Here is a 57671-nt window from a genome sequence, read left to right as displayed (position 1 = left end):
TCTCGATCTTCTGCCAGTCCGGCGAGCCGTCCTGCGCTTTGAAAGCCGCCAGCGCACGGGCGCTGCCGGTTAGCTCCTGGCCAATGGCCGCGCCGATGCTTTTGGTGCCGAAGTCGAAGGCGATAATCGTGCGGTTGGTCATCAGGCGTGTCCTGCGTGGTTGGCAATGCTGCGGATATCAATGCCAAGGCGATTGGCGGCCTCGCGCCAGCGGCTGGCGATCGGCGTATGGAACAGAATGTCGGTGTCGGCTTCGATGGTCAGCCAGGCGTTTTCCAACACTTCCTGTTCGAGTTGGCCTTTTTCCCAGCCGGCATAGCCGAGCGCGACCAGTACGTCCTCCGGCTGTTCCGGCGTGCCCAAGGTTTCCAGTACGTCTTTCGAGGTGGTGATCATGGTATCCGGCGAGATCTGGATACTGGAGCCGAAGCCTTTGCACGGCGTATGCAGGATAAAACCGCGATCGTCAGCCAGCGGGCCGCCGGCAAACACCGGTTTATCCAGACTGATGGCCGGATCGCGCGCCTGTGGCATGATCTTCAGTTTGCTCAGCACTGTTTCCACCGTGAACTGTTCCACCGGTTTATTGATCACCAGGCCCATGGCGCCGTCTTCATTGTGCTCGCAGACATAAATCACCGAGCGTTTGAAGCGAGGATCCTGAAGTGATGGCATAGCGATAAGAAAATGGTGTTGTAAATTCATGGTGTTATTTAAGGTATTTGATTGGTGAGAAGTTAAACAGCCGCCAGTATGCGGCTATCCCCATCGCCTTTCAAGCCGCGACTCGGTTGACGCGGGCTGACAGCGTCATTCAGGGAGGTCGGGAAGGCGGGCGACGCAAGTCACCCGCATTTCGATTACTTCGCTGCCAGACGCTTCTCGATTGCATCCATCAGCATACCGGTGATGGAAACCGGGAAGGCCGCTTCTATTTCACGCGCACAGGTCGGGCTGGTGACGTTGATTTCAGTCAGGCGATCGCCAATCACGTCCAGGCCCACAAAGATCAGCCCTTTTTCTTTCAGCGTCGGGGCTACCGCACGCGCAATTTTCCAGTCGCTTTCGCTCAGTGGACGCGCTTCACCACGGCCGCCGGCCGCCAGGTTGCCACGGGTCTCGCCCTGCGCCGGGATGCGCGCCAGGCAGTAAGGTACTGGCTCACCGTCAACCACCAGAATGCGCTTATCGCCCTCTTTGATTGCCGGCAAGAAGTTCTGCGCCATGCAGAAACGGCTACCGTGCTCGGTCAGGGTTTCGATAACCACCGACAGGTTAGGGTCGTCCTGCTTCACGCGGAAGATAGACGCGCCGCCCATGCCGTCCAGCGGTTTGAGAATAATGTCGCCGTGCTGCTGGTGGAATTTGCGGATGTGCGCCGCGCTGCGGCTGACCAGGGTGTCCGGCGTCAGTTCCGGGAACCAGGCGGTGAACAGCTTCTCGTTGCAGTCACGCAGGCTCTGCGGCTTGTTAACTACCAGCGTGCCTTTGACCTCTGCGCGTTCCAGAATATAGGTCGCGTAGATGTATTCGGTATCGAAAGGGGGATCTTTACGCATCAGGATCACGTCCAGATCATGCAGCGCCAGATCCTGCTCGCTGCCAAAGCTGAACCAGCTCTCTTTATCTTCCTTCACGCTCAGCAGCCGAGTGCGGGCGCGGCCGTCACCGGCGTGCAGATAGAGATCGTCCATCTCCATGTAGTGCAGTTCCCAGCCACGGCGCTGCGCTTCGAGCAGCATGGCGAAGCTGGTGTCTTTCTTGATGTTGATGGAGGCGATAGGGTCCATCACGATGCCGAGCTTAATCATCTTTTCTCCTTTAACCCAGATCGCCGAAACGTACCTGCAAAGCGGTAATTGCGGTGAGCGCTGTGGTTTCTGTACGCAGAACGCGTGGCCCAAGCAGGATATCAGTAAATCCGTGGCCTGTGGTCATCGCAATTTCGTCGGCGGATAAACCGCCTTCCGGCCCAATCAGCAGGCGGACATGTTCCACCGGCAGCGGCAGGGTATTGATACTGTGGTTGGCGCGTGGGTGCAGGTTGAGTTTCAGGCTGCCATCTTGCTCGGCGCACCAGTCTTCCAGTTTCATCGCCTCGCGAATTTCCGGAATACGGTTGCGGCCACATTGTTCGCAGGCGGCGATGGCGATCTTCTGCCATTGCTGGATTTTTTTCGCCAGACGCTCGCCGTCCAACTTCACACCGCAGCGCTCGGAAAACAGCGGAGTAATGACATTGACCCCGAGCTCGATGGATTTCTGAATGGTGAATTCCATCTTCTCACCGCGAGAAATCACCTGGCCCAGATGCAGATTGAGTGGCGATTCACGGTCTTCCGGTTGGCCGGCGGCTAGCCGCACCAGCACGTTTTTTTTGTCGACCTGGGTGATCTCGGCGTCAAATACCTGGTTGCTGCCGTCGAAGAGCTGCAGTGCCTGGCCGGCGCTCATTCGCAGTACACGCCCGATGTGGTTGGCGGCGTCTTCGCTCAGTGCGATTTCTGCATGGTCGATTAACGGCTGCGGGTGATAAATACGGGGTATACGCATTGAATATTCGATCCTGACTAATATGCAGTCATCAGTGCTGCAGCTTGAAAAAAAAGAGTATATACCCAAAGTAATTGAAGCTGCAGCAAGGCGGCAAGTGAGTGCATCCCGATGAGCTTACTTAAGTAAGTGATTCGGGGGCGCTCACGCAGTCAACACCGCTGCAGTTTTAAGTACGAAGGGGATTTAGCCCTTTCGTTGCTGGCAAGCCTGTTGAATATAGAGGTTATGGTTGCCCTGTACCTTAGCGATGCGTGCCTCCCGCAGGCATTCCCACTGGTTGACCGGATACTGACGGTTCCACACCTCGAAAAGCTGGGTCTGTTGGCGGGAAAGCCGCAGTTGATAGCGATCGCGCATATAAAAATAGGTGCGGGCGATCGCGCCGCGAGCGCGTGCGGGCGGTTCGGCCTGCTTATTTTTAAAGTCCACTTTCATTGGGCACTGGCCATACTGACCTTCGCCGCCTTTCCATTGGCTGTACATGAAATTATTGCGATCGCCGTTCACTTCGCCAATCGCCGGCTGCAGGTTGTGCAGGTCAGTTTCGATTTGGCGATAGCTCGCGTCTTTGTTGCAGTTTTTGCGGCCACCCTGTTGCCAGCACTGCAATTGGTGGCCGAACTGCCAGGCCGGTACCACATGTTCCCATTCGATACGCTGTGCGCGTTGGGCGTTCTTGCGTGGTTGATAGCCGCAACTGTTTAAATCTGGGATGCCTTTCTTGCCCTGCCAGGTGATCTGGCAGCCGCAGTAGAAAGAACCGGGCGCGTCTTGGTTGATTTTGGCCGCTGCCGCCTTGGCCTGAGAAAAATTATTGATGCCGTGCGCCTGTGCGGCGCCGGTGGTGAAAATAACCGTAAACAAAATTTTGCGAAGCATATTCCAAAACTGCTCAAAATTGGAAAGGCAGGCAGGGTAGCGGAAGTCAACGGCAGTGGCAAACGACGGGCGTTAACCCCGTGACTTTTCAAGCCAGCGTCGGAGTCTGGCTGTAACTTGGGACGTAGGGAGCAGAGGTTGGATTTTTCGCTTAAACAGGCTCACCGGCGATAAATTTCAATTTTTCGCCGCACTGACGGCAGCGGTATTCGCTTTCTCCGCGAAGCACCCGATTATGCCGACGTACGGTGAGCTGATGCTGTTGGCAACGACAGAGGTAGGGGAAGGTTTTGCTTTGCACCGAGGCAATTTCAAACTGGTGGGTGCGGCTGGCCGGTACCTGCAACACGCTTTCCATCATCCAGCGCCATTCGCGTCCATGTGGGGCCACGCGGCCAAACTGGCGGAAGACTAACAGGTGCGCCAGTTCGTGCGGCACCACTTCGTCGATAAACGGCTGTTGATTTTCCATCAGCAAAACCGGATTCAGCCGAATTTCCCAGGCTTGCAGCCAGGCGGTGCCCGCACTGGTTCCGCGTTGCTGGTAAACGACTTTGGGTTCCGGAAACTCGACGGAAAAATGCTGACGCGCCAGCAGCAGTTTTTCGCGCAGGCAGCGCATCACCGCCTGTTGCAGCGCTATGGGGATTCTTACTTTGTTCATTGCGGCTAGCTTAAGCAATGGCGCGACGGCTGGCAATAAGACGAAAAACTAATTCTCATCCCGCCTGCCGGGCCGGTTTTTCATCGCATTGATAACCCGATCGACGCTGATGGATTGTAATCAATGTGTTAACTGCGGGATAATAAACCGTACATGCTGAGTCTGTACCCGCAGCGCTCACAGAAAAGATTGAAAAGCATCCCGAGAAAATACCTTTCTAACGCAGGGGTTATTATGCGATTTAGCGCAATAACCGACTGATTAAAAATACGTAAGGTGTGGGGAAGTTTTTTGACGCGGCCTGCCCCGAGCTGGCTGAGTAAGTGTGAATTTAACGCAGCTGATGTTGCAAGTGAGAGATCAATGTCGAATAAACCGTTCCATTATCAAGATCCGTTCCCGCTGAAGAAAGACGATACCGAATACTATCTGTTAAGCCGCGATCACGTTTCCGTGAGCGAATTTGAAGGCCAGGAAGTTCTGAAAGTAGCCCCTGAAGCGTTAACCCTCCTTGCCCAGCACGCGTTTCATGACGCCTCATTTATGCTGCGCCCGGCGCACCAGCAGCAGGTTGCCGATATCCTCAAGGATCCGGACGCCAGCGAAAACGACAAATACGTTGCGCTGCAATTTTTGCGTAACTCAGAAATCGCCGCCAAAGGTATTTTGCCGACCTGTCAGGACACCGGTACCGCCATTATCGTCGGTAAAAAGGGCCAGCGCGTCTGGACCGGTGGCGGCGACGAAGAAGCGTTGTCACGCGGGGTGTACAACACCTTTATCGAAGACAACCTGCGCTATTCGCAAAACGCCGCGCTGGATATGTATAAAGAGGTCAACACCGGCAGCAACCTGCCGGCGCAGATCGACCTCTACAGCGTCGACGGTGAAGAATACAAATTCCTGTGTATTGCTAAAGGCGGCGGTTCTGCCAATAAAACCTACCTTTATCAGGAAACCAAAGCGCTGCTGTCTCCGGGCAAGCTGAAGGATTATCTGGTCGAGAAAATGCGTACGCTGGGCACCGCGGCTTGCCCGCCGTACCACGTGGCGTTCGTTATCGGCGGTACCTCGGCGGAAGCAACCCTGAAAACCGTAAAACTGGCCTCGACCAAGTACTATGACGGCCTGCCGACCGAAGGCAATGAGCACGGTCAGGCATTCCGCGACGTGGCGCTGGAAGAAGAGTTGCTGAAAGAAGCGCAGAACCTGGGATTGGGCGCGCAGTTTGGCGGTAAATACTTTGCGCATGACGTTCGTGTGGTGCGTCTGCCGCGCCATGGCGCATCCTGCCCGGTCGGAATGGGGGTTTCCTGCTCCGCTGACCGTAACATTAAAGGCAAGATCAACCGTGACGGCATCTGGCTGGAGAAGCTGGAGAATAATCCTGGCAAATTTATCCCGCAGGAGCTGCGTCAGGCCGGTGAGGGCGAGGCAATCAAGATTGACCTTAACCGCCCGATGGCCGAGATCCTCAAGCAGCTGTCGCAATACCCGGTATCCACCCGCCTGTCCTTGAGCGGTACCATCATTGTGGGCCGCGACATTGCACATGCCAAGCTGAAAGAGCGCCTGGACAGAGGGGAAGGTCTGCCGCAATACGTTAAGGATCATCCGATTTATTACGCAGGCCCGGCCAAAACGCCGGACGGCTACGCTTCCGGTTCACTGGGGCCAACCACTGCCGGGCGCATGGATTCTTACGTCGACCTGCTGCAGTCTCATGGCGGCAGCATGATCATGCTGGCGAAAGGTAACCGCAGCCAGCAGGTGACCGACGCCTGCCACAAACACGGTGGTTTCTACCTCGGCAGCATCGGTGGCCCGGCGGCGGTACTGGCGCAACAGAGCATCAAGAGCCTGACCTGCGTCGAATACCCGGAGCTGGGTATGGAAGCGATCTGGAAAATCGAAGTGGAAGATTTCCCGGCGTTTATTCTGGTGGATGATAAAGGCAATGACTTCTTCCAGAAGATCCAGTCTGGCCAGTGTTCTCGCTGCGTGAAGTAACCGCCGAAAGGATTTGCCGCCCGCAGTGGGGCGGCAAATTTCAGGTTTTATCAACCCCTGTGTAAATTACTGTAGCCCGCTGGACGCGATGTTTTAACCTGTATACCCTACGCGCAAAGCACTAATACGCGCATAAAGGCATATTTGGAACAGAAGGTTCGGCAAACTCATGGAAACGCAGGAAAGTCATATCAGGGAATTGCTGGTCTGGATTGAAGACAACCTAACCAATCCCTTGTCATTGGATATCGTTTCTGCCAAATCAGGCTACTCGAAATGGTATCTGCAGCGAATGTTCAAAAAGCAGACCAGTTTGTCGCTGGCTTCCTATATTCGCGCGCGCCGCTTGTACCTCGCCGCTTTCGCCTTGCGTTATACGCAAAAAAGCATTCTTGATATTTCTATTGAATATCAATTCGATAACCAACAAACCTTTTCTCGCTGCTTCAAAAAGCACTTTGCCGAATCTCCCAGTGTTTATCGCCATGCGCGTAAACAGGACTTCAGCCATCTGGTTCGCTCGCTGTCGGTGAATCAGCCGGGGGATATTAAGGTCGATCGCATCAAGGTCGCCAAGGGGCAGTATGCTATCCGAGGGAAGAGTTACCCTTACCATCTGGACATTACCGATCTGGATAAGTCGCACCTTCCCATCCGCAGCAAAATCAAAGAGACGTTCTATGCTCTGCTGGGTGAGCGCCCGGCATTGACCTATTCGCTGGCCCAGTTTGTGCCGGATGGGGAACGAGTGCGGGTGGATTATACCCTGGGCGTTGCGGCAGACTGCCCGGTCAGTGACGGTGCCGGGCTTGAAGCGCTGCCGGATATCTCCGGTGATTTTTGTCGTTTTTGCTATGCCGGCAAGCCAGTGGCCCTGAACGATCATATTGTGCAGATGTACACTCAGGTCTTGCCGCAACTTGGCCTGGCTCGCCGGGAAGGGCCTGACCTGACGATGTTCAACTATTCGCTAAATGAGCGGGAGGAGCTGCATCTTGAGCTCCAACACCTGGTGCCGGTGACTCCCCTTGACTGAGCGGGGTGGCAGAGCGGTTCTTTCGCTGCACGATATCTGCCATCACCGCCAGCGCGATTTCAGCCGGGGTCTTGCTGCCGAGCGGTAAGCCAATCGGGGCATGAATTCGCTCCAGCTCTTGTGGGCTGAATTCGGCAATCTGCTGCAGGCGTTGGCGACGACGCGCGCTGTTGCGCAACGATCCCATGGCGCCGATATAAAACGCCGGGGTATGGATAGCCTCCATTAGCGTCAGATCGTCCATGCGGGGATCGTGCGTCAGCGCGACAATCGCGGTATTGGCGTGACAGCCGCCGTCTTCAATAAACTTGGCCGGAAACTGACGCAGTAGCGTCACGTTGGATCTCAGCTGCGGGGCGAAATTTTCCAGCGCCTCCGGACGGTTCTCGCACACCAACACTTCAAACCCCAGCGAACTGGCGAAATCGGCGCAGTACAATGCCACGCTGGAAAGACCGGCGATCAGCAAACGCGGGGCTGCGGCAATATGAAGGGTAATTTGCGGGCCGCGGCGTTCCACCTGGGTCGCACTGGCGAAATCGGTCAACGTCAGGCTGCCGCAGGCATCCGGCAGAGTGAGGCGTTTGACCAGCGCATGGTGTCCGTTTAACGCGCCGGCGAGGGTTGTCAGATAATCGATGCTCTCGTCGCCCGCCGGTAAATACTCAATCAGCACCTCCAGCACGCCGCCGCAGGGCAGCGCTACGTTGGGCTCCAGACCGCCCTCACCGTAACGAATGACCTGGCTGGCAGCCTGATACTCCCCGGCCGCCAGGCGCCGCAGAAAGTCTTCTTCCACGCATCCTCCGGACAGCGAGCCGCAATAATGCCCATCCTGCGTGGCGGCCAACAGCGCCCCCGGCGATCGCGGTGAGGAGCCGTAAGTGCTCAGCACGGTGCACAGCCATACCGGTTGTTGTTTCAGCCAGTTTATCGCCTGGCTGACCACGGTGATATCGAGATGTTGCATAGATGAGTTACTCGCTGACCGGTAGCTGCGACGGAAGATCTATATCCTGCACGACAGTGGGTTGATCAAGATTAAGCCAGTGTACCGCCTGCTCTTTAAGCAGATCGCGTGCACCATTATCGCCACGTAATTGGCTCAGTTGTTTGCGCAATAGAGCGGAAAACCCAACCGGGTGACCCGGCTGTTGTTCAAAACGGGGACGGACAATGGCGTGGTGCTGCAACGCGCTGGCTACCTGCTGGAAAACCGCCGGGGTAACGAACGGCATATCCGCCAAATGAACCAACCAGCCTTGCCAGTGCGGCGTGGCGTTAACGCCGGCGGCAATGGAATCGCCAAGGCCGACGCTGGCCAGCAGCGTGACCGGAACCTGATAGGCGGCGCAAATCTGTTTAACCTGGCGGTTGTCTGGCCGGGTGACCACCCATATGGGCAGGCCGGAAGCCAACGCTTGACGCAGCGTCTGTTCAAACAGCGAACGTTGGCGGCCTGTGGCATCCGCAAACTCGGCATTTAATTTATTGCCTGCGCCACCGGCCTGAGAGAAGCGTTCTCCACGTCCGGCAGCGGCGATCACTATGCCTGTTGTCATCTTATCCGCCCGAATTTGCGCAACTTCTAATTACCTTACTAAAAATATGTGTTGTTGAGATGTGTTTTTATTGAAAATCGCATGTTAATCATCACATAATTTTGGTTATAAGCATATGCTTATGACGTCTACGGCAAGGTCGTCAGCGTTTGCGCAACACCACCGCTGAACACAAAACTACAATAAAGATGCAAAGGACTTTTTATGAGCAATTTCAACCCGTCGCGGCGTCGCTTTATCAAAAGCGCCGTGATAGCGGGGGTCTCCGTGTACCTCGCGCCCCTGTACAGCCGTGCCTATGCCGCGCTGTTTGAGCAGAAGATCCTCCAGTCCCCGAACTGGGATGCCCACGAGAAACGTATACGCTTTCGTATCGATGGCCGTGCCAAGGTCATGGGGCAGAAGGTCTTTGCCCGTGATATTCGCGCGGTGGATATGCCGCACTGGCCACAGCAGCAGGCGCACGCCTTTATTTTGCGCGTCACTCAAGCAGACAAGCTGTTCGAAGGTATCGATCTCTCATTGCTGGGCGACGACCTGCAGCCCGATCGGCTGGTAACCGCCGAGGATTTGGCGCGCGACGGTTTGGCCTTCCCGGCATTTTACGGCGACGACATGCTGCTGCCGATTGGCAAAACCCCGGCTTACCTGGGCCAGGCGGTGGCAATCCTGATTTATCACGATTTTGCCCGTTTCCGCTTTGCCAAAGACAAGCTGAAATTCCGCGAAGGCACGATTAAATACGGGGCGCAAACCGGTCCGCTGCAGCGCGACCCTTGGGGCACTTTCCGCTATGTGCGGGTGGGAGGAGACAAGCCGTTCGATGACGACCGTTTTTCCAGCCTGAAAGATACCCCGATTTTCCCGGTTTCGATGAAGAAACACCTGCCGGTCTGGCCGGAAGGACGCGAAGGCGGCAAGCTGGATCAGGAAGGCATGTATTACGCCGGCATGATTGCCGATGAGTTGAAAACGCCGCCGGATGAGTGGCTGGTGATGTCACGCCGCTATACCACGCAGTCCGTCGACACCTCCGCGCTGGAGCCGGACAACGCCAACGGCTGGTTCGATGCCGAGACGCAAACGTTGCATCTGGTGGTGCCGACTCAGTCGCCGCAGGAAGTGGCCGATGAAATGCCGCGCATGCTGGCAAAACGCAATCCGCCAGTTAAACAGCTGATTCTGCACCCATGCTACACCGTCGGTTACGGCTCGAAAGATCACTTTAACTTCCCGTATTACGGCGCGGTGGCGGCGATGTACGGCGACGGGCACCCGGTTCGGCTGGCCAACGACCGTTTCGAACAGTTCCAGACTGCGCTGAAACGCCATGCCTTCGACATGAATTACCGCATTGCGGTAAACCGCCAAACCGGCGTGCTGCAGTCATTCCATGGTGAGATGACGGCAGACGGCGGTGGCCGCAGCAACTTTACGCCTTCGGTGGTGATGGTGGCGGCGACCGCGGCGCAGTCGATTTATTACTTCCCGAAAAGCGATTTGTCTGCGGTGGGGCTGGCTTCGCGCGCCATCGACGCAGGGTCGGCACGGGGTTACGGCACGCTGCAAAGCATGGCCGCCACCGAGATGATGGTCGATGAGCTGGCTGCCGAACTGAAGATTGACCCGATTGAATTCCGTTTGCGCAACGTATTGAAATCCGGCATGAAAAATACGCAGGGTGCCATTCCTGCCGGGGCTATTCGCGCCGATGAAGTGCTGGAGAAGGCGGCGAAGCATGAGATGTGGCTGCAACGCGCCAAGCGCAAGGCGGAGTTTGAAAGCCAGCATCCGGGCAAACGCTATGGCGTAGGCTTTGGCTGCGTGCAAAAAGACTTCGGTACCGGTGCCGAGACTTCATTCGCCCGCGTCGAACTGGGAGAAGACGGGCGCATTATGCTGTATCACAGCGGTGCCGAGATGGGCACCGGCATGTCGACCTCACAATCGGTGTTGTGCGCACAGTGGCTGGGCAAACCGGCAGACGAGGCTCACTTCTCGGTGACCGACTGGTCAGTGCTGCCGATGGTCACCAGTGGCGATCCTTACGTTATGTCGCAGGCCGATCAGGATCGGTTGCAAACCAATCCGGCCTGGACGCCAAGCTACTGCTCACCTTCCAGCGCCAGCAACTCGGCGTATTACTTCTCGCACAGTACGCGCGAAGCGGCGCGGCTGATATTCGATCATGGCCTGTGGCCGGCAGCGATGGCCATTTGGCAATCCGGCCCCGGTGGCGGCCAGGCGGCACCTTTAGTGGTACGCCGAGAGGATGCGCGTTGGGTGGAGGGGGGATTGACCGCTGCCGGTATGGAGGTGTTGAGCCTGGAGCGGCTGGCAAAACAACTTTACCAGATGGGCGGGATCGCAGGCGCAGCGGTGCACGTTTTCAACCGCTGGCAGTGGGCGGAAGCGGACTTTACCCTGAGCGGCAATAGCGAACGCCTGCCGATTGATGGCCTGGCTGTGCGCAACGCCGGTGGCGAGTTCAAAACGCTGCCACGTAATCAGGTCTATTATCCCCCGACTCAACGCAATAACGCGGCGGTGACCTATTACAGTGCCGTCGGAACCCTTGCGGAAGTGGCGGTGGATATCGCCACCGGCCAGGTAGAACTGCTGAATCACCATTCAATCATGGAGTGCGGCAACCTGATTGTGCCGGAACTGGTTTCCGGCCAGTTGCAGGGCGGGTTGGCGATGGGAATTGGTCATGCACTGCACGAATATTTACCGCTGTACGAAGACGGGCCCGGTAACGGTACCTGGAACTTTAACCGTTACCACCTGCCACGCGCCAGCGATGTGGCGGTCTGGAAACAGACCGATGACATCCTGCCCGCGTTGTCGGAAACCGATCCGCCCAAAGGCATGGCCGAAGTGGTGATGATCCCGGTGGTCGCTGCCCTGGTCAACGCCATCGCCGACGCCACTGGCCACCGTTTCCGTGATTTGCCCGTTCGTGCAGAAAATATTCGTGAGGTATTACAATGAGCATCAAAACCCAGCCGATTTCCCTGACCATCAACGATAAGCAATACGGCCCGATCGACGTACCTGAAGGGCTGATGATGATCGATTTCCTGCACGAGTATCTCGACCTGACCGGCTCGCGTCTTGGCTGCGGGCAGGGTATCTGCCACGCCTGCGTAGCAATTGTCGATCACCCAAGCGGTACCAGCGAAGAGGTGCGTACCTGTATCACCGGCGCGCACTTCTTTAGCGGCAAAAAAGTCCGCACCGTAGAGGGGCATGCCAAGGTGGATGCGCAGGGCGAAGTGGTGGAGTTGTCACCTATCCAGCAGGCGTTTCTGGAGCATTACAGCTTCCAGTGCGGCTACTGCACGCCGGGCTTTGTCAACGCCGCCACCATTTTTGTGGAAAAACTCAAGCGTGAACCCATTGCCCGTGAGCAACTGGAAAGCGCCATTGAACAGGCGCTGGACAGCCATATCTGCCGCTGTACCGGCTATGTTCGTTACTATGAAGCGGTTCGTGACGTGGTGCTCAAAACCCCGGGCCTGCTGAAGGAGACGGCGCAATGAAAAAACGTCTCGCACTGTTGATCCTGCTGGTGGTCATCATCGTCATCGCCGTGCTGTGGTGGCGTGAAAACCGCCGTTACGATGGCCCGGTGCAGCAGGTAACCGCCAGCACGGAACAGGTTGCCCGCGGTCGCTATCTGGCGCAGGCCGCCGACTGTGCCGCCTGCCATACCGCCAGCGGCGGCGCGCCCTTGGCCGGGGGCTATCCGCTGGAGACGCCGTTCGGCACTATCTATGGCAGTAACCTGACGCCTTCGGCCGATCATGGCATTGGCCGCTGGACCAAAGACGATTTCTTCCTGGCGCTGACTCAGGGTGTGGCACCGGGCGGGCGTCATCTGTACCCGGCGATGCCTTATACTTCGTATAAAGGTATTTCACGCCAGGATGCCGATGACATCTACGCCTATCTGATGACCCGACCGGCGGTGGACGTCGCTATTCCTGAAAACGACATGCCGTTCCCGTTTAATCAACGCATGGCGCTGATCGGTTGGAACCTGCTGTTCCGCAGCCAGGCGCCGTTGCCAGCCAGTTCACAAGGCAATTCGGCGCAGTGGCAACGCGGCCGTTACCTGGCGGATACGCTGGGTCACTGCGGGGAATGCCATACGCCACGCGGCATGCTGGGGCAGATGAATCTTGGCAAGCCGATGCAGGGGGGCGATTTGGGGCGCTTTATGGCGCCGGACATCACGCCGCACGGATTGGCCCAGCGCGGCTGGACGCCGGATGACCTCAACCGTTTCCTGGCAACCGGGATGGCACCTCAGGGATCTGCGTTCAGTGAGATGCACATGGTGGTGGATCTCAGCACCCGTCATCTGACGACGGAAGACCATCAAGCACTGGCGACCTATCTGATGGGTGAACAGCCGCCGGCCGCAGTGCCGGTTAAAATCGGCCAGGGCAGCGATGCCGGGCGTATCAGCTATCTGGATCAGTGCTCCGGCTGCCATGCACGGGAAGGTGAGGGCAAACCGCACGTAGCGGTGGCGATGCGCGATAACGCCACGCTGCGCCAACCGGATGCCAAGAATCTGATTGTCTCGGTGCTGGACGGTTTACCGGCGCAGCAATTCCCCAACGGCGAAAGTATGCAGAGCATGCCGGCCTTTGGCGAACGTCTGGACGATGCGCAAGTGGCGGAGCTGGTGAACTATCTGCGCGTAACCTGGGGGGGCTTGCCGGCGGATATCACCGCCGAGCAGGTGAAGGCCCTGCGCAAGAAGTAGCCTAAGTCAGGCTAAAAAAATGGCCCGCAGTTTTACACTGCGGGCCATTTTGTTTTTGGCGTGAACTAGCTGCGGCTGGTTGCGCTCATTGCACGCTGGCTACGTTGCTTGACGATATAGCCAATGGCCAAAATTGCCACCCAAACCGGGATCAGCAACACCGAGATTTGAATGCCCGGCGTCAGGTACATGATCACCAGGATGCCGGCCATAAACACCAGGCACAGGTAGTTGCTGAACGGATACCAGAAGGCCTTGAACTTCGGCTCTACGCCTTCGCGGTTCTTGGCTGCGCGGAACTTCAGGTGCGCCAGGCTGATCATCGCCCAGTTGATCACCAGCGCCGAGACCACCAGCGCCATCAGCAATTCGAATGCGCGACCGGGGATCAGGTAGTTAATCAGCACGCAGAACGCGGTGGCCGTGGCGGAGACGGCGATAGCGATAACCGGTACGCCGCGGCCGTCCACCTTCAGCAGGCTCTTCGGACCGTTGCCTTGCTTCGCCAGGCCGTACAGCATGCGGCTGTTGCAGTAAACGCAGCTGTTGTACACCGACAGGGCGGCGGTCAACACCACGATGTTCAGCACGGTTGCTACCAGGTTGCTGTTCAGCGCGTGGAAGATCAGCACGAACGGGCTGCCGCCTTCCACCACTTTGCCCCAAGGGTACAGCGACAGCAAAATGGTCAGTGAGCCGATATAGAACAGCAGGATGCGGTAGATCACTTGGTTGGTGGCCTTGGGAATGCTTTTCTGCGGGTTGTCGGCCTCCGCGGCGGTAATACCCACCAGCTCGAGCCCACCAAACGAGAACATGATCACCGCCATTGCCATCACCAGCCCCATGATGCCGTTCGGGAAGAACCCGCCCTGTGCCCACAGGTTGGTTACGGTGGCTTCCGGGCCGCCCAAGCCGCTGAACAGCAGGTAGGCACCGAACACGATCATGCCGATAATCGCCACGACTTTGATGATGGCAAACCAGAATTCCATCTCGCCGTAGACCTTAACATTCGCCAGGTTGATGGCGTTGATGGCCAGGAAGAACACCGCCGCCGATACCCAGGTTGGGATCTCCGGCCACCAGTACTGCACATAGATACCGACCGCGGTCAGTTCCGCCATCGCCACCAATACATACAGTACCCAGTAGTTCCAGCCGGAAGCAAAGCCGGCAAAATTGCCCCAGTATTTATAGGCGAAGTGGCTAAACGAACCGGCGACCGGCTCTTCCACTACCATTTCACCCAGCTGGCGCATGATCAGAAATGCGATAAAGCCGCCAATGGCATAGCCGAGAATGACCGAAGGACCGGCCATTTTTATTGTTTGCGCGATCCCGAGAAATAGCCCGGTACCAATAGCGCCCCCTAGAGCAATAAGCTGAATATGGCGGTTTTTCAGGCCGCGCTTCAGCTGGTCGCCATGCTGTTGACCATCCATCAATGAAACCCTCTGTCGTTGCAGAATTACTCACATGCTGTAAAGCAGTGGTTACGATGTGTGTTTTATTTTATTTACGGCGTTATATCTATTAATTCCACGGAGCCGCTACCGTTTGGCAAAGAATAATGTTATGCGCGTCAGTTTGCACCTGCTTTATAGGGTGAGTGATTAAGATTTCAGCAGTTTAGGAAACAAAATGCGGGTTGTGTGACGGCAGGGGGGATTCAGTGCATGAAATAAGCAGCAAATCACATAATGCGCAAAAATAATTTAGCGCTGGTCGCTTTGGTTCGGCGAAATATTGACCGGTTGAGCGCACCTTATGCGCTGCAAATAGCTATTCGTTAAAGCTTAATAAACATGCAATAAAATCCTGCCTTTGATGCTTCAGTCTGCCTGACGGCAGGTTTCGCAAAAGTTAAATCAAAAACCTACCTCGTAAATGGTATTACCAAGCGTGCGTTAGCGGTTTGCAGCAGCTCTGGTATTGAGGTGTTAAAATGTGCGGGTAACCTGATTTCGATCAAGGCCCATATGGACAGGAGGTGAATACTTTGTTACTTTACCGTCACGTTTTTGAAATTGGTATTACCAATTGACTCCGCGCCATTCGCAGAGAAGAATTCACCCATGGCCTACAGCAAAATCCGCCAACCCAAGTTGTCAGATGTTATCGAGCAGCAGCTCGAACACCTGATCCTCGAGGGAACACTGCGTCCAGGCGAAAAACTGCCACCGGAGCGCGAGCTGGCGAAACAATTTGATGTTTCCCGTCCTTCTCTGAGAGAGGCCATCCAGCGCCTGGAAGCCAAAGGGCTGCTCCTGCGCCGTCAGGGCGGTGGTACCTTTGTGCAAACTAATCTGTGGCAGAGCTTCAGCGATCCTCTGGCTGAACTGTTGGCCGACCACCCTGAATCACAATTCGATCTGTTGGAAACCCGTCATGCCCTCGAAGGCATTGCTGCCTATTACGCGGCGTTGCGTGGCACCGACGAAGATCTGGCGCGCATCCGCGATTGCCACATTGTGATCCAGCAGGCCCAGGAAAGCGGCGATCTCGACGCCGAAGCCGACGCGGTCATGCAGTACCAAATCGCCGTGACCGAAGCTGCCCACAACGTTGTGTTACTTCACCTGCTACGCTGCATGGGGCCGATGCTGGAACAGAACGTACGTCAGAACTTTGAATTGCTCTACTCGCGCCGTGAGATGTTGGCAAAGGTGAGCAGCCACCGCGCCGGAATTTTTGAGGCGATTGTGGCACGCGAGCCGGAAAAGGCCCGTGAAGCCTCGCACCGCCATTTGGCGTTTATCGAGGAAATCTTGCTGGATCTCAGCCGGGAGCATACTCGGCGCGAGAGATCGCTACGGCGTCTCCAGCAACGCAAGGATTAAGAGCGTTCTCTTCAGGGCACACCAGCCTGCGGAGCTTTCGTTCGAAGTGCTTAGTTAAGCATTTAAGCGGCAACTAAACTGATGGGCCTGTCTTCGTGTGTTTTGCCTCAGAACACAGGAAGACAGGCTCCAAAACAAACCATTAGACAGATAAGGAATACCACCATGTCAGAACGTTTAAACAATGACGTGGATCCGATCGAAACCCGCGACTGGCTGCAGGCGATCGAATCGGTCATCCGTGAAGAGGGTGTTGAGCGAGCTCAGTTTCTGATTGATCAGGTATTGGGTGAAGCCCGTAAAGGCGGTGTTAGCGTTGCAGCCGGTGCTGCGGCTCACAACTACGTCAACACCATCGCGGTGGAAGACGAACCTGCTTACCCTGGTAACCTGGATCTTGAGCGTCGTATCCGCAGCGCTATCCGCTGGAACGCGGTAATGACCGTGCTGCGCGCTTCCAAGAAAGATCTGGACCTGGGCGGCCACATGGCTTCCTTCCAATCTTCCGCGACCTTCTATGAAGTCTGCTTCAACCACTTCTTCCGTGCACGCAACGAGCAAGACGGCGGCGATCTGGTTTACTTCCAGGGCCACATCTCTCCGGGCGTTTACGCACGTGCCTTCCTTGAAGGCCGCTTGACCGAAGACCAAATGAACAACTTCCGTCAGGAAGTTCACGGTAAAGGCCTGTCTTCTTACCCGCATCCTAAACTGATGCCTGAATTCTGGCAGTTCCCGACCGTTTCCATGGGCCTGGGCCCAATCAGCGCCATCTACCAGGCGAAGTTCCTGAAATATCTGGAACACCGTGGCCTGAAGAACACCTCTGCTCAAACCGTTTACGCCTTCCTGGGCGACGGTGAGATGGATGAGCCGGAATCCAAAGGTGCGATCACTATCGCCACCCGTGAGAAACTGGACAACCTGGTGTTCGTCATCAACTGTAACCTGCAACGTCTGGACGGCCCAGTCACCGGTAACGGCAAGATCATCAATGAACTGGAAGGTATCTTCTCCGGCGCAGGCTGGCAGGTACTGAAAGTGATTTGGGGCGGTCGTTGGGACGAACTGCTGCGTAAAGACACCAGCGGCAAGCTGATCCAGCTGATGAACGAAACCCTGGACGGCGACTACCAGACCTTCAAATCCAAAGACGGCGCTTACGTACGTGAGCATTTCTTCGGTCGCTTCCCGGAAACCGCCGCCCTGGTCAAAGACATGACCGACGACGAAATCTGGGCGCTGAACCGCGGTGGTCACGATCCGAAGAAAGTCTTCGCTGCACTGAAAAAAGCGCAGGACACCCAAGGCAAACCAACCGTTATCCTGGCCCATACCATTAAAGGTTACGGCATGGGTGAAACCGCGGAAGGTAAAAACATCGCTCACCAGGTGAAGAAAATGAACATGGAAGGGGTTCACCACTTCCGCGATCGTTTCAATGTGCCAGTTGCCGATGCCGACATCGAAAAACTGCCGTACATCACCTTCGAGAAAGACTCTGAAGAGTACAAATACCTGCACGAACGCCGTCAGGCGCTGAAAGGTTATGTACCGACCCGTCTGCCAGCCTTCACCCAGAAGCTGGAAATGCCGGCTCTGGAAGACTTCAGCTCACTGCTGGAAGAGCAGAACAAAGAAATCTCCACCACCATCGCCTTCGTGCGTGCCCTGAACGTGATGCTGAAGAACAAGTCGATCAAAGATCGTCTGGTTCCAATCATCGCTGACGAAGCGCGTACCTTCGGTATGGAAGGTCTGTTCCGTCAGATCGGTATCTACAGCCCGAACGGTCAGCAATATACCCCGCAGGACCGTGAGCAGGTTGCTTACTACAAAGAAGACGAAAAAGGTCAGATCCTGCAGGAAGGCATCAACGAACTGGGCGCAGCATCTTCATGGCTGGCCGCAGCGACTTCCTACAGCACCAACGATCTGCCGATGATTCCGTTCTACATCTACTACTCGATGTTCGGTTTCCAGCGTATCGGTGACCTGTGCTGGGCAGCAGGCGACCAACAGGCGCGCGGCTTCCTGATCGGCGGTACTTCAGGCCGTACCACCCTGAACGGTGAAGGTCTGCAGCACGAAGACGGCCACAGCCACATTCAGTCTCTGACTATCCCTAACTGTATCTCTTACGATCCAGCTTATGCATACGAAGTGGCAGTGATCATGCATGACGGTCTGGTCCGCATGTACGGCGACGCGCAAGAAAACGTCTACTACTACATCACCACGCTGAACGAAAACTACCACATGCCGGCCATGCCGCAGGGCGCAGAAGAAGGTATCCGCAAAGGTATCTACAAGCTGGACACTCTGGCAGGCAGCAAAGGCAAGGTTCAGTTGCTGGGTTCAGGTTCTATCCTGCGTCACGTACGTGAAGCGGCGAAGATCCTGGCAGACGATTACGGCGTGGGTTCTGACATCTACAGCGTGACTTCCTTCACCGAACTGGCGCGTGATGGCCAGGACTGCGAGCGTTGGAACATGCTGCACCCAACCGAAACTCCACGTGTACCGTACATTGCTCAGGTGATGAACGATGCGCCGGCGGTTGCGTCTACCGACTACATGAAGCTGTTTGCAGAACAGGTTCGTACTTACGTTCCAGCCAGCGACTATCGCGTACTGGGTACTGACGGCTTCGGTCGTTCAGACAGCCGCGAAAACCTGCGCCACCACTTTGAAGTTGACGCTTCTTACGTTGTGGTTGCTGCACTGGGTGAACTGGCTAAACGCGGTGAAATCGAAGCTTCTGTGGTAGCTGATGCGATTAAGAAATTCGACATCAACCCAGAAAAAGTTAACCCGCGTCTGGCATAAGAGGTACAGAAGAAATGTCTATCGAAATCAAAGTACCGGACATCGGTGCAGACGAAGTGGAAATCACCGAGATTCTGGTGAAAGTGGGCGATAAAGTTGAAGCTGAACAATCGCTGATCACCGTTGAAGGTGACAAAGCTTCCATGGAAGTCCCTTCCCCGCAGGCGGGTGTGGTTAAAGAGATCAAAGTTGCCGTCGGTGATAAAACCGAAACCGGCAAACTGCTGATGATCTTTGAAGCGGAAGGGGCGGCTCAGGCCGCACCTGCTGCCAAGGCTGAAGAAAAACCGGCTGCAGCACCAGCTGCTCCGGCTGCCGCGGCTGCCAAAGACGTTGCCGTACCGGACATCGGTGCCGACGAAGTAGAAGTGACCGAGATCCTGGTGAAAGTGGGCGACAAGGTGGAAGCCGAGCAGTCCCTGATCACCGTTGAAGGTGACAAGGCTTCCATGGAAGTCCCTGCACCGTTCGCAGGCACCGTGAAAGAGATCAAAATCGGCACTGGCGACAAAGTCACCACCGGTTCTCTGATCATGGTATTCGAAGTGGCTGGCGCAGCTTCTGCTGCCGCTCCGGCTGCGGCAGAAACGCCTGCTGCTCCAGCGGCACCGGCTGCCTCTGCGGCTAAAGACGTTGCCGTACCGGATATCGGTGGCGATGAAGTAGAAGTGACAGAAGTGATGGTGAAAGTGGGCGACAAAGTTGCCGCTGAGCAGTCACTGATCACCGTTGAAGGTGACAAGGCTTCTATGGAAGTGCCGGCACCGTTCGCAGGTACCGTGAAAGAAATCAAAATCAGCGCCGGCGACAAAGTGAAAACCGGCTCCCTGATCATGGTGTTCGAAGTTGAAGGCGCTGCACCAGCGGCTGCTCCTGCTCAAAAAGCAGAAGCAGCGCCGGCACCGGCTGCCAGCGCGGCACCAGCCAAACAGGCTGCTCCAGCTGCCAAAGGTGAGTTCGCCGAGAACGACGCTTATGTGCATGCCACCCCGGTCATCCGCCGCCTGGCGCGTGAGTTCGGTGTAAACCTGGCGAAAGTGAAAGGCACCGGTCGTAAAGGCCGCATCCTGCGCGAAGACGTTCAGACTTACGTGAAAGACGCGGTCAAACGTGCAGAAGCGGCGCCAGCTGCTGCTGTCGGTGGCGGTCTGCCAGGCATGCTGCCATGGCCGAAAGTGGACTTCAGCAAGTTCGGTGAGATCGAAGAAGTTGAACTGGGCCGCATCCAGAAAATCTCGGGTGCCAACCTGAGCCGTAACTGGGTGATGATCCCGCACGTGACTCACTTCGACAAAACCGACATCACCGATCTGGAAGCTTTCCGCAAGCAACAGAACGAAGAAGCGGCCAAGCGTAAGCTGGATGTGAAGTTCACCCCGGTGGTGTTCATCATGAAAGCCGTTGCTGCCGCTCTGGAGCAGATGCCGCGTTTCAATAGCTCTCTGTCCGAAGATGGTCAGAAGCTGACGCTGAAAAAGTACATCAACGTCGGTGTTGCGGTTGATACGCCAAACGGCCTGGTGGTTCCGGTATTCAAAGATGTGAACAAGAAGAGCATCACCGAACTGTCCCGTGAGCTGATGGCTATCTCCAAAAAAGCGCGTGACGGTAAACTGACCGCCGGCGAAATGCAGGGTGGCTGTTTCACCATCTCCAGCCTGGGCGGTATCGGGACAACTCACTTCGCGCCGATAGTGAACGCGCCGGAAGTGGCTATTCTGGGTGTCTCCAAGTCTGCTATGGAGCCAGTCTGGAACGGTAAAGAGTTCGTGCCGCGCCTGATGATGCCAATGTCGCTCTCCTTCGACCACCGTGTTATCGATGGTGCAGATGGTGCGCGCTTTATTACCATCATCAACAACATGCTGGCTGATATCCGCCGTATGGTGATGTAATGAAAAAAGGGCGCAGCATGCTGCGCCCTTATCGCTTCTGTAGCAGTTTTGTCGGTTTTTGCACGACTCGACAAAATTGTTGAGACACGGGTCACTCGAACACGCTTTGCAGATTATTAACAATTCTGTAAACTGCTCGCGGTGTAAGCGTCCCGGTGGATGAAGGGCGTTATGAGATCGATTAGCAATAAAAATGACGTCTGACCCGCCGGACAATCAATTAAGAGGTCATGATGAGTACTGAAATTAAAACTCAGGTCGTGGTACTTGGGGCGGGCCCGGCAGGTTACTCTGCTGCCTTTCGTTGCGCTGACTTAGGTCTTGAAACCGTTCTGGTTGAACGTTATTCCACGCTGGGCGGTGTTTGCCTGAACGTGGGATGTATCCCTTCCAAAGCACTGCTGCACGTAGCCAAAGTGATCGAAGAAGCCAAGGCGCTGGCCGAGCACGGCATCGTTTTCGGCGAGCCGAAAACTGACATCGACAAAGTGCGCGTCTGGAAAGAAAAAGTCATCAATCAGCTGACCGGCGGTCTGGCTGGCATGGCTAAAGGCCGTAAAGTGAAAGTGGTTAACGGCCTGGGCAAGTTCACCGGCGCTAACACCCTGGTTGTTGAAGGCGAAAATGGTCCAACCATCATCAACTTCGACAATGCCATCATCGCTGCAGGTTCTCGTCCGATCCAACTGCCATTCATTCCTCATGAAGATCCACGCGTGTGGGACTCTACCGATGCACTGGAGCTGAAAACTGTCCCAGAGCGTCTGCTGGTTATGGGCGGCGGTATCATCGGCCTGGAAATGGGCACCGTATACCATGCGCTGGGTTCACAGATCGACGTTGTCGAAATGTTTGACCAGGTGATCCCGGCGGCTGACAAAGACGTGGTGAAAGTCTTCACCAAGCGCATCAGCAAGCAGTTCAACCTGATGCTGGAAACCAAAGTGACCGCGGTAGAAGCCAAAGAAGACGGCATCTATGTCACTATGGAAGGCAAAAAAGCGCCTGCAGAACCACAGCGTTATGACGCGGTGCTGGTGGCTATCGGCCGCGTGCCGAACGGTAAGCTGCTGGAAGCGGGTAAAGCCGGTGTGGAAGTTGACGAGCGTGGCTTCATCAACGTCGACAAACAGCTGCGTACCAACGTGCCGCACATCTTCGCTATCGGCGACATCGTCGGTCAACCGATGCTGGCGCACAAAGGCGTGCATGAAGGCCACGTTGCCGCTGAAGTTATTGCCGGCATGAAGCACTACTTCGACCCGAAAGTGATCCCATCGATCGCTTACACCGAGCCGGAAGTTGCCTGGGTGGGTCTGACCGAGAAAGAAGCGAAAGAAAAAGGCATCAGCTACGAAACTTCCACCTTCCCGTGGGCAGCTTCTGGCCGTGCTATCGCTTCCGACTGCGCAGACGGCATGACCAAACTGATTTTCGACAAAGAAACTCACCGTATCATCGGTGGCGCGATTGTCGGCACCAACGGTGGCGAGCTGTTGGGTGAAATCGGTCTGGCTATCGAGATGGGTTGCGACGCAGAAGACATCGCGCTGACTATCCATGCTCACCCAACCCTGCACGAATCCGTAGGCTTGGCGGCAGAGATCTTTGAAGGCAGCATCACCGATCTGCCTAACCCGAAAGCCAAGAAGAAGTAATTCTGCTGGTTTGAAAGGTGAATAAGCGGCTCCTGAAAAGGGGCCGTTTTTTTATGCGCGGCATCCAGGTAAAAGGCCGCTCGATGAGCGGCCAGTAGCTTACTTGTTCTGGAATATCACGTTCAACGTGAGGCTGTTGCCGTTAACCGACCAACCGCCTTTGCTCACGCCAAACGCCGATCCCAGTACAATGAGCAGGATAAACATGGAACTCCCTTTCATTGCGCGATCCTTGTGGAACCACGACCACCGCGACCTCACCGGAAAAATCCCGGCGGAACAAGCGCTTTGTGGCGCCTGTATCGCAGTTGTTGCAGCACTGTTCTCAAGCCCGATGACCGACTGCTAAACCGGCAGAACAGACCCGGCTAAATATTACGTTGAAATGAATTTTCAGACATTCTTTTTGTTGATTTTTTAATCATCGTTGCGCACAATGTCCCTGCTTTGTGGCGCTTGTATCGTTCTTAACGATGTAAGAAATCCGTGAGGTGCCTGCTAACACCGAACGGAACAACAGAACCGCCTTAATGGCGGTTTTTTTGTGCCTTCCGCTCTCAAATTTTACTATTTGCGACCAATAACCATTGTAAGAGAATGGTTATTGTGTTGTGCTCGTCAGGCTGATGTATGTTGGGAACGGAACCTCTCTGTAGCCCCGTCGGGCCTGTGTCGCAGCCGATTACACTGCGCTCAACGATTCAGCAAAGATTTAATGTTGCTTTTATGTGAACGAATTAACAACCAATTCAAATCCTGATATGCTGGCTGAGCGGAACCGGGCACTGTACTTACAGTCCAGGACATCGACAGCAGTGCCCCGTCAGGATCAATGGCATCAACACCGTGCGCTAAACCCGGTTTGAATAGAGAACGCCAGGCACAATAAATGACAATGAGAGCGAGGAGAATGTCGTGCTAGAAGAATACCGTAAGCACGTAGCCGAGCGTGCTGCAGAGGGCATCGTCCCTAAGCCGTTAGACGCCACCCAAATGGCAGCGCTGGTTGAATCATTAAAGAATCCGCCAAAAGGCGAAGAAGAATTCCTGTTAGACCTGCTGATTAACCGTGTGCCACCGGGCGTCGACGAAGCCGCCTATGTAAAAGCCGGTTTCCTGGCAGCCATCGCCAAAGGCGAAGCGACCTCCCCCCTGATTACCCCCGAGAAAGCCGTAGAGCTGTTAGGCACCATGCAAGGTGGCTATAACATTCATCCGCTGATCGACGCGCTGGATAACGAAAAATTGGCTGCGATTGCCGCCAAAGCGCTGTCCCATACGCTGCTGATGTTCGACAACTTCTACGACGTGGAAGAAAAAGCCAAGGCGGGTAACCCGCACGCCAAGCAGATTATGCAGTCCTGGGCCGATGCCGAGTGGTATCTGTCTCGTCCGCAACTGGCGGAAAAAATCACCGTTACCGTATTCAAAGTCACCGGTGAAACCAACACCGATGACCTGTCGCCGGCTCCGGATGCCTGGTCACGCCCGGATATCCCACTGCACGCTCTGGCGATGCTGAAAAACGAACGTGAAGGCATAGTGCCGGATCAGCCGGGCAGCGTTGGGCCTATCAAGCAAATCGAACTGCTGAACAAGAAAGGTTTCCCGCTGGCTTACGTCGGTGACGTTGTCGGCACCGGTTCTTCTCGTAAATCCGCCACCAACTCGGTGCTGTGGTTTATGGGCGACGATATCCCTTACGTGCCTAACAAGCGCGGTGGCGGTGTAGTGCTGGGCGGTAAAATCGCGCCTATCTTCTTCAACACTATGGAAGATGCCGGTGCATTGCCGATTGAAGTGGACGTCAATGACCTGAACATGGGCGACGTGATCGACATTTACCCGTACAAGGGTGAAGTGCGCAACCACGAAACCGGTGAGCTGATTGCCAACTTCGAACTGAAAACCGACGTACTGCTCGACGAAGTGCGTGCCGGTGGCCGTATTCCGCTGATCATCGGTCGCGGTCTGACCACCAAAGCGCGTGAAGCGCTGGGCCTGCCGCACAGCGACGTGTTCCGCATTGCCAAAGAAGTGGCTGTCAGCAGCAAAGGCTTCTCCCTGGCGCAGAAAATGGTTGGCCGCGCCTGTGGCGTTGCCGGCGTGCGCCCGGGCGAATACTGCGAACCCAAGATGACCTCTGTCGGTTCACAGGACACTACCGGCCCGATGACCCGTGACGAGCTGAAAGATCTGGCTTGTTTGGGCTTCTCCGCCGATCTGGTGATGCAGTCGTTCTGTCACACCGCTGCGTACCCGAAACCGGTTGACGTGACGACCCACCACACGCTGCCGGACTTCATCATGAACCGTGGCGGCGTGTCGCTGCGTCCGGGTGATGGCGTTATTCACTCCTGGCTGAACCGTATGCTTCTGCCGGATACCGTAGGCACCGGCGGTGACTCCCACACCCGTTTCCCAATCGGTATCTCCTTCCCGGCGGGTTCCGGCCTGGTTGCCTTTGCCGCCGCTACCGGCGTGATGCCGCTGGATATGCCAGAGTCTGTCCTGGTGCGCTTCAAAGGCAAGATGCAGCCTGGCATTACTCTGCGTGACCTGGTACACGCAATCCCTTACTACGCCATCCAGCAGGGCCTGCTGACCGTAGAGAAGAAGGGCAAGAAGAACATCTTCTCCGGCCGCATTCTGGAGATCGAAGGCTTGCCGGATCTGAAAGTCGAGCAGGCATTCGAACTGACTGACGCTTCGGCCGAACGTTCCGCTGCCGGCTGTACCATCAAGCTGGATAAGGCACCGATTGAAGAGTATCTGAACTCTAACATCGTGCTGCTCAAGTGGATGATCTCCGAAGGCTACGGCGATCGTCGTACCCTGGAGCGTCGTATTCAGGGCATGCAAAAATGGCTGGCGGATCCGCAACTGCTGGAAGGCGATGCGGATGCAGAATACGCTGCGGTGATCGACATCGATCTGGCAGAGATCACTCAGCCAATCCTGTGTGCACCAAACGATCCGGATGACGCGCGTCTGCTGTCCGACGTGGCCAACAGCAAGATCGATGAAGTGTTTATCGGTTCCTGCATGACCAACATCGGCCACTTCCGCGCGGCCGGCAAGCTGCTGGATCAGCACAAAGGCCAGTTGCCGACCCGTCTGTGGGTGGCTCCGCCAACCAAGATGGATGCGGCTCAGTTGACCGAAGAAGGCTACTACAGCGTATTCGGCAAGAGCGGTGCACGTATCGAGATCCCAGGTTGTTCACTGTGCATGGGTAACCAGGCGCGCGTGGCCGACGGTGCGACGGTGGTTTCCACCTCGACCCGTAACTTCCCGAACCGTCTGGGGACCGGTGCCAACGTGTATCTGGCTTCTGCAGAACTGGCGGCGGTGGCTTCGCTGCTGGGTCGTCTGCCAACGCCGGACGAGTACCAGACGTACATGGCACAGGTCGATAAGTCAGCGGCGGATACCTACCGTTATCTGAACTTTGACCAACTGGGTCAGTACACGGAAAAAGCCGACGGCGTGATCTTCCAAACCGCTGTTTAAGTCGCTATATTGCGCAACTGTTTAACGGGAGGCCTTGGCCTCCCGTTTTATTTTTCTCAGTTGCCAACTTTGCGAGCGCTCACTGAGTTAGTCATGAATTAATGTTTACACTAAGAGAAAGGGCTCAGGAGGGCGTGCTATGGATTACGAATTTCTGCGTGACGTTACCGGTCAGGTGGTGGTCAGATTTTCGATGGGGCATGAGGCGATTGGCCACTGGATCAACGAAGAACTCAAAGGCGACTTCAACCTGCTCGATCGCATCGAAGCCGGGGCGGCGCAAGTGAAGGGCAGCGAGCGTCAATGGCAGCTGGAAGGCCATGAATACACGTTGCTGATGGACGGAGAGGAAGTGATGATCCGCGCTAACCTGCTGGAGTTCGAGGGCGACGAGATGGAGGAGGGGATGAATTACTATGACGAAGAAAGCCTCTCATTCTGCGGCGTCGAAGACTTTTTGCAGGTATTGAAGGCCTACCGTTCTTTTATGCTGAAATACTGAACGTAAGGGCGCGGCGTGCCGCGCCCGATACAGATTACAGATGCGGAATATTGCGGCCGTAATAGATTTCCTGCATCTCTTTCCACAACAGATCGGTAATCTCTTTACGCTCGGCTTCGCTCAGCGCGTCTGGTTTTGCGTTAAACAGGTAGTGCTTCAGATCGAAATCCTTCAGCAACATCTTGGTATGGAAGATGTTTTCCTGATAAACATTCACGTCCATCATGTGGTACAGCGCCTTCATATCATCAGACATAAAGTTCTGGATCGAGTTGATCTCATGATCGATGTAATGCTTCAAGCCGTTTACGTCGCGGGTAAAACCACGCACGCGGTAATCCATGGTGACGATGTCAGATTCCAACTGGTGGATCAGATAATTCAACGCTTTAAGCGGTGAAATCACGCCGCAGGTGGACACTTCGATATCGGCGCGGAAGGTGCAAAGACCGCCTTCCGGATGGCTCTCCGGATAGGTATGAACGCAGATGTGGCTCTTGTCCAGATGTGCGACTACCGTCTTTGACAGTGGGCCCGGGTGTTCTGAAGTATCGACATCGTCCGGGTCGACCGGCTCTTCGCTGACCAGAATGGTGACGCTGGCGCCCTGAGGCTCGTAGTCCTGACGTGCGATGTTGAGAATATTGGCGCCAATGATCGAGCAGGTCTCGCTGAGGATCTCGGTCAGGCGGTTGGCGTTGTATTGTTCGTCAATGTAGGCGATATAGCCAGCGCGGTCGTCCGCGGTTTTGGCGTAACAAATATCGTAAATACAAAAACTCAGGCTTTTGGTCAGGTTGTTGAAGCCGTGCAGTTTTAGCTTATGCAATTTGGTTCACCTCCTTTATCTTCTCGCTTAACGTGAAACGTTCAGTGCGTCGAGCAAATACTGCGGCAGTGCAAAGCTGCCCGCGTGAATTGCCGGGTTATAATAACGACAGTTTAAGCCGCTTTGATGAAAGCGATGTTGCAGCGTTGGCAAGTCGAGCTGACGCAGTGCCGGGTTTTGGCTGGCCCAGGCGAAGGTCATAATGCCGCCGTAATAGGTCGGGATCGCCGCCTGGTAGAAACTGACGTCCTTGAAGTATTGGCTCAGCTTGGTGTGGCTATTGACCGCTTCGTCTTGCTGCAGGAAGCACACGCCGTTCTGCGCAACAAAAATGCCGCCCTCGTTCAGGCAGCGTGCGCAGCCTTCGTAGAATGCCGAGGTGAACAGGCTTTCGCCGGGGCCGATAGGATCGGTGCAGTCGGAGATAATCACATCGAATTTCTCATCGGTCTGATTAACAAAGTTGACGCCGTCGTCGATCACCAGCTTAAAGCGTGGATCGTCGTAAGCACCGGCATTGTGATTAGGCAGGTATTGGCGGCAGAATTCCACCACGCCGGCGTCGATCTCGACCATGGTGATTTGTTCAACGCCCTGATGACGGCTGACTTCGCGCAGCATAGCGCCGTCGCCACCGCCGATGATCAGGATTTTCTTCGCCTGGCCGTGAGCCAGCAGCGGTATGTGGGTCATCATCTCGTGATAGATGAACTCATCGCGCTCGGTGGTTTGCACCACGCCGTCGAGCGCCATAACGCGCCCCAGAACCGGGTTTTCAAAAATCACCAAATCCTGATGCTCGGTCTTCTCACGATACAGCACGTTCTCTACCGAGAAGTACTGGCCGAAGTTGGCATGCAGTGTTTCATACCAAATTTCTTTCTGGGTCATGTGCGGGAACTCCGTAATAACAGCCATGAAAAATTGGCGCAACATCATAGCTAACTCTGCCTGGTGATGCACGGCTGAATTTCAAACAGAGATAGCGGAAGGCGGGGGATTAGTTAGCGTAGGCCAGCAGGCTTAGCGAGTCGCGTGCCAGAGATTTGCATTTGTTCGGGGTAGGAATGGCGATACCACTGAGATCGCGATAGCTGTCTTCACCCAGAGCCTTCATATTAAAACTATTATAGTTGGTCAGATCCCAACGGTTTTGCTGCGCGAAATAAACGATGGCGCGTTTGATTTGCGCATTGGGCAAGTCGTTGTAGCCGCAATCGTTTTTCAAATAAATAAACACCGCCGTCAGATCGGCCAGATCTTCCGCTTCGGACTCATTCAGCGCCAGACTGGCGTTGGAGAACCCCAGCATGGTGAGCAACAGCACCAGTAAACTTGTTTTTTTCATCATGAAAATAGACCTGTTTGTTGTCTACAGACGTTATCACACTTGCCTGTAAAGGCACCAAATTTTATTACTCACAGGTAGCATAACCGGCAGCAAAGGCTTGACCTTCCGCTAAGGGGAGGGTTTAGGCTGACGATTAGATGAGTTAGATCACTGAGAAAAGGGAGTCAGCGATGTTACGCCGTGATTTTATCAAACTGACCGCTGCGCTGGGCGCGGCAAGCGCTTTACCGTTGTGGAGCCGGGGCGCGTGGGCGGCTGAATTGCCGGCGTTACCGATCCCGCCACTGCTGATGCCGGACGCACAAGGGAACATTGCTCTGGCGCTGCAAACCGGTGAGGTGAACTGGCTGCCGGGCAAGGCGACCCAAACCTGGGGCTTTAATGGCGCGTTGCTGGGGCCGGCGGTGCGCCTACAGCGTGGCAAATCGGTCACGGTGGATATCCGCAATGCGTTGCCGGAAGCCAGTACCGTTCACTGGCACGGTCTGGAAATCCCCGGTGACGTAGACGGTGGACCGCAGGCGCTGATTCAGCCAGGCGCAACGCGCAGGGTGCAGTTCACTATCGAGCAGCCTGCAGCTACCTGCTGGTTCCATCCGCACACCCACGGCAAGACCGGTCAGCAGGTGATGAAGGGCTTGGCCGGGCTGGTGCTGCTCGAAGATGACGAAAGCAGTAAGCTGCCGCTGCCGAAAACCTGGGGGCAGGATGATATTCCGGTGATCCTGCAGGACAAGCGGCTGGGCAAGGACGCGCAGATTGAATACCAACTGGACGTGATGAGTGCTGCCGTTGGTTGGTTCGGCGACCGTATGTTCACCAACGGTGCTCAGTATCCCCGCCACGTGGCCCCTCGCGGCTGGCTGCGTCTGCGTTTCCTCAATGGCTGTAATGCACGCTCGCTGAATCTGGCCGCCAGCGATAACCGTCCACTCTATGTGATTGCCAGCGACGGCGGTTTTTTGGCCGAGCCGGTCAAATTAACCGAATTGCCGATGCTGATGGGCGAACGTTTCGAAGTGCTGGTGGATGCCTCTGACGGCAAAGCTTTCGATATCGTCACGCTGCCGGTCAAACAGATGGGCATGACGCTGGCACCGTTCGACCAGCCGCTGCCGGTATTGCATATCCAGCCTTCGCTGGCGCAGGGCATCAAGACGATGCCGGACAGCCTGGTGAAACTGCCAGCGCTGCCTGCGGTGACCGGCATTCAGGAGCGTTGGCTGCAGCTGATGATGAACCCGCAGTTGGATAAGCTGGGTATGCAGGCGCTGATGGATCGCTATGGCCATCAGTCCATGGCCGGCATGAGTATGGATCACGGTGGCATGGGCAAAGGCGACAGCGGTGATATGTCCGGTATGCATGGGATGGATCACGGCAGCATGAAGGGTATGGATCACGGCAGTATGAAGGGCATGGACCACGGCAATATGAAAGGCATGGATCACGGCGCGAAGCCGTTCGATTTCAGCCATGGCAATATGATCAACGGTAAGGCCTTCGACATGACCAAGCCGATGTTTGAAGCCAAACGCGGCAAGTACGAAAAGTGGACCCTTTCCGGCGAAGGCGACATGATGCTGCACCCGTTCCATATTCACGGCACCCAATTCCGCATCCTGTCGGAAAACGGTAAACCGCCGGCGGCCCATCGCAGCGGCTGGAAAGATACGGTGCGCGTAGAGGGTTGGCGTAGTGAAGTGTTGGTGCGCTTCGATCACCTGGCCAATAGCGATCACGCCTATATGGCTCACTGTCATCTGCTGGAACACGAAGATACCGGCATGATGATGGGCTTTACGGTAGCTGACTGATCTCCTTGTTGTCTTTCAAGTGGCGGCGCACTCGCGTCGCCACCGGCTTCAGGCTATGCTAAACTCTGCGCCCTTCTTCCGGCAACTGACCTGAAAACTATGAAACACACTGTAGACGTAATGATTTCCGAGCAGGAAGTTAAGACCCGTATTGCCGAACTTGGCCGCCAGATCACCGAACATTACCGCGACAGCGGCAGTGATATGGTGCTGGTCGGGCTGCTGCGCGGCTCCTTCATGTTCATGGCTGACCTGTGTCGCACCATCGAAGTGCCGCATGAGGTCGACTTTATGACCGCTTCCAGCTACGGCAGCGGCATGTCCACGACTCGCGACGTGAAAATCCTTAAGGATTTGGATGAAGATATCCGCGGCAAAGACGTGCTGATCGTGGAAGACATCATCGACTCCGGCAATACGCTGAACAAAGTGCGTGAAATTCTGGCGCTGCGTGGGCCGAAATCCCTGGCGATTTGCACCCTGTTGGACAAGCCTGAACGCCGTGAAGTGGAAGTGCCGGTTGAGTACGTCGGTTTCTCAATCCCGGACGAATTCGTGGTGGGTTACGGCATTGACTACGCTCAGCGCTACCGCCATTTGCCGTACGTCGGCAAAGTGGTATTGCTGGACGAGTAAACTGCTGTGGGCGCGGCATGCCGCGCCCTATGAGCTTTAGATGCCTTTATCCTGTTGCAGCGTGGCCATGGCTTTGCGATAGCCCATTTCCAGGCTTTCGCGGCTGGTCGCAGCCACTTCCAAATCGCGCAGGCGGCCGTCCTGGATCCCGTACACCCAACCGTGAATCATCACTTTCTGGCCGCGTTTCCATGCTGATTGCATGATGGTGGAATGGCCCAGGTTGTAGACCTGCTCAATAACGTTGATTTCACACAGCACGTCGAGACGTTGTTCCGGCTCCAGTTCACCCAGCAGTGAGCTGTGTTTGTACCACAGGTCGCGAATGTGCAGCAGCCAGTTATTGATCAGCCCCAGTTCCGGGTTCTCGACCGCTGCTTCCACGCCGCCGCAGCCCAGGTGACCGCAGATAATAATATGCTCGACTTCCAACACGTCGACGGCGTATTGCACCACCGACAGGCAGTTTAAATCGGTATGGATCACCAGGTTCGCCACGTTACGGTGAACAAACAGTTCACCCGGCTCCAATCCGGTCAGTCTTTCCGCAGGTACGCGGCTATCAGAGCAACCTATCCATAAAAAACGGGGCTTTTGCGCCTGTGCTAAGCGTTCAAAAAAGTTTGGGTCTTCCTTGCTGATGTTAGCTGACCAGGTGTGGTTATTGGCGATAAGCTTTTCGATCTCTTTCATGGCGGTTATAGGCCTGTAACGAACAGATTGCGTTGGGGTAATATAGGACAAGCGTCACAATTTGGATATCGGAACAGTGGCGCCGGGCGATATTCGGCCACTTTTTATTCAATATGGCGGGATGGAACCTGAATATACCGCACGGATTTGCCTCAGTGAAAACGCTGCTGATGATAAGATCATCTTCATTACAAAAACGCAGCAGCATACTCATCGTCACAAGGTACTTTTTAACTTATGAATTATGCACTGGAATTAGCGCAGTTAACCAAGACTTACGCCGGTGGCGTCAAGGCGTTGCGCGGGATCGATCTCAATGTCGAAGCGGGGGATTTCTATGCCCTGCTGGGGCCGAACGGCGCCGGAAAATCCACGACCATCGGCATCATCAGTTCGTTGGTTAACAAAACCTCCGGCAGCGTACGGGTGTTCGGCTACGACATCGACAAAGACATCGTTAACGCCAAGCGTCAGCTCGGGCTGGTACCGCAGGAGTTCAACTTTAACCCGTTCGAAACCGTGATGCAGATTGTGGTCAATCAGGCGGGCTATTATGGCGTGACCCGTCGCGAAGCCTTGGCTCGTGCGGAAAAATACCTGACTCAGCTGGATTTGTGGGGCAAGCGCGAAGAACGCGCTCGCATGCTGTCCGGCGGCATGAAGCGCCGCTTGATGATCGCCCGGGCCTTGATGCATCAGCCAAAACTGCTGATCCTCGATGAACCGACTGCCGGGGTGGATATCGAGCTGCGTCGCTCTATGTGGGGCTTCCTGAAAGAGCTTAACGCCCAGGGCACCACGATTATTCTCACCACTCACTATCTGGAAGAAGCAGAAATGCTGTGCCGCAATATCGGTATTATCCAGAACGGTGATCTGGTGGAGAACACCTCGATGAAAGGCCTGCTGGCCAAGCTGAAGTCCGAAACCTTTATCCTCGATCTGGCGGCGAAAAGCCCGCTGCCGAAGCTGGACGGCTACCGTCATCGCCTGACGGACACCTCGACGCTGGAGGTGGAAGTGATGCGCGAGCAGGGCCTGAACGGCCTGTTTACCCAGCTCAGCGCACAGGGCGTCCAGGTCCTGAGCATGCGTAACAAGGCCAACCGGCTGGAAGAGCTGTTTGTCACCCTGGTTAACGGTAATGGAGAAAAAGCATGACGCGTTTGTATTGGGTGGCTTTGCAGAGCATCTGGGCTAAAGAGATCAACCGATTTGCCCGTATCTGGATCCAGACCCTGGTGCCGCCGGTGATCACCATGACGCTGTATTTCATCATCTTCGGCAACCTGATTGGTTCACGTATCGGTGAAATGCACGGTTTCGATTACATGCAGTTTATCGTTCCCGGCCTGATCATGATGGCGGTGATCACCAACTCGTACGCCAACGTGGCCTCGTCGTTCTTCAGCGCCAAATTCCAGCGCAATATCGAAGAGCTGCTGGTGGCTCCGGTGCCGACGCACGTGGTGATTGCCGGTTACGTCGGCGGCGGTGTGGCGCGGGGTATCTGCGTCGGCGTGTTGGTGACCGTGATCTCGCTGTTCTTTGTGCCGCTGCAGGTGCATGCCTGGTGGGTGATTGTGGTCACGCTGCTACTGACGGCGATCTTGTTCTCGTTGGCGGGCCTGATTAACGCGGTGTTTGCCACCACCTTTGACGATATCAGCCTGATCCCGACCTTCGTGCTGACGCCGTTGACCTACCTGGGCGGGGTATTCTACTCGCTGACGCTGCTGCCGCCGTTCTGGCAGGCGGTGTCCAAGCTGAACCCGATCGTCTATATGATCAGCGGTTTCCGCTACGGTTTCCTGGGTATCAGCGATGTACCGTTGGCGTTCACCATGGCGGTGCTAGTGGCGTTTATCGCGGTGTTCTATCTGCTGGTCTGGTTCCTGATCGAGCGCGGCCGCGGTTTGCGCACCTGATAGTATGGCGTCCCCGGGCAGACGTACGGGGACGCGTTTATCAATCTGCGGCAAGCATCCCGTAAATCAATAAAATTGCTCGAATAACCCCTTTCTCCCCGCTGTTCAAATCGTGCTATGCTGACGCTCCACATTTTCTCCATTTTGTTATATACCCTATGAATTTCAAGTTGCAGCCAGGCGGCCGGCGCGCTCATCCTCAGGTAAATCATGAGATGATCGAGTGCAGGTAACAACGCTGCGGTCTGAAATACGACGGGTATTACGTACTCGTAAGTAGAATATAACCATGCGGTCTACACACAAGATAGCGGCTGGAGTACTCGGCATCCTGTTGTCGTTTGCTTCCCCGGCCGGCCTGGCAAGTTTGTTGTCGGAAGACAGCGCCGTTAAATCCGAATATATGGAAGCGCAGCGCGACAGCGAGGTTTATTCGCTGATTGGCGAACACGTTATTCCGGTCGGCGAAGTGAAGCAGGGGCAGCTGATTCAGGTGTTCCCGGCGGATGCGGAGTATTACGAGTTCAAATTCGGTCACGGCACCGGGTTTATCGATAAAGACGATGTGCGCGATCTTAAAAAATCGCGCAAGGTGAAGGACGATCTTGGCGAGCTGAATAAGCCGCTGACCAACCAGAACCTGATCACTCAAAAGGCGATCAACGTCTATACCGATGCGGATAACGCCAGTGATGTGTTTGGCGTGCTGGAAGAGAATCTGCGCTACCCGATTATCGGCAAGCTGAAGGATCGGCTCAACAATACCTGGTATGAGATCAACATTGGCGATCGTTTGGGTTATGTCAGTGAGCTGGACTGCGAGATCGACACCGGTATTCCGGTGCTGACCTACCATCACCTGCTGAAAAACGAAGAGAACAAGCGTTTCCGCCATACCTCGACCACCACTTCCGACGTGGCGTTCAGCAATCAGATGACTTACCTGAAGCAGGCGGGCTACGACACGATTTCCCTGTATCAGTTGGAAGCCTATCTGAACAACCAGATCAACCTGCCCGGCAAGGCCGTGGTGCTGACGTTCGATGACGGGCTGAAATCGGTCTACCGTTACGCTTACCCGGTATTGAAGAATTACGGCTTCCGCGCCACGGCGTTTATTATTTCCTCACGCATCAAGCGCCACCCGCAAAAGTGGAATCCTGATTCGCTGCAGTTTATGAGCATTTCCGAACTGAAGCAGATCCAGGACGTGTTCGACGTGCAGTCGCATACGCATTTCCTGCATCGTACCGACGGCAATCGTCAGCCGATCCTGCTGAGCCGTTCGCTGCACAACATAGAATTCGATTTTGAGCACTCGCGCCGCGCGCTGTCGCAGTTTAATCCGCATGTGCTGTATGTGTCATACCCGTTTGGCGGCTATAACCAACGGGCGATACAGGCGGCGAAGGATGCCGGTTTCCATATGGCGGTGACCACGGTGCAGGGCAAAGTGAAGCCGGGGGACAACCCCTATACGCTGAAGCGGTTGTACATTCTGCGTACCGACTCGATTCAGACCATGGCGGACAGAATCGCTAACAAGCCGGGAACGCTGGTGGTGCAGTAATCAGGAAGAAACGGGCGCCGACGGCGCCCGTTGTGACTTTTAGGCGACCTGAACCGGCACGGCTTTCGCCTTGCGCTGCAGGTTATTGTCGCCTTCGAAGTAGGCCACTTTCGGATGGTGTTGACGGGCATCGGCATCGCTCATCTGCACGTAAGAACAGATGATCAGCTTGTCGCCGACGCAGGCGCAACGCGCTGCCGCCCCGTTGACCGAAATAATGCGCGAGCCGCGTTCGGCGGCGATGGCATAGGTTGAGAAACGCTGACCGTTATCAACGTTATAAATATCGATAGCTTCATATTCCAGAATGCCTGCGGCCTCCAGGAAGTCCTGATCGATGGCGCAGGAGCCTTCATAGTGCAAGTCGGCCTGAGTCACTTTCACCCGATGCAGCTTGCCTTGCAGCATAGTACGTATCATAACTTTACCTAACTGAGTATCCGCCTTCACAGGCGATTGAGGTTGAACATCCATCCGGCGTTTATCGTCACCGATAAGTCCCTCCATGTCTACTTTCAGAGGGGCTGTAACAGTGACGACTGCACAAAAAGTAGCTTACAGCGTCAGATCAACCTGCTGGTTGTCAATCAAGCGCGCCTTGCCCAGCCAGGCGGCCATCAGCACCACTGCACGTTGGCTTTCCACGCCCAGCGGTTGCAGGCTGTCGGCGTCACGGATAAACAGTTCGTCCGGTGTGAAACCAGCGCTGTGCAACTGAGAGGCGGTGTGTTCCAGCAACTCATCGACATGCCGTTCGCCGTTGCTGAGCTGTTCTGCCAGCGCATTCATGATTTTGCTGAGTTGAGGGGCGATTTTACGCTCTTCGGCAGTCAGGTAGCCGTTGCGTGAACTGAGCGCCAGGCCATCCTTAGCGCGTACGGTAGGCACGCCGACGATGTCGATGTCGTAACCCATGTCCGCCACCATTTTGCGGATCAACGCCAGTTGCTGATAATCCTTCTCGCCAAAACAGGCCAGATCCGGCTGCACCAGGTTGAACAGCTTGCTGACAATGGTCGCGACGCCGCGGAAGTGGCCCGGACGGCTGGCCCCTTCCAATATGGAGGATAGGCCAGGTACGTCGACATAGGTTTGTTGCTCCAGCCCCTGAGGGTAGATATCGGCCGGCGCGGGTGCGAACACCAATTCTACGCCGCGACGGGTCAGCTTCTCGCTGTCCTCTTGCAGGGTGCGCGGGTAGCGCGCCAAATCGTCAGGGCGTTCGAACTGCATTGGGTTGACAAAAATACTGACCACCACGACATCGGCACGTGCACGTGCTTCATCGACCAGCGTCATATGGCCTTCGTGCAGGTTGCCCATGGTCGGCACCAGCGCGATGCGTTTACCCTCTTGACGCCAGCGGCGGATCTGCTGACGCAACAGAGGCAGGGTTTCGATAATTACCATTCCATAACTCCTTGATAGGCTATTTTGCTTGCCTGTTTGCGATTGGGCAGTGCTCGTTCTCCTCACGTACTAGGTGTACGCTCTGGGAACTGCGCGCTGGCCGCACTCAACCAGGCAGCGCCAATCACGCCTATTTAAACCATGCCGTTAATTAAATGAGTGCTCTTCAGCGGGGTAAATTCCTTGCTCCACGTCCTGAATATAGTGTTGCACCGCCGAGCGGATATCGCCGCTTTGCGCCAGGAAGTTTTTAGCGAATTTAGGCGTGTGGCCGCCGGTGATGCCGAACGCGTCGTGCATCACCAGGATTTGGCCATCGGTGGCATTGCCGGCACCGATGCCAATCACCGGAATGGTCAGTTCTTCGGTGATCTTACGCGCCAATTCGGTTGGCACGCATTCCAGCACCAGTAGCTGCATGCCGGCCAGCTCCAGATTTTTGGCATCTTCCAGCAGTTGCTTGGCGGCAAGCTCATCACGGCCTTGCACTTTGTAGCCGCCAAACACGTTAACGGATTGCGGTGTCAGGCCAAGGTGGCCGCACACCGGCACGGCACGTTCGGTCAGCATTTTCACCGTTTCGCACAGCCAGCTGCCGCCTTCCAGCTTCACCATGTTAGCACCGGCCTGCATCAGCTCGGCGGCATTGGCACAGGCCGATTGTGGCGTGGCGTAACTCATAAAAGGCATATCGGCCAGCAACAGACAGGCTGGCGCGCCGCGGCGGACGGCGCGAGTATGATAGGCAACGTCGGCGACGGTGACCGGCAGCGTGGAGTCGTGGCCCTGCAGCGTCATCCCTAGCGAGTCGCCTACCAGCAACACTTTAACGCCTTGCTCTTCAAACAGTTTGGCAAAGCTGGCATCGTAGGCGGTGAGGGAAGCAAACTTGCGTTGTTCCTGCTTCCACTGGCGCAAATGGGTCACGGTGGTGGGTTTCATCACTACGTCTCCTGAATAGGGCCGAGCGGTATGCGCAGGGCCCTGGCTGCAAAAAAGTGCTGTCATTCTACTGTAACCCTAACGGGGTGGGTAGCGCAGATCATCATGCTTAAGAGCTTCTTAAGAACCTTGTGGTGTAATGGGCGGCAATGGCTAAAAAAGGACGCACATGCGAATTTTGCTGATAGAAGATGACAAGTTAATTGGCGACGGCATCAAGGCCGGTTTGACCAAACTCGGCTTTAATCTGGACTGGTTTACCGATGGTCTGGTGGGGAAAAACGCGCTGGAAAGCGCGCCTTACGACGCGGTTATTCTCGATCTCAGCCTGCCGGGTCTCGACGGTTTGGATCTGCTGCGACAGTGGCGGCAGGCTGGTCATGACGTGCCGGTGCTGATCCTCACTGCGCGTGACGCGTTGGAGCAGCGGGTCAGCGGCCTGCAGAGCGGCGCTGACGATTACCTGTGCAAGCCTTTTGCCCTGGCGGAAGTTGCGGCTCGCCTGCAGGCGTTGATCCGCCGTCGCCACGGCCAACTGATGCCGCAGCTGGTGCATGGCAATGTGGTGTTTGACGCCGCCACCCGCAGCGTGAGCTGTAACGGTGGACCGGTCACGCTGACGCCGCGTGAGCTGGCGGTGCTGGAACTGTTTTTGCACAACAAGGGGCGGGTGCTGGCGCGGCCGCTGATCCAGGAAAAATTGTACAACTGGGATGATGAGGTCAGTAGCAACGCGGTAGAAGTGCATATTCACCACCTGCGACGCAAGTTGGGCAATAGTTTTATCCGCACCATTCACGGCGTGGGTTATACCCTGGGGGATGTGCCGTGAAACATCTTAGTCTGCGGTTGCGGCTGATCCTGATCTTCAGCCTGCTGGCATTATTGACCTGGTGCTCCGCCAGTTTGGTGGCGTGGATGATGACGCGCAACAACATCAACGAAGTGTTCGATACCCAACAGATGTTGTTCGCCAAACGCCTGGCGACCGCCAATCTGGGGGATCTTTTGGCCGACGAAAATGCACGCAGCCTGCCGAAAACCAAGAAGCTGGTGCATCACGGTAAACGCGGTGAGCAGGATGACGACGCGCTGGCGTTCGCCATTTTCGACCGTAACGGCAAGATGTTGCTCAATGATGGCGAGAACGGGGCGGATTTCCTGTTTGATGGTGAGCGAGAAGGCTTTACTGATGGTGAACGCAAAGGTGATGACGACAGTTGGCGGCTGCTGTGGCTGACCAGCCCGGACGGGCGTTATCGCATCGTCGTGGGGCAGGAGTGGGACTATCGACGCGATATGGCGTTGGGCATGGTGACCGGGCAACTGGTGCCCTGGCTGGTGACGCTGCCGATCCTGATGCTGCTGATTGCCTTGATGGTCGGGCGAGAACTGAAGCCATTGCGCACGGTCGCCGCTGGACTGCGCAAGCGCGCTCCGGATGACGCCACACCGCTGGACGCGCGCCAGGTACCTACTGAAGTGCGTCCGCTAGTGGATGCGCTTAACGCGCTGTTTGCCCGCATTAATGCGCTATTGGTGCGTGAGCGGCGCTTTACCTCCGATGCGGCCCATGAGCTGCGCAGCCCGCTGGCGGCGCTGCGGGTGCAGACGGAAGTGGTGCAACTGGCGGGTGATGACGAACAGATGCGCGAGCATGCGCTGGAAAACCTGACGGTGAGTATCGATCGCGCAACCCGGCTGGTGGATCAGCTGCTGACGCTTTCGCGGCTGGATTCACTGTCTGATCTGGCCGAACTGGAAGGGGTCGACTGGGGGCAACTGGTGCCGATGACCCTGGCCGAACAGGATCGTCATGCCCATGCCGCAGGTGTCACGCTGCGCTATGAACAACAGGGCACACCACCGCCGTTACAGGGACAAGCGCTGCTGCTGTCGCTGCTGGTGCGCAATCTGGTGGATAACGCAGTGCGTTACACGCCGGCAGGCGGCACCGTCACGGTGAAGCTGACAGAGCGGATGCTGAGGGTCGAAGACGATGGTCCGGGCGTGACGGAGGAGCACCTGACAAGGCTGGGGGAACGTTTTTATCGCCCACCAGGGCAGGAACAAACCGGCAGCGGGCTGGGATTATCCATAGTGCAACGTATCGCCAGTTTGCACGCTCTGCGCGTCAGTTTTGCCAATCGGCCGGAAGGGGGATTTGTCGCGCAGGTGGTGCTGTAAGGGCGCCGTATATGAACTGCGCCCGACGCTGGCGTTTACTTGGGTTTATGCCACAGTTCCATGCCGTTTTCCGGCACGCGCTTCAGGCAACTGGTCAGCGACTCGCCGTCCGGGAAAATCAGGTCAGGGGCGATTTCCGCCAGCGGGTAGAGCATGAACTCGCGTTCTTTCAGGCCGTAATGCGGCACCGTCAGGCGATCGGTATGAATAACCTGATCGCCGTACAGCATGATGTCTAAATCGAGGGTGCGTGGGCCCCAGCGCTCATCTTTGCGCACGCGGCCCTGATTGCGTTCTATCGCCTGGGTATGATCCAGCAGCTGTTCCGCGGGCAGCAAGGTATCCAGCGCCACCACCGCATTGAGAAAGTCCGGCTGGTTTTGCGGCCCCAGCGGCTTGGTGCGGTAAAACGAAGAACAAAGGATCAACCGGGTGCGCGGGAGATGCTCCAGCGCTTCCAGTGCGGCCTTGACCTGTTGCAACGGGTGCGCCAGGTTACTCCCCAGCGCGATATAAACGCGGATCATTATTCCCCTTCTTTACGCGGCGTCCGACGGCGAGGGCGGCGTTGACGCGTGCGGCGCGGCGCCGGATCGTCACCCAAGGTACTCAACATGTTCTTTTGGCGCGCCGGGGTGGCTTCCTGGAACTCGCCCCACCATTCGGTCAGACGCAACATCTCCTGGTTTTCTTCCACTTCGGCACGCAGCGCCAGCAGATCGTAAGCGGCGCGGAATTTCGGGTGTTCCATCAGCTTGTGCGCGCGCTTGCCCTGGCGGCGAGACAGACGGAGCTGCAACTGCCAGATATCGCGAACCAGCGTGGTAATGCGTTTCGGGATCGCCAATGAACGGCATTGCTCGTCCAGCACGTCATTCATGGCCAGTGCGAAGGCGTCGTAGTACGCCAGACCGCTTTCCTGCGCCAGTTTCTGCGCATGTTCCAGCAGCGGATACCAAAGCATAGCAGCAAACAGGAATGCCGGATTGACGCGCATGTCGTTTTGCAGACGGTAGTCGGTGTTCTTCAGCACCTGAACCAGAATACGCTCCATTGGCGTGTCATGGGTCGGGGTGAAGTGACGTGCGATCTGCGGGAACAACGGCTGGAACAGCTGGTATTCACACAGCTTCAGATAGGTTGGGTAACCGTAGCCTGCCTGCAGCAGTTTCAGCGACTCTTCAAACAGGCGCGCCGGTGGGATCTCATGCAGCAGCGAGGCCAGACGCGGGATCGGCTCGGCGGTTTCGTCACTGATGGTCATGTCCAGCTTGGCGGCAAAGCGCACCGCACGTAGCATGCGCACCGGGTCTTCACGGTAGCGGGTTTCCGGATCGCCGATCAGACGAATCACGCCCTGCTTCAGGTCGCGCAGGCCGTCGACGTAATCACGCAGGGTGAAGTCCGCCACGCCGTAATACAGGCTGTTGATGGTGAAGTCGCGACGCTGAGCATCTTCTTCGATCGAACCGAAGATGTTGTCGCGCAGCAGCATGCCGTTTTGGGCCTGCTGGGAAGAGTTTTTGTCAGAATCCGGCGTTTGCTGTTCGTGGTGGCCACGGAAGGTGGCAACCTCGATGATTTCCGGCCCGAACATCACGTGCGCCAGACGGAAACGGCGGCCCACCAGGCGGCAGTTACGGAACAGCTTGCGCACTTGCTCCGGCGTGGCGTTGGTGGTGATGTCGAAATCTTTCGGTTTTTTGCCCAGCAGCAGGTCACGTACACCGCCGCCGACCAGATAAGCTTCGAAGCCGGATTTATTCAGGCGGTACAGCACCTTCAGCGCGTTCTCACTGATGTCTTTACGTGAGATGGAATGCTGATCGCGGGGGATAACGGTCATTGGGCCGGTTCCCTCTGCGGCAGGAAAAGGTGGGCGTTTACGCGGTGCCTGCCGGCGGGCAGGAGTATCTCTGCCGCGATCGGCGGAACGTTGCTGCGGCGCAGACGGCTTCGCAGCCACCGCGCTTTCTTCGCGGACTACGTTTGTATCGCTGACCGGCGCATCGTCACGCGGCAGCTTGTCATCGCGGGTTAGCACCTTACGGCAGAAATTGGCTACTCGGGTAAAAATGGTACACCTCGATAGTGTCTGAAAAAAATGGCGCTAACAAAAAATAGCGGCTAATCATAGCTCACCATGGCTCTTTTGAGAATGCTGATGTGTTTTCGTCCAGGGGAATAGCCTCCTGACGCGGCACATCATCCAGCTTCCAGTGTGCGATCGCCCAGCTCAATAATAACGGCAGGTCAAGATCTTGCCAGCTTTCCGGCAGCGGTTGGCGCAGAAACTTCAGTGCGGCAACCAGCACCGGGCGCGGATCGCCTGTGGGCAGCGCGGGCGCATGGTTTTGCTTCGACAATTTGATGCCGTTGGCACCCAGCGCCAACGGCAGATGAACATAGGCGGGCACCTGCGCCTGTAACTGACGGTACAACGCAATCTGACGCACGGTAGGTTCGATCAGATCGGCGCCGCGCACGATTTCGGTCACGCCCTGAAAATTGTCATCAACCACCACCGCCAGGTTATATGCGAACAGCCCATCGCGTCGACGGATAATAAAGTCTTCCCGCGCCAACGCCGGATCGGCCTGCAATTCACCCTGCAGGCGATCGTGAAAGGCATAAACCGGGCTGGATTGGCGCAAACGGATGGCGGCGCCCTGCGGGCCGAGATTCAAAGCACGGCAATGACCATCATAAAGACCGCCAATCTGCTGGATACGACTGCGGGTGCAGTTGCAGAAATAGCTCAGTCCCTGCTGATGCAGGTGTTCCAGAGTGGCGCGGTAAGCTTCGTGACGTTGGGATTGATAGATGACCTGGCCGTCCCAGTGGAGACCATAGTGTTCCAGAGCGGATAAGATACGATCGGCCGCACCGGCGACTTCGCGCGGGGGATCGATATCTTCAATGCGAACCAGCCATTGCCCGTGTTGGGCACGAGCCTGGAGGTAGCTTCCCAGAGCGGCAATCAGCGAACCAAAATGCAGATCCCCGGAAGGCGATGGGGCAAAGCGCCCCACATAATGTCTTTCTTGCATATCAGAGGGGAAACTTTCCCTTTTCTCTGTGCGGCGCACACTGACGCGCACGCCGCAGCGATAACAACTGTATTAGCCGGCCATCTGCTTTTCGCGGATTTCGGCCAGAGTCTTGCAGTCGATGCACAAATCGGCAGTCGGACGCGCTTCGAGGCGACGAATGCCAATCTCCACGCCGCAGGATTCGCAGTAGCCGAAATCTTCGTCTTCTACTTTTCGCAGCGTTTTCTCGATCTTTTTGATCAGTTTGCGTTCGCGATCGCGGTTACGCAGTTCAAGGCTGAATTCTTCTTCCTGAGTGGCACGGTCGGCCGGGTCAGGGAAGTTTGCTGCCTCATCCTGCATATGCGATACAGTACGGTCCACTTCATCCCTGAGCTGGTTGCGCCATGCTTCAAGAATGCGCTTGAAATGCGACAACTGGGCGTCGTTCATGTACTCTTCGCCCGGCTTCTCTTGGTACGGCTCCACCCCAGCGATGGCGAGAATGCTCAAGGACGAGGTTTTACGGGTTTGCCCTTCTTGCATGTTGCTTCTCCTACATACACACGCACTATCGAATCCCCAATGCGGGGGAAAAACAGGCCGCTATAAATACCAGATGGGGAGTAGGTTGGCAATTATTCCTGTCGCCTGCTTGACAATGGTGTGAAGGAAGGCGTATTTGGCGATGCGATAACCGGTAGTCGGATTATTTGTACCCGGTCAGCGCTAATCGATAAAAAACGGTAACTTATCGCAGAGAGATATACCGTCAGGTGATAATTTAGCCCCATAACAAACCACTTCTACGCCCAACTGCTGAACCTGTGCCAACAGTGCCGCATAACGCTCATCTATATGATGTGCCGGTGCGACCTGCTCAATACCGCTATGTAACACAGCAAAGAACAATACCGCCCGTTGCCCGCTTTCAACCACGCTTTGCAACTCACGCAAGTGTTTCTGTCCTCTGAGCGTTACCGCATCAGGAAAGTAACCACGTTGTTGTTGCAGTAATGTGACTGACTTAACTTCAATATAGCAGTTGGCTCGATTTTCTGCCTGTAATAACAAATCGATACGGCTATTTTCACTGCCATATTTTACTTCGCTGCTGATTTTACTGTAACCGGATAATTCATTGATTAGATTCTGTTCGATTGCCTCGCGTACCAGCCCATTGGCACGCAGGGTATTTACGCAGATCCAATCCCCCTGTTGGGTATGCGTCAGTTCCCAGCTGTGGGCGTATTTGCGTTTGGCATTATCCGAGGTGGAGTACCAAACGGTGTCGCCGGGAGTCGCACAGCCGGTCATAGCCCCGGTATTGGCGCAGTGCAGCGTGAAGGTTTCCCCTTCTGGCGTGACGACGTCCGCCAGAAAGCGTTTGTAACGTTTAATCAGCGTGGCATGGCGCAGGGGGGGCGTAAAAATCATGGGGTGTCCTGAGGGGCTAAGGGCCATTGTTCAAGCATCTGATAACGCGTGCGGCCGTTTTCAAAAACTGACTGGTATAAGGCGAATTCGTTGGCGCTGAAGTGCCAGCCCGGCGTTGCGGGCGGTATGGCGACCGGCTGGGTCGCGGAGCGCAGCAGGGTGATATGCGGATGAAACGGCATTGGGCTTTGGTAGCAGCCGCTGCGCGCCGCCTGCGAGCGCAGCAATTCCGCCAGTTGCAACAGCCCACGTGGTGCGCGCCGGGTGCCAAGCCAAACGACGCCGGGACGCGGCCAGTGACCGAGATCATCGAGCACCATGCTGAAACCGGGCTGACTGATGCGACCGGCCAGTTTTTTCAACGCCGTTTCTTTCTGCGCCGTGACGTCGCCGAGAAAGGCCAGCGTCAGGTGCAAATTGGCGGCCGCGACCGGCCGACCGGCTTCCGGCGTAAAGGCATCGGCACGCCAGCGGATCACCTGCTGCTGCAGCGCATCAGGCAAGGTCAGGGCGAAAAACAGGCGGCGCGAACTGGACATAGATACCCGGCAAGTAAATGAAACGCAGAGTCTAATGCTACAATGTGCGCCGTCTAATGTTAACCACTACGGAGAGTTCTGTGTCTTCACTGCCCGTCAGCGCGGTTCTTGATGAATTGCTTACTGCGCTGCAATCCGCTCCGCAGGTTCTGCTGAATGCGCCGACCGGCGCCGGTAAATCGACCTGGCTGCCATTGCAGATCCTGGCTAAAGCCGGATTGCCTGGCCGCATTATTATGCTCGAACCCCGGCGGTTGGCGGCGAAGAACGTGGCGTACCGGTTGGCGCAGCAGTTAGGGGAAGAGCCCGGTCAGACCGTGGGCTACCGCATGCGCGCCGAAAGCAAAAGCGGGCCGGAGACCAAGCTGCTGGTGGTGACCGAAGGCATTCTCACCCGCATGCTGCAGCAGGATGCCGAGCTGCAGGGCGTTTCGCTGGTGATCCTCGACGAATTCCACGAGCGCAGCCTGCAGGCCGATTTGGCGTTGGCGCTGCTGTTGGACGTACAACAAGGGCTGCGCGACGATCTGAAACTGCTGATCATGTCGGCAACGCTGGATAATGCCCGTTTGGCGCAGCTGTTGCCACAGGCACCGGCGGTGGTATCTGCCGGGCGCAGTTTCCCGGTCGAGCGCCAGTATCAGCCTCTGGCCAGCCACCAACGGCTGGAGGACGGCGTGGCGGCGGCGGTGAAGCGCCTGCTGTCTGAGCAAACGGGGTCGCTGCTGCTGTTCCTGCCCGGCGTGGCAGAAATCAACCGGGTGCTGGAGCGGTTGAACGGTGAAGTGGCGGCCGATACCGAACTGTGCCCACTGTACGGCGCTTTACCGCTGGCGCAGCAGCAGAAGGCGATTCAACCGGCGCCGACCGGGCGCCGCAAAGTGGTGCTGGCGACCAATATTGCCGAAACCAGTCTGACCATCGAAGGTATTCGGTTGGTGGTGGACAGTGGGTTGGAACGCGTTGCGCGTTATGACGTGCGCAATGGCCTGACGCGGCTGGTGACTCAGCGAGTCAGCCAGGCGTCGATGATCCAGCGTGCAGGCCGTGCCGGGCGTCTGGAACCGGGCATCTGCTGGCATCTGTTTGCCAAAGAACAGGCTGAACGGGCGGCAGAGCACGCCGAGCCGGAAATCCTGCAAAGCGATCTCGCTGGTTTTTGGCTGGAACTGCTGCAATGGGGTTGCCATGACGTTGGGCAACTGACCTGGCTCGACCGTCCGCCGGAAACGGCGCTGGCCGCCGCAAAAAGGCTATTGCAGCAGCTTGGCGCCACCGATGACGCCGATAAGCTCACGGCGCGGGGCCGACAAATGGCTGTTCTGGGCTGTGAGCCGCGTTTGGCGGCGATGCTGACCCACGGCGCAGAACTGGGGGCAGATGGGTTGGCGACGGCCGCTGCTTTGGCTGCGTTGCTGGAGGAACCCCCACGCGGCGGGCAGATGGATATCGGCTACTGGCTGAGTCGTCCGCAGCCAAATTGGCAGCGCCGCGCTACACAGCTAGCTCGCCGTCTGCAGGTGAAAGCGGGGCGGATTGATGTCGAACTGGCACCGCGGCTGCTGGCATTGGCGTTTACCGATCGCATTGCTCAACGACGGGGGCAGGATGGCCGGTATCTGCTGGCCAACGGCATGGGCGCGGCGATGAATCAGGATGAAGCATTGTCACGTGCCCCCTGGCTTATCGTGCCAAGCCTGCTACAGGGGTACAACAGCCCCGATGCGCGTATTCTGCTTGCGTTGCCGGTGGAAATTGATGCACTGGCGGCGCAGTTGCCGGCGATGGTTTCCCAGCAAACGGCGGTGGAATGGGATGAAGAAAAGGGCACTTTACGTGCCTGGAAACGCCAGCAAATTGGTCGTCTGACGCTGCGTGCTCAACCGTTGGCCAAGCCGGCGGACGAAGAGCTGCAGCAGGCATTGATTAACTGGGTTCGCGCTCAGGGAATAGCGGTACTCAACTGGGATACCGCCGCCGAACAGCTGCGGCTGCGCTTGCAGTGTGCGCAAAACTGGTTGCCGGAGGCCGCCTGGCCGCCGGTCGACGATGAGTCGCTGTTGGCCTCGCTGGAGCAGTGGTTATTGCCGTCGCTCGGTGGCGTGCGGGACATGCGCGGATTAAAACAGGTGAATATCGCCGAGGCTTTGGCGCGGTTGCTGAACTGGCAGCAAAAACAGCGGCTGGATAATGCGCTACCCACTCATTACACTGTGCCGACCGGCAGCCGCTTGCCCATCCGTTATGATGCCGGAAAACCTCCGGCGCTGGCGGTGCGTTTACAGGAAATGTTCGGTGAACAGCGCAGCCCGATGTTGGCCGAAGGTCGCATCCCGGTGGTGCTTGAGTTACTCTCACCGGCGCACCGGCCGTTGCAAATTACCGGCGATCTGGCGGCGTTCTGGCAGGGGGCTTACCGGGAAGTGCAAAAAGAGATGAAAGGGCGCTACCCGAAACACGTGTGGCCGGACGATCCGGCGAATACCGCCCCGACGCGGCGCACGAAAAAATATCAGTAGCCTCGTCATATTTGACGCCGCATCTGTGTTGGCTGTGTTCACTTACCCGAATCACTTACTAGAGTAAGCTCATCGGGATAAGCTCTCTCACCGCGTTACTCGGCAGAGCCTCGCCCCGTTGGGGCCAGCGCAAGCGCTGTTCAACAAAACCGTTGGTTTTGTTGTGATGCAACGCCAATTATTTAGAAGAAGAATTCAGATGTTTCTTCTGTTCAGCGGTCTGGCGCCGCGACAGATTAAGCGACTCATAATGGCCGGCAGTGCCGCCAAGTCTGGAGAACAACAGCAATGGCTGGGGATGACCGCGAGCCCATCGGGCGCAAAGGGAAACAACCAACACGCACCGCGTCGCGCAAGCCGCCGCGCCGTCGTCGAGATGACGATTACGATGATTACGAGGAAGACGAGTACCAGGATGACGATGATGATTATGAAGACGAGGAAGAACGCATGCCGCGTAAGGTAAAAGCGACTCCGCCGCGTAAAAAACGCCGTTGGCTCGGCCTGCTGATCAAACTGATTCTGGTGGTTGCCGTGCTGTTGGCGATCTACGGCGTGTACCTGGATTCGCAAATCCGCAGCCGCATTGACGGCAAGGTCTGGCAGTTGCCGGCGGCGGTTTATGGCCGCATGGTCAACCTGGAACCGGGCATGCCGTACAGTAAAAAGGAAATGGTCAATTTACTCGAGGGCATGCAATACCGCCAGGTAAGCCGCATGACGCGCCCGGGTGAGTTTACCGTGCAGGCCAACAGCATTGAGTTGCTGCGTCGTCCGTTTGATTTCCCGGACGGCAAAGAAGGGCAGATCCACGCGCGTCTGAATTTCCAGAACAACCGTCTCGCGAATATCGAGAACATGGAAAACCAGCGCAGCTTCGGCTTCTTCCGTCTCGATCCGCGTCTGATCACCATGTTGCAGTCGCCGAACGGCGAACAGCGGCTGTTCGTGCCGCGTGCCGGTTTCCCTGACCTGCTGGTGGATACGCTGATTGCCACCGAAGACCGTCACTTCTATGAGCATGACGGTATCAGTCCTTACTCCATCGGTCGTGCGGTGCTGGCTAACCTGACCGCCGGACGTGCGGTGCAGGGCGGCAGTACCCTGACGCAGCAGTTGGTAAAAAACCTGTTCCTGACCAACGAGCGTTCGCTGTGGCGTAAGGCCAACGAAGCCTACATGGCGTTGTTGGTGGATTACCGTTACAGCAAGGATCGCATCCTTGAGCTGTATCTGAACGAGGTTTATCTCGGCCAGAGCGGCAACGATCAAATTCGCGGCTTCCCGTTGGCCAGCCTGTACTACTTCGGCCGTCCGGTGGACGAACTGAGCCTGGATCAGCAGGCGCTGCTGGTGGGCATGGTCAAGGGCGCGTCGCTGTATAACCCTTGGCGTAACCCGAAGCTGGCGCTGGAACGTCGTAACCTGGTGCTCAAACTGTTGCAGAACCAGGGCGTTATCGACGGTGAACTGTACGACATGCTCAGCGCTCGTCCACTGGGCGTGCAGCCGAAAGGTGGGGTGATCACACCGCAGCCGGCGTTTATGCAGATGGTGCGTCAGGAGCTGCAAGCCAAGCTGGGCGACAAGGTTAACGACTTGTCCGGGGTGAAAATCTTCACCACGCTGGATCCGGTGTCGCAAGATGCGGCGGAAAAAGCGGTTGAAGACGGCGTACCGGCCCTGAAGGCGGCTCGTCATGTTCAGGATCTGGAAGCGGCGATGGTGATTGTCGATCGTTTCAGCGGCGAAGTTCGCGCCATGGTCGGCGGTGCCAACCCGCAGTTTGCCGGGTTTAACCGTGCCATGCAGGCGCGTCGCCTGGTCGGTTCACTGGCCAAGCCGCCAACGTACCTGACCGCGCTGTCTGAGCCGGACAAATATCGTCTGAACACCTGGCTGGCGGATCAGCCGCTGACGCTGAAATTGTCGAACGGCACCGTCTGGCAGCCAAACAACTATGACCGCAAGTTCCGTGGGCAGGTGATGCTGGTGGATGGCCTTGCCTTTTCACTCAACGTACCGACGGTAAACCTGGGTATGTCGGTTGGCTTGGATCAGGTCAGCGCAACGCTGCAGCGTTTGGGCATTCCGAAAGCTGAAATCAATCCGGTGCCTTCGATGCTGCTCGGCGCGATTGGCCTGACGCCGATGGAAGTGGCGCAGGAATACCAGACCATTGCCGGTGGCGGTAACCGTGCTCCGCTGTCTGCGGTGCGTTCGGTGATTGCTGAAGACGGCTCAGTGCTGTACCAGAGCTTCCCGCAGGCGGAACGCGTGGTACCGGCACAGGCGGCTTACCTGACGCTGTATGCGATGCAGCAGGGCGTAGCGCGCGGGACTTCCCGCTCATTGTCGGTGAAATTCCCCAACTACAATCTGGCGGCGAAAACGGGTACCACCAACGACCTGCGCGACAGCTGGTTTGCCGGTATCGACGGTAAAGAAGTGGCTATCGCCTGGGTAGGACGCGATAACAACGGCCCAGCCAAGCTGACCGGTGCCAACGGTGCGCTGACGCTGTATCGCCGCTATCTGGAGAACCAGACGCCGTTGCCGCTGATGCTGCAACCGCCGGAAGGTATCAACCAGATGACTATCGACGGCAGCGGTAACTTCGTCTGTGGCGGCGGTGGGCGTACCATTCCGGTATGGACCGATAATCCGCAGGGGTTGTGCCAGGCGAGTCAGGCCGCTCAGCAGCAACAAGAGCAGCAGCAACAGCCAGCGGGCGAACAAAAAGATGCTGACGGCGTTGCCGGCTGGATCAAGGACATGTTCGGCAAATAAGCGACCTTGCTTGTCACCGCTCAGGTGAAAAGTTTTTCTTTATTATTAAGCCCGTAACTTCCCGTTGCGGGCTTTTTTATTTCTCTGCGCAGTTTATTTCCACCTGCTTGATGTGGCTAAGCGGTTAATCGCACACCAATTTACCGGCCGAATTCGACTTGCAGTTTAATTTAGCTTCTGCATAAAATGCCGCGATTATAATAATTATTATCGTTTACATTCGTTATCAAATAATTCATCAGAGAAACCACCTATGTCGACCAAGCGTCTTCCTTCCGCGGCCAAGCAGAGCCGTTCTCACGTCAGTGGGTTAGCGATGACTATCGCTGCCGCCCTTGGCACGCTGGCTATGCCGGCATTTTCCGCCGATACCAAGTCCGCCGCCAAGGAAGAGACCCTGACCGTGGTGGGCAGCAGCCAATCGCAGCAGGAAAACGCTTGGGGACCGGTAGGGACCTACGCGGCCAAACACAGTGCCACCGGTACCAAAACCGACACGCCGATTGAAAAGACTCCGCAGTCGGTTTCCGTCGTGACGCGTGAAGAGATGGATATGCGCCAGCCGGATACGGTAAAAGGCGCACTGGCTTATACGCCGGGCGTGATGGTGGGCAACCGCGGCGCCTCTACCGCTTATGATGCCGTAAATATTCGTGGTTTCAGTTCGGTAGGTACCAACATGTACCTGGATGGGCTGAAGCTGCAGGACGATAACTATTCCATTTACCAAATTGACCCTTACTTCCTGGAACGTGCGGAAGTGTTGCGTGGCCCTTCGTCGGTGCTTTATGGCAAGAGCAACCCGGGCGGGGTTGTCGCCTTGGTCAGTAAGCGGCCGACCACGGAAACCCTGCGTGAAGTTCAGTTTAAAATGGGTACCGACAATCTGTTCCAGACCGGCTTCGACTTTGGCGGGGCATTGGATGATGACGGCATTTATTCCTATCGCTTGACCGGTCTGGCGCGAGATGAAGATCAGCAGCAGGTCGGTGAGAAGAGCAAACGCTATGCGATTGCGCCTTCTTTCAGCTGGCGGCCGGATGATCGTACGTCACTGACATTCCTCAGCAGTTTCCAGGATGACCCAAGCGTGGGCTTCTATGGCTGGCTGCCGAAAGAGGGGACGGTACAAAATGGGATTAACGGCAAGTTGCCGACCAGTTTCAACGACGGTGAGCCGGGTTATAACAACATCTCGCGTAAGCAACAGATGGTGGGATACGCCTTTGAGCATGGCTTTGATGATGTGTGGACCCTGCGTCAAAACCTGCGTTATTCCAAGATGGACGTGGACTACCGTTCTATCTATGGCCAGGGCATCAGCGCGACCAATCCTGCAGAGTTGACGCGTGGGGTGATGAACTCGAAAGAGCATTTGTCGAGTTTTGCAGTGGACACTCAGGCGCAGGCAAAGTTTGCGACGGCAGCGGTTGATCACACCTTGCTGATGGGTGTGGACTACATGCGTATGCGTAACGACGTCGTTTATCAGTATGGCAGTGCTTCTAGCCTTAATGTGGTGGCGCCGCAGTACGGCAATCAAAGCTATACCATTACCGGCGGCGCCAGTCAGGTTAACCGCCAAGAGCAGACCGGGCTTTACGTGCAGGATCAGGCCGAGTGGAACAACTGGGTACTGACCATGGGCGGGCGTTATGACTGGAGCGACACCAACAGCACCAACCGCCTGAAACAGAATTTGGTATCAAAACAGAAGGACAACGAGTTCACCGGCCGCGCGGGTTTGAACTATGTATTTGAAAACGGCATTGCGCCCTATGTCAGCTACAGTGAATCCTTTGAACCTACTTCAGGGACTGACTTTAGTGGCAATACCTTCGCCGCTTCCAAAGGCAAGCAGTATGAAGCCGGGGTGAAGTTTGCACCTAAAGATCGCCCTATTACTGCCAGCATTGCGATTTATCAGCTGACCAAAACCAACAATAAGGTGGCGGATCCCGATCCGGATCACTCGTTTGCTAGCGTGCTAGGAGGGGAGATCCGCTCCCGCGGGGTAGAGCTGGAAGGCAAAGCCGCACTGACGGCCAACGTCAACCTGCTGGGGTCTTATACCTACACGGATGCCGAGTACACCAAGGACACCACGCTACAGGGCAATACCCCGGCGGCGATTCCAAAACATATGGCTTCAGTGTGGGCGGATTACACCTTCCATGAAACCGCACTCAGCGGGTTGACCCTGGGCTCCGGCGTTCGCTATGTCGGTTCCAGCTATGGTGATGAAGCCAACACCTTTAAAGTAAAGGACTATACGGTTGTAGATGCGGCGATAAAATACGATTTGGCGCGTTTCAATCTGCCAGGCTCCTCGATTGGCATCAACGTGAACAACCTGTTTGATAAAGAATACGTCTCCAGCTGCTTTGCCACCTATGGCTGCTACTGGGGCGCTGAACGCCAGGTGGTCGCCACCGCAACCTTCCGCTTCTAATCGGATTACCGGGGTGGCGCCATGTCGCCCCGGACAGAGTAGGACCTATGCAGGATAAACACCTCAATCACGACGCCACCTTTACCCTGGACAGCGCCAGCTTTGCCGTTCCCGGCCGCGTGCTGCTACAACCCTTGTCGTTGACCTTTCCCGTGGGGAAAGTCTGCGGACTGATCGGCCACAACGGCTCCGGCAAATCGACCTTGCTGAAAATTCTCGGTCGCCACCAAAATCCAACCGCCGGTACAGCGCGGCTTAACCAGCAGCTGCTGAGCCAATGGGACAGCAAGGCCTTCGCACGTCAGGTCGCTTATCTCCCTCAACAATTACCCGCCGCGGAAGGGATGACGGTGCGCGAACTGGTGGCGATTGGCCGCTACCCCTGGCACGGCGCCTTGGGCCGCTTTGGCGTTAACGATCGCCAACAGGTGGAAGAGGCGATTGCGCTGGTGGGGCTGAAGCCGTTTGCCAACCGCCTGGTCGACAGCCTGTCCGGCGGCGAGCGTCAACGCGCCTGGCTGGCGATGATGGTGGCGCAAGACAGCCGCTGCCTGTTGCTGGACGAGCCGACCTCGGCGCTGGATATTGCCCATCAGGTTGAGGTACTGGCTTTGATCCAACGTTTGAGCCATGAGCGTGGCCTGACGGTGATTGCGGTGCTGCATGACATCAATATGGCCGCACGCTACTGCGACCATCTGGTGGCGTTGCGCGGCGGCGAGATGATTGCCCAGGGCACCCCGCTGGAGTTGATGCAGGGTGACGTGCTGGAGCAAATCTACGGTATTCCTATGGGTACGCTGCCGCATCCAAGCGGCGGCGCGCCGGTGAGTTTTGTCTACTGATGCCTGATTCTTCTGATTTTCATCATGATGCCGTTCGCCGTCGCCTGCTGACGGCCATGGCGCTGTCGCCCCTGCTGTTTTCCTTGCCGAGCCAGGCGGCGGCAACGCCACCCGATCTTGCGCGTATTGTGGCGCTGGAGTGGTTGCCTGTCGAGCTGCTGCTGGCGCTGGGGATCACGCCGCTGGCCGTCGCGGATATCCACAACTACAACCTGTGGGTAGAAGAGCCGAAAATGCCGGCGTCGGTGATCGACGTCGGTCAACGCACCGAACCGAATCTGGAATTGCTGCAGCAGCTGCGGCCCTCGCTGTTGCTGCTGTCGCAGGGATACGGGCCGACGCCGCAAAAGCTGGCCCCTATCGGCCCGACCATGAGCTTCGGCTTCAATGACGGCAGCGGCAAACCGCTGACGGTGGGCCGGAAGTCGTTAGTGCAACTGGCGCAGCGGCTGGGCCTTGAGGCACGGGCAGAGCAGCACCTGATCCAGTTCGACCGATTTATCCAGGATGCGCGTCAGCGGCTGCAGTCTTACAGCCGACAGCCGCTGCTGCTGTTCTCCCTGCTGGACACGCGCCATGCGCTGGTCATTGGCCAGAAAAGCCTGTTCCAGGAGGTGATGGACCAGCTTGGGATCCAAAATGCCTGGGAGGGGGAAACCAATTTCTGGGGTACGGCGGTAGTGGGCATTGAGCGCCTGACGGCGGTAAAAAATGCGCGCGCGATTTATCTCGATCACGGCAATCAGGCCATGATGGAAAAAGTCAGTTCTACCCCACTGTGGCAGGCATTGCCGTTTGTCAGGCAGAACCAATTGCGTCAGGTGCCGGCTGTGTGGTTTTACGGCGCGACGCTGTCAGCGATGCGTTTTTGCCATCTGCTGGAGCAGGCGCAGGAGAGTTATTCATGAGCGCACGCATTCGCGCATTACCGCTGACATTGCTGCTGTTACTGTTGGCGGCGGCGGGCGGCCTGACGATCTACAATCTGCTGCAACAGCTGCCCTGGGCACTGTGGGGACAGGCGCTGAGCGCGCCGAACATCGACGATGTGCGCCAAATGTTGTTCCACTACAGCCTGTTGCCACGGCTGTCGGTGTCTCTGTTGGCCGGTGCCGGCTTGGGGCTGGTTGGCGTACTGTTCCAGCAGGTGCTGCGCAATCCGCTGGCGGAACCGGCGACGCTCGGCGTGTCAGCTGGGGCGCAGCTTGGGCTGACTATTGCCACTTTGTGGATGTTGCCGGGCGGTGAGATGACCCGGCAACTGGCGGCAATGGCTGGCGCCATCCTGGTCGGCGGGCTGGTGTTCGGCGTGGCCTGGGGCAAACGTATGTCCCCGGTGACGCTGATCCTGGCCGGGCTGGTGCTGGGGCTGTATTGCGGGGCGGTCAACAGTCTGCTGGCACTGTTCAATTACGATCAACTGCAGGGTCTGTTCCTGTGGAGCACCGGTGCGTTAAACCAGCAGGACTGGAGCACCGCGCAGTTTATCCTGCCGCGCCTGCTGATTGCCGGGGTGTTGGCTGTGCTGCTGTTGCGCCCGCTGACCTTGCTGGGGCTGGACGATGGCGTTGCGCGCAATCTGGGTTTAGGGTTGTCGATGGCGCGTTTTTGCGCGCTGGCGGTGGCGATAATTTTCAGTGCGATGTTGGTGAATGCGGTAGGCGTCATTGGCTTTATTGGCCTGTTTGCACCGCTGATGGCAAAAATGCTGGGCGCGCGCCGTCTGGCGCATCGCATGATGCTGGCGCCGTTGCTGGGGGCGCTGCTGCTGTGGTTGACCGACCAGGTGATGATCTGGTTGACGCAGGTCTGGCGTGAGATCCCGACCGGGGCGGCAACGGCGCTGTTTGGTGCTCCGCTGTTGCTGTGGTTGTTGCCGCGGTTGCGCAGTGCCGCTACGCCGCCACCAATGAACCTGGGTGACAGGGTACCTGCCGAACGCGGTCATCTGTGGGGGTGGGCAGCACTGGCAGCGACGGTGTTGCTGGCCGGCATTGCCGTGGCATTGATGTTTGGTCAGAACTCCACAGGCTGGCACTGGAGCCAGGGCGCAGAGCTGGAGTCATTGATGCCGTGGCGCTGGCCACGCGTGCTGTCAGCGCTGGCTGCGGGTATGATGCTGGCGGTGGCGGGGACCTTGATCCAAAAGCTGACCGGCAACCCGATGGCCAGCCCGGAAGTGCTGGGTATCAGCTCCGGCGCGGCCTTTGGCGTGGTGGTCATGCTGTTTATCGTGCCGGGGGATGCCTTTGTCTGGCTGCTGCCGGCCGGGAGCCTGGGGGCAGCGGCGACGCTATTGGTGATTATGATTGCCGCCGGGCGCGGTGGTTTTTCCACCGAACGCATGCTGTTGGCCGGTATTGCGCTCAGCACGGCCTTTACCACCACCATTTTCTTGCTGCTGGCGAGCGGCGATCCGCGTATGGGCGGGTTGCTGACCTGGATTTCAGGTTCCACCTACTCGGTGACGCCGGAACAGGCGGTACGTACGGCGGCCATTGCTGCGCTGCTGATCGTGTTGGCGCCATTGTGTCGTCGCTGGCTCAGTATTCTGCCGTTGGGCAGTGCCACGGCCCGTTCGGTGGGGATTGCGCTGACGCCGGTGCGAGTGGTCATTCTGCTGCTGGCTGCTACGCTGACGGCGATGGCGACGTTGACCGTGGGGCCGTTGAGCTTTATCGGCCTGATGGCGCCGCATATGGCACGTATGTTGGGCTTCCGCCGTGCGTTACCGCAGATGGTGATAGCCGCGCTGTTGGGGGGCTTGCTGATGGTGTTTGCCGACTGGTGTGGCCGCATGGTGATGTTCCCGTACCAGATCCCTGCCGGGCTGTTGGCCACCTTTATCGGGGCGCCGTATTTCGTTTATTTGCTGCGTAAGCAAACCTCGTAACCGACGTCCTTCCTGCCGTTTCTATCCTCAAAGGCTCAGCATCGCTGGGCCTTTATTTTTTCGTATTTTCATACCATTGCAAAGCTTTGCGTACGGCTGCGCAGAACGGGTATTCAGTGTGGAAAGGGGGCTGAAATCTGAGGGGCGGTGCATATACTGCGCGCGGGGCTCAGGATCCTATCTCGAGTGCCCATACTCACGTTAACTTGGTGTACATAGTACATTTCGTGGTGTACTTTGTACCTTAAATGGAGAGGGTGCCAGTGAGTCATGCGCTAGTATTTATTGAGACCCCGACGTTTACGCGGCAGATCAAGCTAATAGCCACGGACGACGAGCTAAAAGAACTCCAGAAAGAACTCATCGAATCACCGGGTAAAGGCGATTTGATACAGAAAACCGGCGGGTTGCGGAAAGTCAGGATGGCAACAGGCCCCCAGGGAAAAAGGGGAAGTGCCAGAGTGATTTACTTTCTGGCGACCAAAGAGGTGATCTATCTGGTGATGGCCTATCCGAAAAGTATTAAAGACAGTCTGACCGATATGGAAAAATCAGAGCTGAAGACATTAACGAAATTGTTGAAAGATGAGGTGTGACATGAGCTTTTTTGACGATATGAAAACGTCTCTTGAAGAAGCTGTCGCCATTAAGAACGGGGTTAAGTCCCCTGCTAATGTTACGCGTTATGATATCGCAGATGTGAAGGCGATCAGGGCGCAGCTTAATGTTTCTCAGAGCGAAATGGCAAAGGTATTGGGTACCAGCGTTGATACCATTAAGAGCTGGGAAACCAAAAGACGTAACCCAACCGGGCTGGCTGCAAAAGTGTTGGCGGCGATCCAGGCTAACCCCGCTTTCTTCCGTGAGCTTGCCTCACACTAGACGATCTCCGGTGTTCTTATCCACGATGAAAGTGTCTGGGATGAGTAGATCATTACAGTCAAGTAAAGCCAGAAAATTGCTGGGTACACTTAAGCGCTAACAGCCAACTGTTGGCGCTATTTATTTTCATACCATTGCAAAGCTTTGCGTACGGCTGCGCAGAACGGGTATTCAGTGTGGAAAGGGGGCTGA

At 56.5% G+C, this 57671-nt stretch carries 49 protein-coding genes (1 of these 49 cut by a window edge); 27 read left to right on the top strand and 22 right to left on the bottom strand.

Going from position 1 to position 57671, the window contains the following annotated elements:
- The 6 genes from ruvX to NR114_RS21550 all read right to left on the bottom strand — a co-directional run.
- A protein-coding gene (gene ruvX, locus NR114_RS21575; RefSeq protein WP_020828599.1) for a Holliday junction resolvase RuvX crosses the window boundary here: on the bottom strand, positions 1 to 142 show its start. Its footprint begins 281 nt before the window's first position; 142 of the gene's 423 nt are visible here — the first part of the coding sequence; the start codon lies at positions 140 to 142; its stop codon lies beyond the left edge, outside the window.
- Complete coding sequence (locus NR114_RS21570; RefSeq protein ID WP_041414955.1) at positions 142 to 705, bottom strand: YqgE/AlgH family protein; 564 nt, start codon at positions 703 to 705, stop codon at positions 142 to 144. The genes ruvX and NR114_RS21570 overlap by 1 nt, the downstream gene beginning before the upstream one ends.
- A gap of 155 nt (positions 706 to 860) precedes the next feature.
- Complete coding sequence (gene gshB / locus NR114_RS21565; protein WP_234529044.1) at positions 861 to 1811, bottom strand: glutathione synthase; 951 nt, start codon at positions 1809 to 1811, stop codon at positions 861 to 863.
- 10 nt (positions 1812 to 1821) lie between these two features.
- The gene (gene rsmE, locus NR114_RS21560; RefSeq protein ID WP_020828596.1) at positions 1822 to 2553 is read right to left on the bottom strand and encodes a 16S rRNA (uracil(1498)-N(3))-methyltransferase; all 732 of its coding nucleotides are present in this window, start codon (positions 2551 to 2553) and stop codon (positions 1822 to 1824) included.
- A 186-nt stretch (positions 2554 to 2739) separates the two neighbouring features.
- Positions 2740 to 3435, bottom strand: a complete 696-nt coding sequence (gene endA, locus NR114_RS21555) for a deoxyribonuclease I (protein ID WP_234529043.1) — start codon at positions 3433 to 3435, stop codon at positions 2740 to 2742.
- Positions 3436 to 3586: 151 nt separating this feature from the next.
- Positions 3587 to 4099 carry a SprT family zinc-dependent metalloprotease gene (locus NR114_RS21550; protein WP_041414952.1) on the bottom strand — a complete coding sequence of 171 codons (513 nt, stop codon included), beginning with the start codon at positions 4097 to 4099 and terminating at the stop codon, positions 3587 to 3589.
- Positions 4100 to 4462: 363 nt separating this feature from the next.
- On the opposite strand from NR114_RS21550, the gene fumA reads away from it, so the two are divergent.
- Together fumA and NR114_RS21540 are read left to right on the top strand one after the other, a co-directional pair.
- Positions 4463 to 6109 carry a class I fumarate hydratase FumA gene (gene fumA, locus NR114_RS21545; RefSeq protein WP_234529042.1) on the top strand — a complete coding sequence of 549 codons (1647 nt, stop codon included), beginning with the start codon at positions 4463 to 4465 and terminating at the stop codon, positions 6107 to 6109.
- Between the two features lie 169 nt (positions 6110 to 6278).
- Positions 6279 to 7145 carry a helix-turn-helix domain-containing protein gene (locus tag NR114_RS21540; RefSeq protein WP_046372645.1) on the top strand — a complete coding sequence of 289 codons (867 nt, stop codon included), beginning with the start codon at positions 6279 to 6281 and terminating at the stop codon, positions 7143 to 7145.
- Here NR114_RS21540 and NR114_RS21535 read toward each other — a convergent pair.
- Positions 7069 to 8115 carry an XdhC family protein gene (locus tag NR114_RS21535; RefSeq protein ID WP_256824851.1) on the bottom strand — a complete coding sequence of 349 codons (1047 nt, stop codon included), beginning with the start codon at positions 8113 to 8115 and terminating at the stop codon, positions 7069 to 7071. The two genes, NR114_RS21540 and NR114_RS21535, sit on opposite strands and share 77 nt — an antisense overlap.
- 7 nt (positions 8116 to 8122) lie before the next feature.
- Entirely contained in the window at positions 8123 to 8707 is a 585-nt protein-coding gene (locus tag NR114_RS21530; RefSeq protein ID WP_256814494.1) for an NTP transferase domain-containing protein, read from the bottom strand.
- A 204-nt stretch (positions 8708 to 8911) separates the two neighbouring features.
- Between NR114_RS21530 and NR114_RS21525 the strand changes: the two genes are divergently transcribed.
- Genes NR114_RS21525 through NR114_RS21515 form a run of 3 tightly spaced genes read left to right on the top strand, consistent with a single transcriptional unit; the run spans position 8912 to position 13487 of the window.
- Positions 8912 to 11701, top strand: a complete 2790-nt coding sequence (locus tag NR114_RS21525; protein ID WP_046372648.1) for a xanthine dehydrogenase family protein molybdopterin-binding subunit — start codon at positions 8912 to 8914, stop codon at positions 11699 to 11701.
- The gene (locus NR114_RS21520; RefSeq protein ID WP_116691759.1) at positions 11698 to 12252 is read left to right on the top strand and encodes a (2Fe-2S)-binding protein; all 555 of its coding nucleotides are present in this window, start codon (positions 11698 to 11700) and stop codon (positions 12250 to 12252) included. Before NR114_RS21525 ends, NR114_RS21520 begins: the two co-directional genes overlap by 4 nt.
- Entirely contained in the window at positions 12249 to 13487 is a 1239-nt protein-coding gene (locus NR114_RS21515; protein ID WP_234529040.1) for a cytochrome c, read from the top strand. The genes NR114_RS21520 and NR114_RS21515 overlap by 4 nt, the downstream gene beginning before the upstream one ends.
- 65 nt (positions 13488 to 13552) lie before the next feature.
- Here the strand turns inward: NR114_RS21515 and NR114_RS21510 are convergent, their stop codons facing one another.
- On the bottom strand, positions 13553 to 14932 hold the full coding sequence (locus tag NR114_RS21510; protein WP_046372651.1) for an amino acid permease: 1380 nt from the start codon (positions 14930 to 14932) through the stop codon (positions 13553 to 13555).
- A 633-nt stretch (positions 14933 to 15565) separates the two neighbouring features.
- Here NR114_RS21510 and pdhR point away from each other — a divergent pair.
- The 7 genes from pdhR (at position 15566) to yacL (ending at position 26727) form a co-directional block, all read left to right on the top strand.
- Positions 15566 to 16330, top strand: coding sequence for a pyruvate dehydrogenase complex transcriptional repressor PdhR (pdhR, locus tag NR114_RS21505; protein WP_020828585.1), 765 nt, complete (start codon positions 15566 to 15568; stop codon positions 16328 to 16330).
- 165 nt (positions 16331 to 16495) lie between these two features.
- Positions 16496 to 19159, top strand: a complete 2664-nt coding sequence (gene aceE, locus NR114_RS21500) for a pyruvate dehydrogenase (acetyl-transferring), homodimeric type (protein ID WP_020828584.1) — start codon at positions 16496 to 16498, stop codon at positions 19157 to 19159.
- Between the two features lie 14 nt (positions 19160 to 19173).
- Complete coding sequence (gene aceF, locus NR114_RS21495; RefSeq protein ID WP_048760043.1) at positions 19174 to 21054, top strand: pyruvate dehydrogenase complex dihydrolipoyllysine-residue acetyltransferase; 1881 nt, start codon at positions 19174 to 19176, stop codon at positions 21052 to 21054.
- Positions 21055 to 21287: 233 nt separating this feature from the next.
- Positions 21288 to 22712, top strand: a complete 1425-nt coding sequence (gene lpdA / locus NR114_RS21490; protein WP_234529039.1) for a dihydrolipoyl dehydrogenase — start codon at positions 21288 to 21290, stop codon at positions 22710 to 22712.
- A 205-nt stretch (positions 22713 to 22917) separates the two neighbouring features.
- Positions 22918 to 23061: a hypothetical protein gene (locus NR114_RS21485; RefSeq protein WP_234529038.1), complete on the top strand. Its 144-nt coding sequence runs from the start codon at positions 22918 to 22920 to the stop codon at positions 23059 to 23061.
- A gap of 566 nt (positions 23062 to 23627) precedes the next feature.
- Entirely contained in the window at positions 23628 to 26225 is a 2598-nt protein-coding gene (acnB, locus tag NR114_RS21480) for a bifunctional aconitate hydratase 2/2-methylisocitrate dehydratase (protein WP_046372654.1), read from the top strand.
- A gap of 139 nt (positions 26226 to 26364) precedes the next feature.
- A complete protein-coding gene (yacL, locus tag NR114_RS21475) occupies positions 26365 to 26727 on the top strand; it encodes a protein YacL (RefSeq protein WP_020828579.1) in 363 nt (120 codons plus the stop codon).
- Between the two features lie 34 nt (positions 26728 to 26761).
- Here yacL and speD read toward each other — a convergent pair whose 3' ends face one another.
- The 3 genes from speD to NR114_RS21460 all read right to left on the bottom strand — a co-directional run bounded on the left by speD (position 26762) and on the right by NR114_RS21460 (position 28904).
- Positions 26762 to 27556, bottom strand: a complete 795-nt coding sequence (gene speD, locus NR114_RS21470; RefSeq protein WP_020828578.1) for an adenosylmethionine decarboxylase — start codon at positions 27554 to 27556, stop codon at positions 26762 to 26764.
- A 27-nt stretch (positions 27557 to 27583) separates the two neighbouring features.
- Positions 27584 to 28447, bottom strand: a complete 864-nt coding sequence (gene speE / locus NR114_RS21465; RefSeq protein ID WP_041415683.1) for a polyamine aminopropyltransferase — start codon at positions 28445 to 28447, stop codon at positions 27584 to 27586.
- A 109-nt stretch (positions 28448 to 28556) separates the two neighbouring features.
- Positions 28557 to 28904 carry a YacC family pilotin-like protein gene (locus NR114_RS21460; protein ID WP_041415681.1) on the bottom strand — a complete coding sequence of 116 codons (348 nt, stop codon included), beginning with the start codon at positions 28902 to 28904 and terminating at the stop codon, positions 28557 to 28559.
- A 173-nt stretch (positions 28905 to 29077) separates the two neighbouring features.
- Here NR114_RS21460 and cueO point away from each other — a divergent pair, with 173 nt between their 5' ends.
- A complete protein-coding gene (gene cueO, locus NR114_RS21455; RefSeq protein WP_234529037.1) occupies positions 29078 to 30724 on the top strand; it encodes a multicopper oxidase CueO in 1647 nt (548 codons plus the stop codon).
- 99 nt (positions 30725 to 30823) lie between these two features.
- Positions 30824 to 31360 carry a hypoxanthine phosphoribosyltransferase gene (gene hpt, locus NR114_RS21450; RefSeq protein WP_071827054.1) on the top strand — a complete coding sequence of 179 codons (537 nt, stop codon included), beginning with the start codon at positions 30824 to 30826 and terminating at the stop codon, positions 31358 to 31360.
- Between the two features lie 36 nt (positions 31361 to 31396).
- On the opposite strand, the gene can is transcribed toward hpt, so the two are convergent.
- Complete coding sequence (can, locus tag NR114_RS21445) at positions 31397 to 32053, bottom strand: carbonate dehydratase (protein WP_012146699.1); 657 nt, start codon at positions 32051 to 32053, stop codon at positions 31397 to 31399.
- A gap of 237 nt (positions 32054 to 32290) precedes the next feature.
- Between can and NR114_RS21440 the strand changes: the two genes are divergently transcribed.
- The 3 genes from NR114_RS21440 (at position 32291) to NR114_RS21430 (ending at position 35551) form a co-directional block, all read left to right on the top strand.
- A complete protein-coding gene (locus tag NR114_RS21440; protein ID WP_020828573.1) occupies positions 32291 to 33214 on the top strand; it encodes an ABC transporter ATP-binding protein in 924 nt (307 codons plus the stop codon).
- Entirely contained in the window at positions 33211 to 33981 is a 771-nt protein-coding gene (locus tag NR114_RS21435; protein WP_020828572.1) for an ABC transporter permease, read from the top strand. Before NR114_RS21440 ends, NR114_RS21435 begins: the two co-directional genes overlap by 4 nt.
- A 289-nt stretch (positions 33982 to 34270) precedes the next feature.
- Positions 34271 to 35551 (top strand): polysaccharide deacetylase family protein, encoded by a 1281-nt coding sequence (locus NR114_RS21430; RefSeq protein ID WP_048760038.1) that lies wholly within the window; start codon positions 34271 to 34273, stop codon positions 35549 to 35551.
- 39 nt (positions 35552 to 35590) lie between these two features.
- On the opposite strand, the gene panD is transcribed toward NR114_RS21430, so the two are convergent.
- The 3 genes from panD to panB form a co-directional block, all read right to left on the bottom strand.
- The gene (panD, locus tag NR114_RS21425) at positions 35591 to 35971 is read right to left on the bottom strand and encodes an aspartate 1-decarboxylase (protein WP_037416822.1); all 381 of its coding nucleotides are present in this window, start codon (positions 35969 to 35971) and stop codon (positions 35591 to 35593) included.
- Between the two features lie 135 nt (positions 35972 to 36106).
- On the bottom strand, positions 36107 to 36961 hold the full coding sequence (gene panC / locus NR114_RS21420; RefSeq protein ID WP_234529036.1) for a pantoate--beta-alanine ligase: 855 nt from the start codon (positions 36959 to 36961) through the stop codon (positions 36107 to 36109).
- Between the two features lie 147 nt (positions 36962 to 37108).
- Positions 37109 to 37903, bottom strand: coding sequence for a 3-methyl-2-oxobutanoate hydroxymethyltransferase (panB, locus tag NR114_RS21415; protein WP_020828568.1), 795 nt, complete (start codon positions 37901 to 37903; stop codon positions 37109 to 37111).
- 169 nt (positions 37904 to 38072) lie between these two features.
- Here panB and qseB point away from each other — a divergent pair, with 169 nt between their 5' ends.
- A complete protein-coding gene (gene qseB, locus NR114_RS21410; protein WP_256814493.1) occupies positions 38073 to 38735 on the top strand; it encodes a quorum sensing response regulator transcription factor QseB in 663 nt (220 codons plus the stop codon).
- Positions 38732 to 40090: a quorum sensing histidine kinase QseC gene (gene qseC, locus NR114_RS21405; RefSeq protein WP_234529034.1), complete on the top strand. Its 1359-nt coding sequence runs from the start codon at positions 38732 to 38734 to the stop codon at positions 40088 to 40090. The genes qseB and qseC overlap by 4 nt, the downstream gene beginning before the upstream one ends.
- A 35-nt stretch (positions 40091 to 40125) precedes the next feature.
- On the opposite strand, the gene folK is transcribed toward qseC, so the two are convergent.
- The 6 genes from folK to thpR form a co-directional block, all read right to left on the bottom strand.
- Positions 40126 to 40617 (bottom strand): 2-amino-4-hydroxy-6-hydroxymethyldihydropteridine diphosphokinase, encoded by a 492-nt coding sequence (folK, locus tag NR114_RS21400; RefSeq protein WP_046372659.1) that lies wholly within the window; start codon positions 40615 to 40617, stop codon positions 40126 to 40128.
- Positions 40617 to 42167, bottom strand: coding sequence for a polynucleotide adenylyltransferase PcnB (pcnB, locus tag NR114_RS21395; RefSeq protein WP_071844533.1), 1551 nt, complete (start codon positions 42165 to 42167; stop codon positions 40617 to 40619). The genes folK and pcnB overlap by 1 nt, the downstream gene beginning before the upstream one ends.
- 61 nt (positions 42168 to 42228) lie before the next feature.
- Complete coding sequence (gene gluQRS / locus NR114_RS21390) at positions 42229 to 43140, bottom strand: tRNA glutamyl-Q(34) synthetase GluQRS (RefSeq protein WP_234529033.1); 912 nt, start codon at positions 43138 to 43140, stop codon at positions 42229 to 42231.
- Between the two features lie 72 nt (positions 43141 to 43212).
- Positions 43213 to 43668 (bottom strand): RNA polymerase-binding protein DksA, encoded by a 456-nt coding sequence (gene dksA / locus NR114_RS21385; protein WP_020828563.1) that lies wholly within the window; start codon positions 43666 to 43668, stop codon positions 43213 to 43215.
- A gap of 183 nt (positions 43669 to 43851) precedes the next feature.
- Positions 43852 to 44559, bottom strand: a complete 708-nt coding sequence (gene sfsA / locus NR114_RS21380; RefSeq protein WP_048760032.1) for a DNA/RNA nuclease SfsA — start codon at positions 44557 to 44559, stop codon at positions 43852 to 43854.
- Complete coding sequence (gene thpR / locus NR114_RS21375) at positions 44556 to 45098, bottom strand: RNA 2',3'-cyclic phosphodiesterase (protein ID WP_020828561.1); 543 nt, start codon at positions 45096 to 45098, stop codon at positions 44556 to 44558. Before thpR ends, sfsA begins: the two co-directional genes overlap by 4 nt.
- Before the next feature lie 56 nt (positions 45099 to 45154).
- On the opposite strand from thpR, the gene hrpB reads away from it, so the two are divergent.
- The 8 genes from hrpB (at position 45155) to nadS (ending at position 57479) form a co-directional block, all read left to right on the top strand.
- Positions 45155 to 47617, top strand: coding sequence for an ATP-dependent helicase HrpB (hrpB, locus tag NR114_RS21370; RefSeq protein ID WP_265178416.1), 2463 nt, complete (start codon positions 45155 to 45157; stop codon positions 47615 to 47617).
- A gap of 288 nt (positions 47618 to 47905) precedes the next feature.
- Positions 47906 to 50407 (top strand): bifunctional glycosyl transferase/transpeptidase, encoded by a 2502-nt coding sequence (gene mrcB / locus NR114_RS21365; protein ID WP_048760030.1) that lies wholly within the window; start codon positions 47906 to 47908, stop codon positions 50405 to 50407.
- 253 nt (positions 50408 to 50660) lie between these two features.
- A complete protein-coding gene (gene fhuA, locus NR114_RS21360) occupies positions 50661 to 52859 on the top strand; it encodes a ferrichrome porin FhuA (protein WP_116691766.1) in 2199 nt (732 codons plus the stop codon).
- Between the two features lie 47 nt (positions 52860 to 52906).
- Positions 52907 to 53704 (top strand): Fe3+-hydroxamate ABC transporter ATP-binding protein FhuC, encoded by a 798-nt coding sequence (gene fhuC / locus NR114_RS21355; protein ID WP_046372664.1) that lies wholly within the window; start codon positions 52907 to 52909, stop codon positions 53702 to 53704.
- Positions 53704 to 54612, top strand: coding sequence for a Fe(3+)-hydroxamate ABC transporter substrate-binding protein FhuD (gene fhuD, locus NR114_RS21350; RefSeq protein ID WP_046372665.1), 909 nt, complete (start codon positions 53704 to 53706; stop codon positions 54610 to 54612). The genes fhuC and fhuD overlap by 1 nt, the downstream gene beginning before the upstream one ends.
- Entirely contained in the window at positions 54609 to 56597 is a 1989-nt protein-coding gene (fhuB, locus tag NR114_RS21345) for a Fe(3+)-hydroxamate ABC transporter permease FhuB (RefSeq protein ID WP_256814492.1), read from the top strand. The genes fhuD and fhuB overlap by 4 nt, the downstream gene beginning before the upstream one ends.
- Positions 56598 to 56860: 263 nt before the next feature.
- On the top strand, positions 56861 to 57193 hold the full coding sequence (locus NR114_RS21340; protein ID WP_234529030.1) for a type II toxin-antitoxin system RelE/ParE family toxin: 333 nt from the start codon (positions 56861 to 56863) through the stop codon (positions 57191 to 57193).
- Position 57194: 1 nt separating this feature from the next.
- Positions 57195 to 57479, top strand: coding sequence for a NadS family protein (gene nadS, locus NR114_RS21335; RefSeq protein WP_046372668.1), 285 nt, complete (start codon positions 57195 to 57197; stop codon positions 57477 to 57479).
- The last annotated feature ends 192 nt before the right edge of the window (positions 57480 to 57671 follow it).

The sequence above is a fragment of the Serratia sp. Ser99 genome, from assembly GCF_024519545.1.
Lineage (GTDB): Bacteria > Pseudomonadota > Gammaproteobacteria > Enterobacterales > Enterobacteriaceae > Serratia > Serratia liquefaciens.
The sequence above is the reverse complement of the archived record's forward strand: the minus strand, read 5'-3'. Positions and strand labels throughout refer to the sequence as shown.

Coding starts and splice junctions, on each gene's coding strand:
- gluQRS (WP_234529033.1), bottom strand. CDS start 43,140: ATGCAAGAAAGACATTATGTGGGGCGCTTTGCCCCATCGCCTTCCGGG.
- endA (WP_234529043.1), bottom strand. CDS start 3,435: ATGCTTCGCAAAATTTTGTTTACGGTTATTTTCACCACCGGCGCCGCA.
- NR114_RS21435 (WP_020828572.1), top strand. CDS start 33,211: ATGACGCGTTTGTATTGGGTGGCTTTGCAGAGCATCTGGGCTAAAGAG.
- NR114_RS21540 (WP_046372645.1), top strand. CDS start 6,279: ATGGAAACGCAGGAAAGTCATATCAGGGAATTGCTGGTCTGGATTGAA.
- thpR (WP_020828561.1), bottom strand. CDS start 45,098: ATGTCCAGTTCGCGCCGCCTGTTTTTCGCCCTGACCTTGCCTGATGCG.
- qseB (WP_256814493.1), top strand. CDS start 38,073: ATGCGAATTTTGCTGATAGAAGATGACAAGTTAATTGGCGACGGCATC.
- nadS (WP_046372668.1), top strand. CDS start 57,195: ATGAGCTTTTTTGACGATATGAAAACGTCTCTTGAAGAAGCTGTCGCC.
- NR114_RS21570 (WP_041414955.1), bottom strand. CDS start 705: ATGAATTTACAACACCATTTTCTTATCGCTATGCCATCACTTCAGGAT.
- NR114_RS21515 (WP_234529040.1), top strand. CDS start 12,249: ATGAAAAAACGTCTCGCACTGTTGATCCTGCTGGTGGTCATCATCGTC.
- mrcB (WP_048760030.1), top strand. CDS start 47,906: ATGGCTGGGGATGACCGCGAGCCCATCGGGCGCAAAGGGAAACAACCA.
- NR114_RS21430 (WP_048760038.1), top strand. CDS start 34,271: ATGCGGTCTACACACAAGATAGCGGCTGGAGTACTCGGCATCCTGTTG.
- sfsA (WP_048760032.1), bottom strand. CDS start 44,559: ATGATTTTTACGCCCCCCCTGCGCCATGCCACGCTGATTAAACGTTAC.
- aceF (WP_048760043.1), top strand. CDS start 19,174: ATGTCTATCGAAATCAAAGTACCGGACATCGGTGCAGACGAAGTGGAA.
- NR114_RS21485 (WP_234529038.1), top strand. CDS start 22,918: ATGGAACTCCCTTTCATTGCGCGATCCTTGTGGAACCACGACCACCGC.
- pdhR (WP_020828585.1), top strand. CDS start 15,566: ATGGCCTACAGCAAAATCCGCCAACCCAAGTTGTCAGATGTTATCGAG.
- dksA (WP_020828563.1), bottom strand. CDS start 43,668: ATGCAAGAAGGGCAAACCCGTAAAACCTCGTCCTTGAGCATTCTCGCC.
- folK (WP_046372659.1), bottom strand. CDS start 40,617: ATGATCCGCGTTTATATCGCGCTGGGGAGTAACCTGGCGCACCCGTTG.
- NR114_RS21460 (WP_041415681.1), bottom strand. CDS start 28,904: ATGAAAAAAACAAGTTTACTGGTGCTGTTGCTCACCATGCTGGGGTTC.
- panC (WP_234529036.1), bottom strand. CDS start 36,961: ATGGTAATTATCGAAACCCTGCCTCTGTTGCGTCAGCAGATCCGCCGC.
- rsmE (WP_020828596.1), bottom strand. CDS start 2,553: ATGCGTATACCCCGTATTTATCACCCGCAGCCGTTAATCGACCATGCA.
- yacL (WP_020828579.1), top strand. CDS start 26,365: ATGGATTACGAATTTCTGCGTGACGTTACCGGTCAGGTGGTGGTCAGA.
- NR114_RS21535 (WP_256824851.1), bottom strand. CDS start 8,115: ATGCAACATCTCGATATCACCGTGGTCAGCCAGGCGATAAACTGGCTG.
- NR114_RS21510 (WP_046372651.1), bottom strand. CDS start 14,932: ATGGATGGTCAACAGCATGGCGACCAGCTGAAGCGCGGCCTGAAAAAC.
- NR114_RS21530 (WP_256814494.1), bottom strand. CDS start 8,707: ATGACAACAGGCATAGTGATCGCCGCTGCCGGACGTGGAGAACGCTTC.
- cueO (WP_234529037.1), top strand. CDS start 29,078: ATGTTACGCCGTGATTTTATCAAACTGACCGCTGCGCTGGGCGCGGCA.
- NR114_RS21520 (WP_116691759.1), top strand. CDS start 11,698: ATGAGCATCAAAACCCAGCCGATTTCCCTGACCATCAACGATAAGCAA.
- hrpB (WP_265178416.1), top strand. CDS start 45,155: ATGTTAACCACTACGGAGAGTTCTGTGTCTTCACTGCCCGTCAGCGCG.
- fhuD (WP_046372665.1), top strand. CDS start 53,704: ATGCCTGATTCTTCTGATTTTCATCATGATGCCGTTCGCCGTCGCCTG.
- fhuC (WP_046372664.1), top strand. CDS start 52,907: ATGCAGGATAAACACCTCAATCACGACGCCACCTTTACCCTGGACAGC.
- panB (WP_020828568.1), bottom strand. CDS start 37,903: ATGAAACCCACCACCGTGACCCATTTGCGCCAGTGGAAGCAGGAACAA.
- lpdA (WP_234529039.1), top strand. CDS start 21,288: ATGAGTACTGAAATTAAAACTCAGGTCGTGGTACTTGGGGCGGGCCCG.
- gshB (WP_234529044.1), bottom strand. CDS start 1,811: ATGATTAAGCTCGGCATCGTGATGGACCCTATCGCCTCCATCAACATC.
- speE (WP_041415683.1), bottom strand. CDS start 28,447: ATGACCCAGAAAGAAATTTGGTATGAAACACTGCATGCCAACTTCGGC.
- fhuA (WP_116691766.1), top strand. CDS start 50,661: ATGTCGACCAAGCGTCTTCCTTCCGCGGCCAAGCAGAGCCGTTCTCAC.
- fumA (WP_234529042.1), top strand. CDS start 4,463: ATGTCGAATAAACCGTTCCATTATCAAGATCCGTTCCCGCTGAAGAAA.
- NR114_RS21440 (WP_020828573.1), top strand. CDS start 32,291: ATGAATTATGCACTGGAATTAGCGCAGTTAACCAAGACTTACGCCGGT.
- can (WP_012146699.1), bottom strand. CDS start 32,053: ATGAAAGAGATCGAAAAGCTTATCGCCAATAACCACACCTGGTCAGCT.
- aceE (WP_020828584.1), top strand. CDS start 16,496: ATGTCAGAACGTTTAAACAATGACGTGGATCCGATCGAAACCCGCGAC.
- NR114_RS21550 (WP_041414952.1), bottom strand. CDS start 4,099: ATGAACAAAGTAAGAATCCCCATAGCGCTGCAACAGGCGGTGATGCGC.
- panD (WP_037416822.1), bottom strand. CDS start 35,971: ATGATACGTACTATGCTGCAAGGCAAGCTGCATCGGGTGAAAGTGACT.
- NR114_RS21525 (WP_046372648.1), top strand. CDS start 8,912: ATGAGCAATTTCAACCCGTCGCGGCGTCGCTTTATCAAAAGCGCCGTG.
- fhuB (WP_256814492.1), top strand. CDS start 54,609: ATGAGCGCACGCATTCGCGCATTACCGCTGACATTGCTGCTGTTACTG.
- hpt (WP_071827054.1), top strand. CDS start 30,824: ATGAAACACACTGTAGACGTAATGATTTCCGAGCAGGAAGTTAAGACC.